This is a genomic window from Leptolyngbya sp. FACHB-8 (assembly GCF_014695575.1).
GTDB lineage: Bacteria > Cyanobacteriota > Cyanobacteriia > Elainellales > Elainellaceae > Vacuolonema.
The window spans coordinates 115343-173013 of sequence record NZ_JACJOO010000095.1; the positions used below are offsets into that span (position 1 = coordinate 115343).

Below are 57671 nucleotides of genomic sequence, written 5' to 3' on the forward strand. Positions count from 1 at the left end.
CTAGTGCCCTGGTATCTCGCCGGTGGGCTTACTCCCGATAACGTGGTGGAGGCGATCGCCGTGGCGCGTCCTGATGGCGTTGATCTCTCCAGTGGTGTCGAATACTCCCCAGGCCAGAAGGATCTCGAAAAAGTGAATCAACTGTTTACCCGCTTGCGGTGTGAGGGGTTGATTTCATAAAAAATGTGCACAGTGCTTTGCACTGTGCACATTTTTTATGAAGATTGAAACAAGCTGTTTAGAAGAAAGCAGGCTGATGGCGGATCAGGCTGAGGAACTCTTCGCGAGTGCGCTGATCTTCCTGGAAGGCTCCGATCATGGCACTGGTAACGGTCCAGGAACCTGGCTTTTGAACTCCACGCATGACCATGCACATGTGAGTAGCTTCTAGCACGACAGCAACACCCTGGGGTTCCAGAATGGTTTGAATGGCTTCCGCAATCTGGCGGGTTAGGCGCTCTTGCACTTGAAGACGACGGGAATACATCTCAACGATGCGAGCAAGCTTGCTCAGACCCACAACCTTCTGATTGGGGATGTAAGCCACGTGGGCACGCCCCATAAACGGCAGCATGTGGTGCTCGCACTGGCTGAAGAAGTTAATATCGCGCACCAACACCATCTCGTTGTGCCCTTCGTCGAAGATGGCACCATTCACCAATTCTTCTAGAGATTGGTTATAGCCACTGGTGAGGAAACGCATTGCTTCCGCGACCCGTTTGGGAGTTTTTAGCAAGCCTTCCCGCTCAGGGTCTTCACCCACAGCCAGCAGCATTGTCCGAACCGCATCCATCATTTCTTCCATACCCACTTCTGGCTTAGGCGCGGTAGTGTCGTGCTCGGTATGCTCCCGGTCAGGACGCACATCTAAGTTAACGGTGGGTGAGGATTTGGTTTTCCCTTCAGCCGATGAGGGGGAGAGTTTGCCATTCGAACCACTAGAAGCAATAGTCATAGTAAGCCTTCGATAAATTGCAAAGGAGATAGACACAACCCCTTAAAGGGCACCCGCGCTGGGCATCACCGTTAACTCTTCAATCACCGCTTGGGGCGGCAGCAGAGCGGTATGCACAATCGAGCTAGCCACAATCTCGGGAGTCAACATTTTCGAGCGGTCAAAATCAGCGTGGACGGTGTCGGTATCCCAGATGGGAGTGTTCACCGCACCGGGGCAAACTGTTACCACACGAATGCCGTTGGAGCGCTCTTCAGCAGCCAGGGTTTTGGAGAGAGAAATTAACCCAGCCTTGCTAACGTTGTACGCTCCCCAACCAGGGAACGCTTGATATCCTGCAACCGAGGACACATTGATGATGGTGCCCCGTTTGCGATCGCGCATCCCAGGCACAATGGCCTGAATGCACTGCAACACACTCGTGACATTCAGGTTCATCACCGCTTGCCAGTCTTCCAGAGGAGTATCTAGCAAATTTCCGGTATAACCGAGCCCTGCGTTGTTGACCAGGATATCGATGGGAAATTGATCGGCGATCGCCGCCATCTGGGGTTTTACTTGCTCCAATTGAGCCAGATCAATGGCTGCAATAGAAGCCTCTACTCCAGTGGCACGAACAGCCCCAGCGGTTTGTTCTAAGCGATCTTTAGAACGACCTACCAGGACTACGGGAACTCCGGCTTGACCAAAGGCGATCGCCGTTGCTTGACCAATGCCGCTACTAGCTCCAGTAATTAAGGCATAACCGTGGGAGAAAGCAGTCATGAATGCTCTTTAAACCTCAGAATGCACACGGACAGCAGACATTACGAACACGGAAGAGATTGTGGATGCAAGTTCCATCACATAGTTCTGGGATAGCTCTACATTGATGAAGAGCTAGAAGAACTATTCAATTCAACAGGTATGAATATTTTGGCGATGTACTTTGTAACATGCCCATATTCAAATCACTATCATCAACAGATATTGCTGCGGATAGTGCCGTCATCATTGAAAAACAATATTCAAGAACGGTGAATCAATCACTTCACGGTCAATGTGGCGGGGAGACGAGGGCAAACAAAACCGTTCTCATGTGACCGAGCTCAATAGACAAACGGAAATACTTAAATCTCGAAAAGATAAACTCCAAAAAAATATCCTGAGAGCTGTTTTAAGAATTGTTAACCAAATTATATCACTATTTGCCAATGCCCCAGCCAGGATAGTTCACTTCGGCACATTTTGATGCCATTCAAATCACACTGTACTTTCCAGGAAGACACCAATCTTACGGAATTTTTGGTAGCGTAGTTCCCGCCGTTCGTTGGGGGTCAAGGCGTCCAGCTCAGCCAGACTGCTTAAGATACTTTGCTTAAGGGTCGCGGTGGCAGCGAGAGGATCAGAATGAGCACCCCCCACGGGTTCAGGCAGGATCTGGTCAATCACTCCTAAGCTTCGTAAATCCGTCGCAGTGATACGCAGTGCTTCAGCCGCTTGAGGTGCCTTGGCTGCATCTCTCCAAAGGATGGCGCTACAAGCTTCGGGGCTGGCCACGTAATAAACTGAGTGCTCGAACATATTCAGGCGATCGCCCACCCCAATGGCCAGTGCTCCGCCAGAACCCCCTTCCCCAATGACCGTGCAGATAATCGGCACCTCCAACCGGAACATTTCTCGCAGGTTGTAGGCGATCGCTTCCCCCTGTCCTAAACGCTCCGCTTCAGCCCCAGGATTGGCCCCTGGTGTGTCAATAAAGGTAATAATTGGCATGTTGAAGCGGTTGGCATGCTCCATCACGCGCATTGCCTTACGGTAGCCCCCGGGAGAAGCCATGCCAAAGTTGCGGGCCACGTTATCCTTCGTGTCCCGGCCTTTCTGGTGACCCAGCATCACCACTGGGCGACCATCCAGGCGGGCAATGCCCCCTACGAGGGCTTTATCATCGGTACCCGTAGAGCGATCGCCGTGCAGCTCAATCCACTCATCCGTCATGGTTTGGATGTAGTCAAGGGTGCTGGGGCGGCGGGGATGACGAGCGACCTGGAGCCGCTGGGCCGGAGTCAAACTATGAAAAATTTCCTGCCGTAGTTGAACGGCGCGGTCTTCAAGCTGCCGAATCTGGTCGGACACATCGACATCGTTATCCTCTGCCAGCTCGCGGATTTGGAAAATGCGAGCCTCCAGTTCAGCGAGGGGCTTCTCAAAATCCAGCAGTAAGGTGCGACGTTCGGCGGTGCTCATAGACCCGGGGGTAGAAACGACATCCTGGCTAGAACCAGGTTTAGAAATCATAAAGTTTCGTAAAAGATTCTAGCAATCGCTGACCCCCTGTAGCGCATTAAAACCTGAGGGATTTCCCCTGAGGAAGGGGCGGATATCCCTAATCTGTTTGATTCGCATCCCAGCGAATGAAGGGAGAGCAAGCGTGAAATTAACTAAAACCTCCCAAACACCATATCACTGGCGCGTCTCCCGCTCATACTTCATCTATCTTTTTTCAGCAATTCTCAGTATGGGCATCAAAGCCAAGAGTTCACGCCCTACGGGCGTGAACTCTTGGCTTTGATCCCGAAAACCGCGCGCCTTTAGCGCGGTTTTCGGGCCTGATTTCAAAATGAGAATTGCTGATCTTTTTTAGGGTGCGGTTGGGGGAGAACGACATTGTAGTTCCCCTTCAACCGGCTCTATGGATTACTTAAAAGTTGTTCTTCGTGCATGAAGTGCACGAAGAACAACTTTTAAGCAGCTTCTAGAAGATGAGGCTCCATGAGGCACATTAGTCTAATGACTGCCCATCACGGCGACCCAACTCGTAAACGCCTGCTCCGATACAGGAGAGAATGCCCATACTCACGGCCCAACTGCGGCCTAAACCCAACTCAACGCCATAATTCACGACCCCGCCCACAATAAGAAAAGGAACAATACTGAAGATAGAGGCGTAGAAGGCATTCTGAGATTCTCGTGCGAGCCGAGTACGCTCGAACTCCTCCTCGGAGGTGTAGAGCGATCGCTCCGCAAAGTTGAACCAGCGCTGCAGCTGTTCCATGACCCAATCACTCACGGGGGAGAACGCCAGGTACAGAGCTAATGACCATAACCCAAGTCCAGCCAGCGTTACCTTGTCAACCGATAGGTCAAAGGGGAGAAACTCGCGGAACATAGGGATGCGATCGCTTGGTAAACAACTTTTATTGATTGTAATAGTTCTTTATGCCACCACTAGAAGTCAACCTCTGTATGGTGATATGGGTACTTCGCACTCCACACCATTAGACAGGGGCAAACTTAAATCCGCCGAGTACTAATAGCCCACCATAAGAATTTTGACGGGTCACCAATTTTGCCAAGGGAAATGTGGCGGGCTTCGTTCGCTACATTTCCCTTGGCAAAATTGGTGTGATGAAGCACGAGCTGCTAAAGGGCATCAGCAATTAGTGATGTTTTTTATGAAAGTCTGTAATCGGGAAGTGCCAAGCGGTAGTGCTTTAGGGGGACCGTAGCTCTATCGGTTGGGCTCGACTGGTTCATCCGTTGGCAGGACGGCGGTCCCCTTGAGGGTGTGCCACATTAATAGTGGAGTTGACACCTCCACCTCCTGCTGAATTCTTCGGAGGTTCCTATGAGAACTCAAATCTTGGCGGTTGCCCTTCTCTCTACAGGGCTGTTAATGACTGCTCAATCTGCTCGCGCCGAAGACCCCGCGGACTTGCAACAGTTATTGGAGACAGGGGCCTGTGCATCTTGCGACCTCAGTGGTGCTAATTTAAGTGGTACTCATTTGATTGGGGCCGATTTGCGGAATGCCAACCTACGGGGTGCAGATCTGTCGGATGCGAATTTAGAAGGAGCCGATCTTACGGGGGCAAACCTGCAAGGGGCTACGATGACAGGGACATTCGCCAGCAATGCGGTCTTCAATCGAGCAAACTTGGCTAATGTCGATATGACCGATGCGGTCGCTTATAACGCTCAGACCGAAGGTACTATCCTGACTAACGTCAATCTGGCCGGAGCCGAGGTTGGTGGTAGTGGTATCAGCATCGGTAGCGACTGATCGGCATTGATTTCATCACTTTAATAAGAGAAAACGCGGTGCAAAGCGCCGCGTTTTCTCTTATTAGGCTGTCTTTTAGAAGTGCCTTTAAGCTCTGCTTGTAGGAGTAGACAGGGCTTCAAGGCACTTTTAAGACAGAACCTAGAGCTGTGCAGGAGCAATGAAGCGATCGCAAAAACAACCCCAAGAAAAACACATTAATATCTATAAGATCTTAATACACTAAAAACCATATATTGGACATCCTTCAGAAGCTCGTCTACTGTGATTAGCATGGGTTATACCCGATCGCACCTATCGATTGGCTGAGACCCCATCCGAATCCTTGAGACACTGGCACCACGGTTATGAGCAAAGGTACATTATTCGATAAAGTTTGGGATTTGCATACCGTTGGCACCCTTTCCTCCGGGCAGACGCAACTCTTCATTGGTCTGCACCTGATCCACGAAGTCACCAGCCCGCAAGCGTTTGCCATGCTGCGGGAGCGGGGGCTGAAGGTGATGTTTCCGGAGCGTACCGTTGCCACCGTTGACCACATTGTTCCAACTGAAAATCAGGCCCGCCCTTTTGTAGACAGTCTGGCAGAAGAAATGATGCTGGAACTGGAGCGTAATGCAAAAGATAATGGCATCCGCTTCTACAACATTGGCTCGGGAAATCAGGGTATTGTTCACGTCATTGCACCGGAGCAGGGGTTGACCCAGCCAGGCATGACCATTGCCTGTGGAGATAGCCATACGTCTACTCATGGCGCGTTTGGGGCGATCGCCTTCGGTATCGGTACCAGTCAGGTCCGCGACGTATTGGCGTCCCAAACTCTAGCTCTGGCGAAGCTGAAAGTTCGTAAGGTAGAAGTGAACGGGACGCTGCGTCCTGGTGTTTATGCGAAGGATGTTGTGCTGCATATCATCCGTACGCTGGGTGTAAAAGGTGGCGTGGGTTATGCCTACGAGTTTGCTGGCACCACCTTTGAGTCGATGACCATGGAAGAGCGGATGACCGTGTGCAACATGGCGATCGAAGGCGGCGCTCGTTGCGGCTACGTCAACCCCGACGACACGACTTTTGAATACCTGAAAGGCCGTGACTTTGCACCTAAGGGCGCTGATTGGGATCAGGCTGTCGAATGGTGGCGCAGTATCGCTAGCGATGCCAATGCTGAATATGACGATGTTGTCGTCTTTGATGCCGCTGAGATTGAACCGACTGTCACCTGGGGCATCACCCCCGGCCAGGGTATTGGCGTGAGCGAAACCATTCCCGCTGCTGCTTCGTTGCCCGAAGAGGATCGGTTTGTTGCCGAGGAAGCCTATCAGTACATGGATCTGGCACCGGGTGTCGCGATTAAAGGTACGAAAGTGGATGTCTGCTTCATTGGCAGTTGCACCAATGGCCGCATCAGCGATCTGAGGGAAGCCGCTAAGGTTGCCAAAGGCCGAACCGTAGCTGAAGGGATCAAAGCCTTTGTCGTACCTGGCTCTGAGCGTGTGAAGAAGGAAGCCGAAGCGGAAGGTTTAGACAAAATTTTTGAAGCGGCCGGTTTTGAATGGCGAGAAGCTGGTTGTTCGATGTGTCTGGCTATGAATCCTGACAAGCTGGTTGGGCGGCAAATCAGTGCGTCGTCCTCAAACCGCAACTTTAAGGGGCGGCAGGGTTCTTCCTCGGGGCGGACATTGTTGATGAGCCCGGCGATGGTGGCAGCAGCGGCGATCGCAGGTCAAGTCACAGATGTCCGTGAACTGCTGTAGCCTGAGCCCGCTCCATGCCTAAAACGGTTCTGATTACAGGAGCTTCCTCGGGAATTGGATTAGCGACAGCTAAGTTGTTTCAGCAAAACGGCTGGAATGTGGCGGCGACCATGCGATCGCCTGACAAAGCCACCAACTTAGCTGTCCTGGAGCGGGTGGTCTGCCTGCCCCTGGACGTCACCCAACCGGAGTCTGTGGAAGGGGCGATCGCCACTGCCCTGGAGAAATTTCAGCACATTGATGTGCTCATCAATAATGCTGGATACGGTCTATTGGGGCCATTTGAGGCCACATCTCCAGAACAAATTCAACGGCAATTCGACACGAATGTATTTGGGTTGATGAATGTGACACGGGCGGTATTACCCCACTGGCGCGATCGCCAGTCAGGTCTACTGATCAATGTCTCGTCTATTGGTGGTCGTCTTGCCTTTCCGCTCTATAGCCTTTACCACGGCACCAAGTGGGCTGTAGAAGGCTTCTCGGAAGCGTTGCAGTACGAGTTGGCACCGTTCAACATACGCGTCAAGCTAATTGAGCCTGGACCAATCAAAACGGATTTTTACGATCGCTCAGCAGACATCGCTCATCAGCCGGGGCTATCCGCCTATGACCAATTTGTCGAACGGGTCATGCCCAACCTGCGTCGTTCAGGGGAGCAGGGATCACTGCCAGAGGTTACGGCTCGGGTAATTTATCGGGCTGCAACGGATGGGAGCGATCGCCTCCGCTATCCTGCTGGGGGTAATGCGGGGGCTCTCCTACTGACACGCTTGTTGCCGGATAGTTTACGTCGGTGGCTTGTGCGTCAAATTATGACGAGGTAGGGGCAGGATTTGATCGGGTGAGGGGCGATCGCGATTGCGCTTCCTGCGCTCTTTATCTGCTGATTCCCCTTCCTGGTCAGCTTGCTGGGTGTATTGCCCTGCTTGCTGCTGTCTCGACTCGACTATCTCAAAGCACTCCGTAAAAATCCCGACTTCATCAAAAAAACTAAACTTTTCCTCCTTACAAGTAAGACCATGAGTGCGTCTAGTGAAGCATCTGTACCGACGGTCAAAGGTAAAGAACCTTGGCTTGCGGTTCTTTTGTCCCATGCTCTACCAGGGATTGGACAGTTCTATGCTGGAGCCAGGGTACGGGGTCTTGTGTTTTTACTGGCCTATATACTTTCGATAGGAATTTTCCTCTGGGCTTTAATCAGTGATGCTGGCAATGGTTTGACGATTTTAGTTGGGATAGGGGCCGCCCTTCTTCTATGGTTCGTTAACCTGTTTGACGCCCACGCCAGCGCAAAACGGGCCAATGCAACTGCATTCGAACAACAACGAAAAGGTGTTAAAGATCCCTGGCTAGGAGTCTTTCTATCGAACCTGATTCCTGGCTTAGGACACCTTTATTTCCGCAAGATTCTAATTGGGTTGGGATTATTTATTCTGTCGATCATCATTATTGCTATCTCTGAATTGGTCAATCCAGTCCTGACTCCTTTATGGTTTGCGGTCATTGCATACATTACTTATACGGCTGCTCCTGCTCGTCGAGAACGTTCTAAAAAAACAATTGCGTTGATTTGTTTGTTTGTAGTTTTGACAGGTCTATTACCTTTTGCCTCGGCCTCTAAACTTCAAAGAAATATTGCAGAAGCACGTTATATCCCATCGGAAGCGATGCTTCCAACGTTGGCTGTTAACGATCGCCTAGTTGTTGAAAAAGTTACCTATCAAACTCAATCTCCACAACGCGGTGATGTTGTCGTTTTCTCACCGCCAGAAGGGCTCAAGCAAGCCAATCCTGCTGTAACGGATGACCTCATTAAACGGATTGTTGGCTTGCCCCGTGAGCAGGTTCAAGTGAAAGACCAAAAAGTCTATATCAATGGCCAGCCCCTTGAAGAGAATTATATTCCTGCTGACTATGCACCAACCTATGAATGGGGGCCAGAAGTTGTTCCAGAAAATTCTTATTTTGTTTTAGGTGACAATCGCAATAACAGCTACGATAGTCACTTTTGGGGATATGTTCCGCGCGAGAACATTATAGGTCGAGCCAGCAAAATTTTCTGGCCTTTACATCGATCACGGAGCCTAAAATCCAGTTTGGAATAATGCCAAATTCGGGCTGGATATTCAGAGATTTCATCTTATTTTGTTGAATTGGAGAATTGAACGATGAGCCAAGTTGTTACCGTATCTGGTCGTGCCATTCCTTTAGTTGGAGACGATATCGACACCGATCGCATCATTCCTGCTCGCTTTCTCAAATGCGTGACGTTTGACGGCCTGGGTGAGCATGCTTTTGAAGACGATCGCGCCCAGCTTCAGGGCGAACACCCCTTCGATCAACCCCAATATCAGGGAGCCGAACTTCTGGTTGTGAATCGTAACTTCGGCTGTGGTTCGTCCCGGGAGCACGCTCCTCAAGCGATCGCCAAATGGGGCATCAAAGCCCTAATCGGCGAAAGTTTCGCTGAAATTTTCTTTGGCAACTGCGTAGCGATGGGAATTCCCTGCGTTACTGCCAATGCTGAAGGGGTGAAAGCATTACAGGGGGCGATCGCTGCCAATCCCCAAGCACCCGTCACTTTAAACCTGGACACTATGCAAGCCACCTGTGGCGACCTCACCGTCGCAGTAGAAATGGGTGCTGGCCCCCGGCAAATGTTCCTATCTGGAAGCTGGGATGCTACCGGCCAACTGATAGCCCAGGGCGAACAAATTAAGGCCACCGCAGCACACCTACCCTACATGACCTGGAAGGCAACTGCCTAATTTCGTTATTTTGTTCCTGTTCAGATAAAGCACCCCTTCCCAAGGGGACACCAAAATACTCCTGTAATCAAAAATAAAGAGAGCGTGCGGTGAAGATACCGCATGCTCTCTTTGTCTAGAAGCTAGATCTAACCGAGTGCAACTACATCACCCAGACCTGATCCAAACCCCACCGATGCGAAGCGGCCTAACACCTCCCCTGCAAAGCCTCCTTGTCTGGGGGGTCTGGGGGAGGGACAACCCGTCCCCCAGTCGGGAGGTTTGGAGGGCGACGCGCCTCCAAGCCACACTCTTGCAACCAAACCACCCTTCCCAAAAAGCGATAGAGACTTCGTAATATTTCCGTAGCGATCGCCCCTAACACCCATTGAACTGAAAAATATCTACAGTCCCATCCCCTTCATTGGCCGTTAACACCAGACCGCGAGACGGAATAAACAGCACCCCCTCTGGCGACTGACCCGTAGGCATAAAACCAATCAGCTGGGGAGTCCGAATATTGCTCAGGTCGTAAGCTACCAAAAAGCTCCCTCGCTCAGCTCCTATAAACGCTACAGGGCAATCGCTGTGGTTACCAACAGCCACACCTTCCATTTCAACCCCCCGGTTTTTAGAACGCTTGTCGGGATAGCGGCCCTTCTGTGCAGCCAGCAGTTCAACATCTTCGCTGTCGTAAATTACATTTCCTTGTAAGTCAAAAATGCTCCATCCCCGCCCTCCAGACCAGAGATCGTCTCCAAACGTGGCGTATTTAGTGTCCCCCTCATTTGCTGTAATTAAATAATTTCCATCGGCAGTGAAAGCGATCGCATCCGGCTCTCGACGACCTGCAAAAGCTTCCGTCAAACGAATCTTCCTATTCTCAGTTAGGTCGGCCAAATGATTGCTGATACCTGCGGAAAAAATGCGCACGACTTGTTCAGTATTAACGTCAATGAGGGCGATCGCATTATTTTCTTGGAGTGTTACCGCCACCATTTCCCCAGTAGGGCTAAATTTCACAAACTCAGGTTGCGGATCCTCCACATAATTTAAACCAGCAACCCCCGCCAGGTTGATCGAAACTGGCGTTACGTGGGAATGAGCCGGGTTGTCGTAGTCAATAGTGACAAAGTTAATGGCGCCAGGACGGTTACCTGGCAGATGATCGACATCTTCTTCATCCTCAATGGCAACCACAAGTTTGTAACCATCCGGTGAAATATCCACACTGTCAGGGCCAATGCCAAGCAGCGGCACTTGGGCTACAAGTTCTTGATTGCTCAAGCGGATAAAAACTAGGGTGCCAGGAGCTTGATCGGCAATTGTTTCTCCAACATTCACGTCAATCTTGTCGAGGACAGCGGCGATCGCATACTGCCCATTCGGTGTAATCGTGACTGAGGTTGGTTCTCCACGTACCTCAATAGTTCTCAAAGGTATTGGACTTTCAGGATTGGAAATATCGATAAAACCAATCTGAGAATCCCCTGCATTGGTAAACACCAGAATATTGCCATCAGGGCTGGCTGCTAGAATTTCCGCGACTGAACCCCTAATGTTGTAGCGAGTGAGTAGCTCAAAGCTGTTACCCAAGGCGGAGGCCGATCGCCCATCTACCAGCAAGAGCATTGAAAGGATTGCAAAGGCAACACAGAGTAGTCTAAGGAGAAAACGTTTCATCATGCCAACAAAGAGGCTAACGAAGCAGAACCATCCCATATTTACCTTGCCGAAGGAAGCACAAGACAATCCCTGACGCTCTTTTGCCATGGTCGAATTCTCCTGGGTGGAGGAAGTTCTCTCAATAGCCAAAAAACGCTCCCACAAAAACCCTGTGAGAGCGTCGAAGGCTTAAGTTTTAGATGGTAATGATGCGTTGTTTACGCTTTCCAGTTCTTGGCAACAACTTCGGCCAAATCCACAACACGCTGGCTATAGCCCCACTCGTTGTCATACCAAGCAACAACCTTCACCATGTCGCCACCCATGACCATGGTCAGGCTAGCATCGATGATGGAGGAAGCGTCGGTTCCACGGTAGTCGCAGGACACCAAAGGCAGCTCGCTGTACTCCAGAATGCCTTTCAGCCCATTCTGGGAAGCGCCCTTCAGAGCCTCGTTAACCTGCTCGGCAATCACAGGCTTTTCAACTTGAGCCACCAGGTCTACAACAGAAACGTTAGGAGTGGGTACCCGCAACGCAATACCGTTCAGCTTTCCAGCCATTTCGGGAATAACCAACGCAACCGCTTTGGCAGCTCCAGTGGTGGTTGGAACAATGTTGAGTGCAGCCGCACGAGCCCGGCGCAGGTCACGGTGGCTGGCATCCAGCAACCGCTGGTCACCGGTGTAGCTGTGGGTGGTGGTCATGGTGCCTTTGACGATGCCAAAGTTTTCGTGCAGCACTTTCACCACAGGAGCCAAGCAGTTGGTGGTACAGCTGGCGTTGCTGATGACGTCGTATTCTTCGTGTTTGTATTGGCCTTCGTTAACACCTACTACAAAGGTGCCAACATCAGCACCCTTACCAGGAGCGGTGATCAGAACCTTCTTAGCCCCAGCCTGGATGTGCTTTGAAGCACCTTCATGGCTGACAAATACCCCAGTTGCTTCGATGATCAGGTCAACGTCCCAAGCAGCCCAGGGCAAGTTGAGGGGGTTGCGGTCAGAGACGCACTTGATCACTTTGCCGTTGACGATCAGGGTGTCATCGGTAGCCTGAACATCTGCATCCAGTTTGCCCAACATGGAGTCATAGGTCAGCAGGTGGGCATTCGTACGAGGATCGGAGGTGTCATTGATCCCCACAAGGTCGATTCCACTGTTTTCCCGGGTCAGCCAGCACCGCAGAAAGTTACGGCCAATGCGCCCAAAACCGTTAATAGCTACTCTAATCACTGCGTCTTGCCCTCAAATCTCTCATGATTCGCCTGTAATGGAACAGATCATACACTCTTAAGGTTTACGCTCTCAAGAGTAATCAAAATAGGTTGAAATCTAGCTTAAAAGCGAGAAAACCGGAGTAAATCGTAGGAAAATGACGAAAAATGGGTATGGTGATCCCCGTAGATAAATGAGTAAATTTACTCAGCAAATTTCTAAAGAGTCTCCGTTTAATTGATAACTTTGTGTTATCAATGCTCCGTAATGCTGGAAAATTCTAGCTTCCATGCCCATCTTCTGTCTTGTTGTAACGGCTTGACTGAGTCCTTGCACTTGTCAACGAAAGCCCAAAACTTGGCAAGCAGTTCAAACTTGGAAATAGGGTATGAAGTAAAGGTCAGTCAAACCCCTTGGGTTCACACGCCATTTCCAGGTTTAGAACCATTACCAAATTTAAATTCGGGTTTAGGGCGTTGTCGAGTGCCGCGTGTTGCACGGCACTCGACAACGCTCATGTTGCATACGCAAAGCGCGTGCAAAAATGGGCATTTCAGAGCATTTCGACCTGAGGATACCAACTCAGTAATAAAACGATTAAGTTGATCTGATTTTTCAGGAATCTGCCCCATAGAGATTGTAGCGATGGATGTAGTCCTCAACGGCTATGGGTACCAACCCAGAAATTGAAAGGCGATCGCCGCAATACCGTCGAATCAGACTGGACGATATTTCGATCGAGGGCATCGATAATAAATGCCAGCGTAGAGAAATTCCTTCTGATTTGAACAGGTGTGCGATCGCCTCAATTTGCTGAAAATCGTCTGGTTTATTCTGCACTGTTGTCGAAGAAGCAGAGCGGGGTGCAATCAGCCAGGTACATTGAGGTACTAACTCTCGATGATGTCGCCATCGGGGTAGGGTGCAGAAGGCGTCCAAGCCTAATATCCAATACCAATGGCTTTTGGAATATTGGTGCTGGAGATGCGTCAGGGTGTGGATAGCGAAGGACGGTCCTCCTGCGGAATACGCCAGCTGCTCTTCGACAGCAGAGGCATGGAAGGGAGCAAAGGGTGCGATCGCCTGTTGAACCATCTCAAGGCGATGTTCAAAAGAAACGAGAGACGTTACCCGACGATGCGGAGGTCGATAGGTGGGTACCCACAAAACTTGAGTTAGGCCGGCCTGAGTCAGGGCAGCCTGAGCGACTTGAAGATGCCCGGCATGGGGTGGATTAAACGTGCCTCCAAAAATGCCTCGGTGTTGCGGTGATACGTTATTCGGCTCTAACGGGTGAGGCAAATGATCAACAGCCATGCTCGAAGAGAGCGTTAACTTAGGTCGCCATCATTATGACAGGCTCTGTAAATCTCAGTATTTTGCCGGAAGCTGATATATTTCACTTAATTTTTTAGAAAAGTAGGTGAAAAATGCCGGATTTCTTATGCGATTAAAGGGTATCTTGATGCATTCCCTTAAAGATAGAGATTTCCTTCTAAAGAAGGATAACTCCATAGGGAAACATTGAGAATTAATAGATTCACGGTATGATTACGCGTGATATTGGTGTGGTGTGTGGTGTGTGATAAGCAAGGAGCACGGATGTTGAATCCTGTTGATCTCAGCGGGAGACCGTTCCACTTTATTGGTATTGGTGGAATTGGGATGTCCGCTCTCGCCCATGTTCTGGCGAAGCGAAATCTGCCGGTCTCTGGCTCAGATATTTGTCTGAATGACATCATGAAGCGGCTTGAAACTCAAGGCGTTCGTATTTTTTCAAGCCAGGATGCAACGAATTTCTCCACAGATGAGATGCTGTCTTCGGGCTCTCTTCCGCAAGTTATTTGTTCAACAGCAATTAATCCGAATAATGCCGAATTTTTAGCGGCTCAACGTCTGGGTTATCCGATCTATCATCGCTCAGATGTATTGGCTGCTCTGGTGCGAGAGGCTGAAGGAATTGCGATCGCAGGTACCCATGGCAAAACCACAACCAGCAGCATGGTTGGATTTTTGCTTTTAAAGGCAGGCCTTGACCCAACCATTATTGTGGGAGGTGAGGTTGCAGCCTGGGAGGGGAATGCCCATGTTGGTCAAGGCTCTCATCTCGTTGCAGAAGCTGATGAATCAGACGGCTCGCTCATCAAGTTGTTCCCCAGCATTGGCGTCATTACCAATATCGAACTTGATCACCCTGACCATTACACCAGTCTTGATCAAGTCATACAAATTTTTGAACAATTCAGCCACCAATGTGATGTAGTCATTGGTAGTTGGGATTGTCAAACCATTCGCGATCGCATTCGTCCCGCCATTACCTATAGTCTCGATCCTGCCTCTGGAGCTGACTACACCGCCGACCAAGTTGACTACCATGCTGATGGTATTACTGCTCGCATTTGGGAGCGGGGTGAAGTTCTGGGCGTATTGAACCTGCGGTTGTTGGGGCGTCACAATTTAAGCAATGCTTTAGCAGCGATCGCGGTAGGCCGAAAAGTAGGCCTTGATTTCGCTACCATCGCTGCTATCTTGCCAGAGTTTGAAGGTGCACGACGGCGATTTGAACGACGGGGAGAATACCACGGCATTCTATTCGTAGATGATTACGCTCATCACCCCAGCGAAATTCAGGTAACTTTGGCGGCAGCACGGTTGCGTGTAGACTCCCCAGATACAACCCATCAACGACTGGTGGCGGTGTTTCAACCCCATCGGTTTAGTCGAACTCAAGTTTTCTTGAATGACTTTGCGCATTCCTTCAAGGATGCTGACCTTGTTATCACCACCGATATTTACAGTGCAGGGGAAGCCAACCCCGGCACTATCAGCGGTCAGCAGTTGTTAGAGGCGATCGCTCAACACCAACCCGATGCCCACTTCTGCCCAACCCTTGAGGATGTTTTTGAGCATCTAAAGCAGGTGTTAAAACCCGGTGATCTGGTTCTATTTCTCGGTGCTGGTAATCTCAATCGCATCATTCCCGACCTGTTGACCTATTACCAAAACCTGGATTCGGGAACTTTAATGATGAGTTTGACTTAAACCGGGGCATTCTCCCCGTAATAGTCCCTTGGGAATGGCATCTCTATCGTAAAAATCAATACTTCGGAACTGAATCGTTTCCGGAGGATGGTATTACACTGAAGCTCAACTTCCTCCCTTAACCGTTGTCATTGACCCCTGAAGCCTCCTCCTACGGTTCTCACCAGACTTCTTGCAGGCGTACCCATGACTCCCCCCAAAACTACCGACCTTGAACTCCCTACCGCTCCTGCTTCCCTTTCGGTTTTGACGGAGCCTGCTCTGCGGCCCCTCTCTCAATCTTCAGCAGGGGTGCTGGGGGCTGAGCGATCGCCCGTTAAAATACCGCATTCTGATTTCACCATTCAGCCGAATGTACCGTTGGCACGCTACACCTCCTACCGCGTGGGTGGCCCTGCTGAGTGGTTCTCGATGCCGCGCAATTTGCAAGAGTTGCAAATGAGTGTGGCCTGGGCAAAAGATCACAGCATTCCTGTAACCCTTTTGGGAGCCGGGTCTAATTTATTGGTGAGCGATCGCGGTTTGCCGGGGCTGGTAATTTGTACCCGCCATCTGCGTCATATTGAGTTTGATGATAAATTGGCTCAGGTCACGGTTGCGGCCGGAGAACCCTTACCTTCCCTGGCCTGGAAAGTGGCAGAACGGGGCTGGAGTGGGATGGAATGGGCCGTTGGAATTCCCGGTAATGTAGGCGGGGCTGTGGTGATGAACGCGGGAGCGCATCGCTCCAGTACAGCCGATGTGCTTTTGCAAACTCACGTTTTGGCGTTGGATGGAGAGCAGAGCATTCTGCGGCCTGAGGAGTTGGGGTATGCCTACCGGACATCGAGTTTGCAAAAGACCCGCGATCGCCTGGTAACGCAAGCGACGTTCCAGCTACAGCCAGGTCATGATCCGGAGACGGTAATGGCGCGCACGCGCACCCACCAGGAGCACCGTCATCGTACTCAACCCTATCACATGCCCAGTTGTGGCAGCGTCTTCCGCAATCCGGGCACTCAGGCGGCGGGCTGGCTTATTGAGCAAACGGGCCTAAAAGGTTACAGCATTGGAGATGCTCAGGTGGCCCATCGCCATGCCAATTTCATCTTGAACTGTGGGCGGGCAACCGCCAGTGATATTTTGCGGCTGATTCGCCACGTTCAGACAGAGGTGGATCACCGTTGGAATTTGTTGCTGGAGCCTGAGGTCAAAGTTATCGGGGAATTTGAATTTATTTAGGAATTAGAGGGCAAGCTAAAAACGCTAAGCGATCGCTCCGATCGCGTCCTCAGCTTTTAACCCAAACCTCCCAATGGGAGTTGACTTTTATGCGTTCAGTGCATGAAAAGGCAACTTTAAATACAGACCCTATCCGGGTAAATGGGAATTACATTGGGAGAAGTGCTAAGGTTTTAGCATTCCAACAAACGCAATCACGAGCGAACAGGACATTATGACGAAAGGACAAGGATTCGGTGGCTTCGGCCTCGGCAAGATGAAGGAACTGACAGAAGCCTTCAAAAAAGCCCAACAGGTTCAAGAGGGCGCGAAGAGGCTGCAAGAAGAGCTGGAAGTCATGGAGATCACCGGCGAAGCAGGTGGTGGCATGGTGAAGGTTATCCTCACTGGAAACCAGGAACCTCGTCGCGTTGAAATTTCTCCAGATGTACTGGGTGAGGGAGCTGAAGTTCTTTCGGATCTGGTGCTGGCAGCTGCTAAAGATGCTTACAACAAGTCCACCACCACGATGCGCGAACGGATGGAAGAATTGACCGGCGGTCTAGGTCTGAACATGCCTGGCATGTAAGGTTTTTTGAGATTGATTACAGAGATTGGGGAGGGTGCGATCGCCCTCCCCAATTTTGCATATTGAATGTTTTGCAACGCTTGTAGGGGCGGGTTTTGCCGATATCTAAACCACGCAACCAGGCGCATCATTCGAACCCGCCCTCTCCATGGACCCAATCGTTGCCAAGGGCGGGTTTTGCTGGCAAGTTAATGCCACAGGCTGAGGTGATTTGCTAAACCCGCTCCTGCGGGTAATGATAGCGATCGCCCTATTAACAAATATTGAAGAAGTTGCGGAATATAGTCATTTCTAGACGTTTTTGGAACTTTTGTTGCTGCTTGTCACCCATTCCCCATGGCCCACAATTCCGAGCGTTACAGTTGAGAAATAGGGACGAACAGCAGAATTAAAGGAGTTTGCGCCGATGGGGATCGCCAGTATTAATCCGGCTACCGGAGAAACCCTGAAGGAATTTGATGCGCTGACCTCCGACGCGATCGCCCTCAAATTAGACCAGGCAGAGCGGGCCTTTCAGCAGTATCGCCACACGCCCATGGCTGATCGCGCTCGCTGGCTGAATGCCGCTGCTCAGGTCTTGAGCGATCGCAAAGAGGAATTTGGAAAACTGATGACCCTGGAGATGGGGAAACCGATTAAAGCGGCGATCGCAGAGGTGGAAAAATCCGCCTGGGTTTGCCGCTTTTATGCGGACAATGCCGCTGAGTTTTTGGCGGACGTTCCCATTGCCACCGATGCCAGCCGTAGCTTTGTGCGGTATCAACCGTTGGGAATTATCCTCGCGGTGATGCCATGGAACTTCCCCTTCTGGCAAGTGTTTCGCTTTGCCGCTCCGGCTTTAATGGCAGGGAACGTCGGGATTTTGAAGCATGCGTCAAACGTGCCGCAGTCGGCTCTGGCGATTGAAGAGGTGATTCGTCAGGCAGGGTTCCCAGACAACGTCTTTCAAACGTTATTGATTAGTGCCAATCAGGTCGAGCAAGTGGTGGCCGATGAGCGGGTGAAAGCGGCCACGCTAACGGGCAGTGAACCGGCCGGGGCCAGTCTTGCCTCCCAATGTGGCCAGCGGATCAAGAAGACCGTACTGGAATTGGGTGGTAGTGACCCCTTTGTGGTGATGGAAAGCGCGGATCTAGAAACCGCTGTAGCAACCGCGGTGACGGCGCGCATGATTAACAGTGGTCAATCTTGCATTGCGGCCAAGCGCTTTATTGTGCAGGATTCTATCTACGATACATTCCTGGAAAAACTGACGGAACGCTATCGGGCGTTAAAGGTGGGCGATCCGTTGCTGCCTGAAGTGGAGATTGGACCGTTGGCGACCCCGGCCATTTTAGAAGATTTGGATCATCAAGTGAAACTTGGGGTGGAACAGGGGGCACAGTTAATAGTAGGGGGCGATCGCTCCCAGCTCCCTACTCAGGCTGATCCCCGCCTCAAGGTTGGCACCTTTTATCCTCCCACCATCCTCAGTGAGGTGCCGATCGATGCTCCCATTGCCCAGGAGGAATTCTTTGGCCCCGTCGCCATGGTATTCCGAGTGGCTGATGTCGATGAGGCGATTCGAGTGGCCAACCATTGCCCCTTCGGGTTGGGTGCGAGTGCCTGGACTCAAGTGCCCGAGGAGGGCGATCGCCTGGTCAACGACATTGAGTCAGGCTGTGTGTTTCTCAACAGTATGGTGAAGTCCGATCCGCGCCTCCCCTTTGGTGGCATCAAGCGCTCGGGCTATGGACGAGAGCTGGGTCGGGAGGGCATCCACGAGTTCGTCAACATCAAAACCGTTTGGATTCAATAAGCCCCATCTGTTAGGAGATGGGCTTAAGGCTGCTATGTGTGCTAAGCGGCCTCAGCCTATCTCCTCGCTTCACTTCACTTTAGGGAATAGCAAGGAATTTCTATGACTGATCAAAATGCCGCCGAGCTGATGATTCGATGTCTGGAGAATGAGCAGGTTGAGTATGTATTTGGTCTCCCCGGCGAAGAAAACCTGCATGTGCTAGAAGCACTGAAAACATCCTCCGTCCAGTTCATCACGACTCGCCATGAGCAGGGGGCTGCATTTATGGCGGATGTATACGGGCGGCTAACGGGTAAAGCTGGGGTTTGTCTTTCTACCCTGGGGCCGGGGGCCACAAATTTAATGACCGGTGTAGCGGATGCCAATTTGGATCGAGCGCCCCTGGTGGCTATTACGGGCCAGGTCGGCACCGATCGTATGCACATTGAGTCACACCAGTACCTCGATCTGGTGTCGATGTTTGCCCCGGTGACGAAGTGGAACAGTCAAATTGTGCGCCCCACGAACACCCCTGAAATTGTTCGTAAGGCATTCAAAATCGCCCAGAGCGAGAAACCGGGAGCCGTCCATATTGATCTGCCCGAAAATATTGCGGCCATGCCGGCTACGGGGCAGCCTTTGCGGAAAGAGGAAATTGAGAAGGTTTACGCCTCTTTCAAGAGCATTGAACGGGCAGCCCACGCTATTTCTAATGCCGAAAATCCCCTCATTCTGGTCGGGAATGGAGCCATTCGGGGCAACGCCAGCGAGGCGCTAACGGCCTTTGCAACTGAGCTCAATATTCCTGTTGCGAATACCTTTATGGGGAAAGGGGTCATTCCTTATACGCATCCGTTGGCATTGTGGACGGTGGGTCTGCAACAGCGAGATTTTATTAATTGCGGCTTTGATCGCACAGATCTAGTCATCTGCGTTGGTTATGACCTGATCGAATATTCTCCAAAACGTTGGAATCCCAATCACGATATTCCTATCGTTCACATCAATATGTGTCCGGCAGAAATTGATAGCAGTTATATTCCGCTAGCAGAAGTGATTGGTGATATTACCGACTCTCTGAATGAAATCCTGAAGCGAGCCGATCGCTCCGGTCGTCCCGAACCTTATGCTATTGGCCTGCGCCCCGAAATTCTGGCAGATTATGAGGAACATGCCCAAGACGCTGGCTTTCCTATAAAACCGCAGAAGCTTCTTTACGATCTGCGTCAGGTAATGGGGCCAGAGGATATTGTGATTTCCGATGTAGGTGCCCACAAAATGTGGATGGCGCGACACTACCATTGCGATCGCCCCAACACTTGCATCATTTCGAATGGCTTTGCTGCCATGGGAATTGCGATACCCGGGGCGATCGCTGCGAAGCTGGTGGCTCCTAATCGCAAGGTTGTTGCGGTGACGGGCGACGGCGGTTTTATGATGAATTCCCAGGAACTTGAAACGGCCTTGCGAGTTGGAACTCCCTTTGTCACCATCATCTTCAATGATGGCGGCTATGGCCTGATTGAATGGAAGCAGCACAACCACTTTGGCTCGTCGTCTTTCATCAAGTTTGGCAATCCCGATTTTGTCAAATATGCGGAAAGTATGGGTGTGAAAGGATACCGGGTGGAATCAGCCACAGACTTTGTGCCCATACTGAAGCAAGCTCTGGCGGATGAGTGCCCTGCTATCATCGACTGCCCCGTTGATTACAGTGAGAACCTTCGTTTTAGCAAGCGTGCTGGAGATCTGAGCTGTATCACTTAATAGCAACTCGGGCTTTGTCTTAGAACAAAAAGTTCAGGACTTACGCGTTTGTGTTGTGGGTGGGGTGCGAAGCACCCCACCCACAACACAAATACACCACGTATAGTTGGCTTGTGTAAGTCCTGTTTTTGTCTGAACAGCTGTGGCGATCGCTGCATGACCTTTTCTCTATCTTCTGACCGAAGTATCTCCATAAGTGGCTTTCTATAGTGATCGCAGAGACGATCGTTGCTGTGTTCGTGAGCAGGGCGATCGCCCGAACATCCACATGGGAGACAACGCGTGGAAGAGACTGTTAAGCAGAATCAGACAACAAACCCGCAGGCGGGTGAGGTAGAACGGTGGGCTTCCCTACTGGGTGGTGGAGCCCTGGTCTTGATGGGATTGCGCGATCGCTCACTGCGCGGCGTGCTGACCGCTGTTGCTGGAGGTGGACTACTCTACCAGGGTGCGAAAGGGGATAGTGCTTTGGGCCAGATTCAAGAAGCCATTGGCTTAGATAAGGCTATTCGTGTCGAGAAGACTGTAACCATCAACCGCCCTGCCAACGAGCTCTATTCCTTCTGGCGGAATTTTGAGAATTTGCCCCACTTTATGCGGCACCTGAAGTCGGTGACCGTAACGGATGAGCACCGTTCTCACTGGGTGGCGAGTGCGCCTCTCAATGCCGAAGTGGAATGGGACGCGGAAATTATTACGGATGAGCCTAATCATCTAATTGCCTGGACATCGTTGCCTGGAGCCGATATCGAGAACTCGGGATTTGTGCGGTTTCAGCCGGCTACCGGGAATCGCGGCACCGAGGTGAAAGTGGTAATGGAATACAGCCCTCCGGGTGGTGCGGTAACCGCAGTGTTGGCCCGCCTTTTTGGGGAAGAACCCGAACTGCAGATTGGCGATGAGTTGGCTCGCTTCAAGATGCTGATGGAAGCGGGCGAAATTGCCACGAATGAAGGTCAGCCCCGAGGTGCATAAGATCCTCACTCCTTACCAAGGGGGAGTCAGATCCGACCCCCCTTAACGAGGGGACTGGGGGGATCAAAACTGATTATTTTCACAAAACACTCCAGGAGTCATTCTATGAAAGCATTGTGCTGGCATGGAGCGGGAGACGTGCGCGTCGATAACGTTCCAGATCCCAAAATTCTCAACCCCCGGGATGCCATCATCAAAATTACTTCGACGGCCATCTGTGGGTCAGATTTGCATATTTATGATGGCTACATTCCCACCATGAAATCTGGTGACATTTTGGGTCACGAGTTTATGGGGGAAGTGGTCGAGTTGGGTTCGGCTGTGAAGAATTTGAAGATTGGCGATCGCGTTGTCGTCCCCTTCACCATTTCCTGCGGCAACTGCTTCTTCTGTCAGAAAGACTTGTGGTCACTCTGCGACAATTCCAACCCGAATGCGTGGATGGCTGAGAAACTTTACGGCCATTCTCCTTCCGGTTTGTTTGGCTACTCCCACTTGCTGGGGGGCTATGCGGGAGGGCAGGCCCAATATGCCCGCGTACCCTATGCTGACATCGGGCCCATGAAAGTTCCCGATGGCATGACCGATGAGCAGGTACTTTTCCTGACGGACGTGTTTCCCACAGGTTATATGGCAGCAGACTATTGCGATATTGAGCCGGGGGATACCGTCGCCGTTTGGGGTTGTGGTCCAGTCGGTCAGTTTGCCATTCGCAGTGCCTTCATGTTTGGAGCTGAGCGGGTCATTGCGATCGATCGCATTCCTGAACGCTTAGAACTGGCAAAAGCCGGTGGTGCCGAAATCCTTAACTACGAAGAGGTGGAAACTGGCGTTGCTCTGAAGGAAATGACTGGAGGCCGTGGCCCCGACTGCTGCATTGACGCGGTAGGGATGGAAGCTCACGGTACCGGATTCATGGCCGCCTATGACGCGGTGAAGCAGACCTTCCGGATGGAAACCGATCGCGCCCTCGTTTTGCGGGAGGTGATCGTAGCCTGTCGGAAGGGGGGTAAGGTGTCCGTTCCCGGCGTGTATGGCGGCTTCATCGACAAGATGCCGATGGGAGCATTTGTGAATAAAGCCCTGACCATGCGATCGGGACAAACTCATATGCAGAAGTACATGGGCCCCTTGCTAGAACGAATTCAGAATGGTGAAATTGATCCGTCATTCATCATTACTCACACGATGCCTCTGGATGAAGCACCCCGAGGGTACAAGATCTTCCGCGACAAGCAGGAGAGCTGCATCAAAGTCGTGCTGAAACCCTGGGAAAACGCCAGCTAAATTCAAACTTTAAGTCTTTATGAAAAAGTGCGGAGCGAAGCTCCGCACTTTTTTTCGTCGCTAGGGGGTATTGGCGATCTCATCTTCAATCAAACATTCATTTTGAGCGGCTTGAAGCCATTGCTTAGAAAGCTAATGAACCGCGTATAGTGCTACGCACTCAGAATCCGTCCATCTAGTTTTTGAAAAAGCATGTGGAGCGTGGTTTTTCAAAAACTAAACCGTCTTAATCAGATGACGTAAGGCTATAAAATTTGAACGTGAAATGCAATGGCTGAGGCGGTAAATTTTTATCCCACGGCCGACAATAGAGCACGCATTGGCTGTGATGGGAGGGCCACACCTTGTATTTTTTAATTCCGGCAGCAGGTTCAGGGAAACGGATGGGCGGAGATCGTAACAAGCTGCTCATGTCTCTGCAAAATAAACCCATCATGGCCTGGACCCTAAAGGCTGCTAAAGCCGCTGAATCCATTCACTGGATTGGTATTGTGGCCCAGCCTGAGGAATGGCCTGAGTTTAAGGAAATTGTCTCAGAACTGTCTTTGAATCGAGTAGTCCGGTTTATTCCGGGTGGAAAGACGCGGCAGGAGTCGGTTTACAACGGCCTGCGCGAGTTGCCAGGAGTTGCCGAGCATGTGCTGATTCATGATGGTGCTCGTTGCCTGGTCACGCCTACTTTAATTAACCGCTGTGCTGAAGCAATTCAGACCTGTCAGGGATTAATTGCGGCTGTTCCCGTCAAGGACACGATCAAAGTCGTGAAAGCGGGTACCCATGTGATTGAAAGTACCCCCGATCGCCAGAACCTTTGGGCCGCTCAAACCCCTCAGGGCTTTGAGGTGGAAAAACTGCTGCAATGCCACGAAGAAGGGATCCGCAAGGGTTGGGAAGTTACCGATGATGCGGCTTTGTTCGAGCAATGCGGTCTGCCTGTAACCATCGTGCCGGGTGAGGAAACAAACTTGAAGGTGACAACTCCAGTGGACTTAGCGATCGCCGACTTCATTCTGCAACAGCGCCTCGATCGCAGCTAACGATGATCAAAAAGACTGAAACGTTTGTGGGAGGGGCATTGTATACAACATCCCTCCCGCAAACGTTTCAGCCTTTCACATCACAGCCTCCAGACGTTTAGCTCACACCCAGCAAGCTGGCCAACAAGGCCTTCTGTGCATGGAGCCGGTTTTCCGCTTCATCCCATACGCGAGATTGTGGCCCTTCCAGTACCGATTCAGTGATTTCCTCTTCACGGTGAGCCGGGAGGCAGTGCAGGACGATCGCTTTTGGATCTGCTACGGCTAGCAACTCATCATTAATTTGATAAGGCTGGAAGAGCGGCACGCGATCCTCGGCTTCCCCTTCCTGGCCCATGCTGGCCCACACATCGGTGTAGAGCACCTGCGCTTCCTTCGCCGCCAGCACTGGGTCTTGCGTCACGATCACCTGAGAGCGATCGCCGGCGATCGCCTGTGCTTGCGCCACAACATCAGGAAGGGGCTGATACTGGGCAGGGGAAGCAATCCGCACATTCATCCCCATCATTGCCCCTCCTAACATGAGAGAGTGGGCCATGTTATTGCCATCGCCTACGTAAGTTAGAGTTAGTCCTTCCAGGGAGGGGCCGAACTCCTCCTGGATGGTCAGCAAATCTGCGAGGACCTGACAGGGGTGCTCTAGATCCGTCAGCGCGTTGATGACTGGAATTTTTGCATAGTGGGCGAACATCTCCACCTCTGCCTGCTCAAACGTACGGATGGCGAGTACATCCACATAGCGATCGAGCACACGGGCAGTGTCTTGAGTCGGTTCGCCTCGGCTGACCTGGGTCAAGCTGGTGTTCAGGTCAATAACCTGACCGCCCATCTGGAACATGGCCACCGAAAAACTAACTCGGGTACGGGTGGATGCTTTTTTAAACAACAGCCCTAAAACTTTTTCACACCGCACAACGGTTCGCCCCGATTTCATGTCTGCGGCCAGGGCCAAAACCCGCCGAATTTCTTCAGCGCTGAAGTCGGTCATTCTCAAAAAATCGCGCCCACGCAGCGTTGCCATGCTCATGCAGGATGCCCCGTCTGAAATGAAGTAAGACTAAAAACTAGCAAGTTTTGGGGCTAGAAACAATCAAATTTGAAGGCAATGTCTATCCAGAAGTTGCATAGGGTCTATTTCAGATTTGTGAGTGTGGCAGATGAAGCCCGTTGCACCTACAAATCTGAGTTTCAGTTACGCATTTGTATTGTGGGTGGGGTGCTTCGCACCCCACCCACAATACAAATACACTATGGATAGCGGGCTTGCGTAAGTCCTGTTTTCAGGCTTCAAAGCCGAGAGTTCGCGTCCGTTGGGCGCGCACTCTCGGCTTTGAGCTCATCATGAGAATTGCTGGATGTGTCTCCCACACCTCACTCAATCTAAATGCACTCGGCATTGCAACTTGTATAGTTCCTCGGCTCAAGAATTTTGCAGGGGATGCATTATTGTTTCGCGTCTACTATGGTTTTAATCTCGCTTGTACGCTGTTGCAACTGAAGAATTAACTTTTTTGGATAGCGGCGCGTTTCTGTAACCATTCCACATTGTTTTGCAGATCTTGGGTAATTGTTCCCATCTCTGCCATGTTGCCTTCCAACTCCTGAATGCGTTTTTTCTGTTGTACTTTGCGTTCCAAAGCAGCGCGGGCAGCATCTTCTTTCCCTTGTTTAAGGGCGAGCATCGCAACACGGTGCCAGGTGTCTGCCTCAGACTCGGCCTGGTGGTGTTGGGCTTCCAGTTGCATTTGAGCGATCGCCGTATTTTGCAGCGCGTTATCGAAGAGATGCAGTGCATGGATTGGATCGGCATCGTGCGCTGCGGCATCCACAGTGCGCCCCGAAATCATGCGCTCCAGGGTTTCGGCTGGGAGGCCAAAATTGCTGATTTGGAAGCTTTCGCTCTTGCCAACCTTGCACCAGGTCGCGAAATGCTCACAGTTATTGGTCAACAGATTGTACTGCTGCTCCCCCAGGCGGCTCTCGGCCCGCTCAATCACGACATCATCAATAAAACTTGCCGCGTACATCTTTACCGATACCGGATTCCCCCAAGAGAAATCTTTCCAGGGGGTTCGGCGGATTGTCGGCTCAGCCTCTGCCTTGCTGTAGTGAATGACGGTACCATCGCCACAGTCAATACCGTGATGCTCATAAACCCCTTCCAGGTTTAGCAGTGGACGCATCACGAAAATTTGGTCACCACGGGCCATAGTTTTTTATGCTCTAATCTCTACTCCATTTTATAAACCCAGACTCAGCTGCCATCGTCTCAAAGTACCAGTATGACCGGGGGCATTGTCGGTAATCTTCAATTGCCAGGTGCCCCGGGGAGATTGGTTAAGGAGCGATCGCAGCAATGGGGTTGTCTGTAAGGAATAGGTATATTGCAACTGTGTGGCCTGGCCTAACGTGCGGCTCTGGAGCAGGATGGCATTACCTTGTGGCGGCTGAAGTTGAATGCTGAGATCGCCCAGATACTCGTGGGTGACTTCGACGGTAATCCGCAGATCGCGAAGTGGTTGGGTTTCACGAGCCTGAATCAGGCTGGTAATGCCCCGCAGATTGAAGTCGGGGATAGCAACAGCCGTGGTATTTTGCAGATTGACCCATTGGTTGGGGATGAGCGGGGTGGGAAGGCGATCGCGTGCCAATTTCACTGCCCGTGCTGCATTCACCTTGCCATAGCCAAACCACTGGGAGTAGCCATTGGCATCGTAGGAGCCGAAGCGGTTTCCCAGTTGCGGATCGGGGTCGGGATCTACCAACTTATCCGCGGTATCCTGCAAAATTTGGCGCACTTCCTGGCTGGTCAGGAAAGGATTGATAGAGAGTACGAGAGCGGCAACACCCGCCACCACCGGGCAAGCGCTGGAGGTGCCGCCAAAGGTGCTGGTCAGGTCGCCGCCTTCGTAGCCACTGGGGCCAAGGCGATCGCTCGTCACTACCCCTAATCCCGGTAAGGCCGTACGAATTTCTGGTCCCGTAAAGACATACCCCGTTTCGGCCAACCAAAGCCCCGGCGGTGCATTATTGCTCGGAGCTGCTACAGAAATCGCATTGCCCCAATTGCTGTAAGCTGCTTTTTTGCCCAGGCTCGTAGTGGCGGATACTGTAATCACGTCAGGATGTACCGCAAACCCATTAAGCCAGTTGGTTTCACCTCGCACCACATTGCCTGCCCAACCGCGCTCGTTGACATTGCCATTTACCGGACGGTTAGCATTACCTGCAGCAAAAACCACGACGCAGCCCCGGCCACCGCGCCCTTGACGGGCTGCTCGTGTAATTGCCGCCCGTTGCCGCAGAGAAAGCGAAAAGTATACAGCACTGGCTCCCCAGCTACAGGAAATGACCCAGGCTCCCTTCTGAACAGCCCAATCAAACAGCTCCTCGATCGCCCGATCATCCAAAAAACCAGTTGTGCGAAGAGGCAGAAGGCTACACCCAGGAGCCACTCCCACAATACCTGTACGGTTTTCCTCCGCCACGGCGACCCCAGCACAGGCGGTGCCATGGTTTTCGCTGCCCTGGGGTAGGGGCAAGTTATCCTTTTCCTTTAAATCTCGGGGGGCGACAATTTTGCCTGACCCCTGAAAATCTGGATGGGCCAGGTCAAACCCATCATCGGTGACGGCGACGACCACCGACCGTTCCCCCCGTGTCATGTCCCAGGCTGCTTCAACGGAAATATCCGCCCCGCGGACCACCTGGTTGCCGGCCTGCGCGCTCAGGTACCACTGGCGTCGATAAGCCTCATCCTGCGGGCGATAGAGCCTTTCACTGTGGAGCACGATGTTGGGCTCTGTCAGCAACACTTCGGAGTAACGCATCAAATGATTGGCAATTTTGATCGGGTTCTCCTGGGCCTGGAGGGTCACTTGAAAGACAAAGGCCTGGGGGATGCCTTCAATCGGTTTAATTCCTTCTAAGCCAACGGCGGCGGCGATCGCCCGAATCTGATCCATCGAGACCTGGGGGGCAAACTGCACCGTTATCTCATCTGTCAGGTAGACCAGGGTTTCAGGGCTGTTTTCAATTTGATAAACGTGGCTGGCAAAGGCCACTGCTTCTGAGCGACGGGCCTGCTCCATAACAGCATCCAGCCGTTCTGGCTCCACCTCTACCTGTAATAAGTCCACTGAAGGGATAGCCATCACTGACTCCGGCATCAGGGTTGGGGTGATGGCCTGGGGGGCGACCCCTTCGCGCATGCTAATGGTGAAGCGATCGTCCACTTTCACCAGTCGCAGTTCTTCGCCCCCCCGCTGTAAAATCAATCCTTCCCGACCGGCACGCACTCCCGGCGAATTAGAGTTTGGTAATGGTGACTCAAATGCCCCAGTCATAAAGCTTCGCTCCTGACAGCCTAGGTCTTCCACGGGTTCCAGTGTACTGGCTCCCAGCCGGATTGAAGCAGATTCCTTTTAACCAAAACTCCATATTGTCCATTGTCCTGGGGCTGTTGCACGGATCAGTCGATCCACAATATTTAGGTTGCCATTGTCAACCGGAAGACCTTCCACAAGGTGCTACTATTGAACCTTGTATCAGCGGGTTCATCTCCAGAATCCTCTCTTTCACGTACCTTCCCATGCTGATTTCTAAAGCATTTCGTCTTCTCGCACTCATTGGTTTGACCACGATTCCGGGGAGCTTTCTGGTTGCCCATGGCGCACTGGCTCAAACCACTGATAACATTGCCCCCGCCGTTCCCGATTCGTCTGCTTTTCCCGAACAAACGGATGATGGCCGTCCATTGATTCAGGATGATCGGATTCTAAGCATTGCCAATGGGCAGCGCCTGATGGAAGAGGCTCAAACCGCTGTGAGTAACGAAAATTATGAAGTAGCGGCCCGCAAGCTTCAGGAAGCCCGTCAGGTCTTCAACCAGTTGTCTAACCTCTATCAAGATTTGCTTGGCAGCTTCACCGGGGTTGATGCTCGCGTTGCCGACACTCTGCGCCGTCAAGCGTATGACACAACCCAACTACGGGATGAGGCGAGCTACCAACTAGCCCTGGTACACCGAGCTCAAAACCAACCGGATTTGTCGGTTCCGCTGTTGATTCAAATTGTGCGTAGCCAGCAGCCCACACGGGATCTGGGGCAGCGGGCCTACCGCCAATTATATGAATTGGGTTTTGTTGATTCTCCCTATCCTCCCACAGGTGGTGCAACCTCAACCCTGCCTGCTAACCCTTAAGGAGATACATCCGGAAGTTGTGAGCGATCGCAAGTCCCTCACAGCTTCTTAAACTTATCAATTGGCTATCCAGGATAAGAGAAGAGAGGGCAGGTACCACGTACTTGCCCTCTCTTCTCTTATCCTGGATAGCTGTCGCTATATATTTAAGAGTGGGGTTATCCCATACTCAGAAATACCCAGGAGATTTATCACAATGATTAGCCCCAGTCAGGTGGAATCCATGATCAAGCTGGCACTTCCCGACGCGGATGTGCAAATTCAAGATTTGACCGGTGGCGGTGACCATTATCAGGCGATCGTGGTTTCCTCGGCTTTTGAAGGCAAGTCGCTGATTAAACAGCATCAGTTGGTCTACAGTGCGTTAAATCAGGCTATGAGTTCTGAAGCAATTCATGCACTTTCGCTTAAAACGTTCACCCCAGAATCTTGGGAACAGTCGAAGCAGAGCGCCTAATGACCCTTCTGTTGTAGAGATTGTGCCTTTTCCACGAAGCCTTTAGATGAGCAACATCAGATGAGCAACAGCTACGGGTAAACGGTGTAAGGGCAGGTTTTGTCGTTATCTCAAACCCAAAACTGAGATTGTTCAAACCCGCCCTTACTGTGAGAGGCAATCAACAGTAAGGGCGAGTTTTGTCAGGGGTTAACAGCACAGGCAAGAAGGGTTTGCTAAACCCACCCCTACAGATCTTTTTCCCCTTGCATTTATACCTTTCCTCCTAACCCATTCCTCTCTTCCCCTCTGCCCTCTGCTTTTCATTCATTTTTTATGGATTCTCAAACCCTTATTACCCTGCAAGTTAACGGCGAAGCGCAGCAATGCATCCCAGGCACTTCGCTGCCCCAGTTGCTAACGCAGTTGGGGCTTAACCCTCGCCTGGTGGCTGTTGAATACAATGGCGAGATTTTGCATCGACAGTTTTGGGATATAACGCAGATGCAGTCGGGCGATCGCCTCGAAGTTGTCACCATTGTGGGTGGTGGCTAGTACGCTGAGGCGGCAATCCATCACCTTATGTTTTGTGTGAGGTTCGGAGCACCCCACACAGAACATAAGGTTGCAAACTTAGGCCGCAGCCTACTAGTCCCTAACAGAGGGGAACTTAAGGTGATGACTTGAGTACGGTCATCACCCCTTTAGAGTGAGGCCGTTGCCGTTCCCGCGATAGTTTGAAAACGGTACATTAAGAGACATAGTGAGATAAAAGCTTGAAAGCGATAAAAGATCAAAGGGAGATGGGCGATTCTATGCCTAAAAACTTGTTAAGTCGGATTCGGCCCCTGCTGAAACCCCTGGTCGTCTTCGCACTGGTCTTTGCTCTGGTGTTTGGGCATGCGAGTGATGCGATGGCGGCTTCCCGCGCAGGCGGTGGGCGTATTGGGGGTGGGAGCTTCCGGGCACCCGCACCGAGTCGCACCTACAGCCAACCCAGCCGTCCTTATGTAGCCCCCGGTGGTGGTGGTTACTATCCGGGTGGCGGTTACTACCCAGGTGGTGGTTTTGGGTTCCCCTTCTTGGTGCCCATTTTCGGGATAGGTGGCTTTGGTAGTCTGTTTACCCTGCTGCTGTTTGTTTCCATTGCTGGGTTCCTGGTTCGTGCCTTCCGGGGGGCCACTCAGAATAATGACGAATTGGGCTATAGCTCACCGTCCGTCTCCATCGCCCGCCTGCAGGTTGGGCTGCTGGCTCAAGGCCGCGAGCTGCAAGCGGATCTAAACCGTCTAGCAGAAACCGCTGATACCGGTTCTTCGGCGGGTCTAGCTCGAGTATTGCAAGAGACCACGCTGTCCCTGTCCCGTCATCCTGAGTATTGGGTCTATGGCGGTACTGACAATGCTCAAACCCGTTTGGAATTGGCAGAAGCTCAGTTCAATCGTCTGGCTCTGAGCGAGCGCGGTAAGTTCTCGGCTGAAACTCTGTCGAACGTGAACAACCAATTGCGTCAGGCTACGATTCCCCAGTCTTTGCCTGCGGGTGACGGTGGGCAGGCTCTTATGGAGGCTCCGGGTGAATACATTGTGGTGACGTTGTTGGTAGCCGCTCAAGGAAACTTGTCCCTGCCTAAGATTCAGAGCAGCCAAGATCTGCGGCAAGCCCTGAGCCAGGTCGGTTCTGTGTCGAGCGATCGCCTCCTGGCCCTGGAAGTTCTCTGGACACCCCAGGTGGAGGGTGAGACCCTCTCGGCAGAGGACGTGGTTGCAGAGTATCCTGACCTCAGACTGGTATAGCCTAGCGTTTGTTGGAGGTTGAGTGTCACGGCAAACTCCTCCCTCTAACAAAAGCTGACTATCGATAGTGGGATATCATCATGGGGGCGAATTGCCCCCTATTTTTTTGGATTCATACTCACAGGACTTACGCAAGTCCACCATGTATAGAGCAGCAATTCTCATTTTGAAATCAGGCCCGAAAACCGCGCGCCTTTGGCGCGCGGTTTTCGGGCATCAAAGCCAAGAGTTCACGCCCGTCGGGCGTGGACTCTTGGCTTTGATGCCCATACTGAGAATTGCTGTTTATAGAGCATTTGTGTTGTGGGTGGTGTGCTTCGCACACCACCCACAACACAAATGCGTAAGTCCTGACTCAATTTTCTGTGGGGTGAGTTTCGCTCACCACACAGAAAATTAAGCTATAGATGGCGATCGCGGTACCAACGCACCAACTGTTGCGGGGAAAGACCCAAATAGTACCCCAAAATAATCAGTTGGTTGATGAGAGTAGTCTTCCAAACTCCCAACTTTTCCCAGCGACGGCCAGAGGTGAGGACAGCTAGAGGGGCGATCGCGACCCGTCCCAACCGCCGGGCTCGCTGCATGAGAATAAACTCCTCCAGGAGTGCGACCTCAGGAAATTGCCCCAGACGTTCAAATGTTTCTCGCCGCATGAAGAGGGCTTGATCGCCGTAAGGACGTTGAAATAGGCGCGATCGCCAGCGCACGCCCCATTCTATCCAGCGCAATCCCCAATGGTTGCCTTGAATGGCTAACTCAAAGGCGCCAACAACGACATTGGGTTGTGTCAGGGTCGTGCGCACGGCATGAACAAAGCCCGTCGGTAAGCGGGTATCGGCGTGCAGAAATAGGAGAATGCCGCCGCTAGCTGCGTTGGCTCCCACGTTCATCTGGTGGGCCCGTCCAGCAGATGCCGAAAGAAGTTGTACATCCAGAGATTGGGCGATCGCCACCGTCCCATCTGTGCTCCCCCCATCTACTAGAATCACTTCAACCTCTGGGGTTTCCTGCAAGTGCTCGATGAGTGGGCGAATGTTCCCAGCTTCATTCAAGACTGGGACAATAACTGAAAGGGTCTGTTGCTGAACCGCTTGCCATACGGGTAAATCTTCCGGGTAATCCACATCCGAAAGCGGAGCCAGGGTATGCACGGAAAGACCAAGATTTTGGGCGATGGTTTGGGTCTGCTGAAAAACCTGGTCAGTGCTCCAGGCAACGCCCTGGAATAATTCGGAGATGGGCGATCGCAACCCAATCAAATAATAGCCACCATCGGTAGCCGGCCCTAACACGACATCGGCCTGCTCAAGTCCGTTCAACGCCTGTTCCAGCACATCGGCGTTGATGTCGGGGCAATCAATGCCGATGATCACCAGCCGGGACGCCCCGGATTGAAAGGCTGATTGCATCGCAGCAATGAGGCGATCGCCCAGATCCCCTTGCTTCTGGGGTTGGTGATTCCATTGCAAGCCGAGCCATGCTGTAATGGCAGCTTCGTCGCCTCCCGCTATATGAAGGGTTACGGTCACGTCGCGGCGCTGCTGTAAGCAACGCACTTGACGCAGCGTATGCTCCGTCATCTGGCGTTGAACTCCAGCGGCTCCCTCTGGCCCTAAAGCTGGAATCAGCCGGGTCTTGGTAGAACCCGGCTGAGGGTAACGCGTGAAAATGGCGAGGTGATTCAAGGAGTCGGGCACGGCTTAGGGAACGACGGTTACGGGCGTCCCCATGCTAACCTGGGCGAACAATGCCTGGATATCGTCGTTATATAGCCGGATGCAGCCGTGGGAGGCGGGAGTGCCCACACTCTCCGGGTTGGGAGTGCCGTGCATGCCTACCCAATTGTTCCCATCCGTCCAGAACCCAATCCAGAAGCGACCCAGAGGGTTACGGGGGTTGCCACCTTCGATCACTTCATGGGTAAAAGGATTCATCCACGACGGGTCGCGAATCATCTGCCGCACTTCAAACTCCCCCGTCGGGGTGGGGAAACTAGAACGACCCACGGCTACAGGAATCGTGCGCAGCACTGTGTCGCCCTGAGACAGGGTCAGGCGGCGATCGCTTAAATCAATCGTGATGTGCAATGCCCTTTCCTCCGGGAGAACCATCTCCGGAGGCACCAAGTCGGGGTAAGACTCATGAAGCAGCGTCGTAAATCTATCCGAGGTAGTAACCTCCTGGGCTTTGGCCGGTAAAACTTCCCCAGCGAACATAACGAGTAGCGCAGCGCCACATAAAAGTGGGCGAGAGAAACGGGATACTGACTCCCCAAAATAGTGAACAACTTTGCTGAATTCGGACATGAATCAAGAACCCCGTAAATATCCTTAAAACCTGCTTAGTTCTAATGCCTAGAATTATGCTCAATTTTTGCAGAGTCTGTCATTCAGCCTTTGGCAGGTCTGTTTTGGGTCGGTGATATGAACCCTTCTAAGGATAGATTCACTTTTCCAAGTACAGCCATGTTCGTGAGAGCGATGCTACGGCCTTAATCAGCATTGTCAGTAAGTATAAAAAACGATCCATTCAGAAAAAGTTGAGTTAGCATGGGTGGCAACCTTACGGGCAACCTGGTGGAGAGAAATTATATGGTGGTGAGGAAGACTCAATGGTTGGGCGCTTCTTTGGCGATCGCCACGTTGTTGGCGGGAGCCCAAGCCGTTCATGCTCAAGAAGTACAAAGTGAACTGCGCTCACAGCGGTATCAGGATGAGTACCCAACGGTCCAGGACGAAATTCTGGATACCTTCTTTACGAATTCGGGTGACTTCTACCGTAACACTGGCTTCTTGGGTACAGTAACAACCTTCCTGGGGCCGTTCCCCGAAAATAATATCGCTCGTGATGCCGACGCGACTATCGAGTTGGTGCAAGAGTTACAGGAGATCCAGTCCACCAGCGATCCGACCATTCGCACAGTAGATCTGGACAACCCCTTCGGGACTTCACTGCTGTTACTACCTCCCTATGAAGCCCCAGTACCTTCCCCTCGTCCGGCTTACATTCCCCCGATTCAGGGTCCAGCCTCATCACCTCCACCTCCGGCTCGTGGTCCTGTGCGAGGCTTGTACTAAAGGTTTGTCAGAAGTTTTGGGTAGAGCTGAAGCTTCTACAAAAAATTCTCAGACTGGAAGAAACGTGTGCTTTAAAAACTCATGTACAGCCTACGTTTCAAAACTACTTGGCTTCACCAGTCTTTGAGAGGTGTCATTGACGCAACAATTAGAAAAGCTTAAGTGACCGAATGAAAACAGCCCTCCGGGGCTGTTTTTTTGTCTAAATTTGGGTGAAAACCAGGTCGTGAGCTTAGATTACAGCAATGTGCGGGTTGATTAAGTACGGTGGTGTGGGGCACGAAGTGCCCCACACCACCGTTGCTGTACTTAACGCACTCGCACGTTGCTATAAAGTGTCGGGTAGTGTTCTAGATCCACGAGTGGGGTGTGGTGAAAGAGGCACTTTGTTCCCCTTTCACCACACCCCATTCACAAGGTTTGAAGCATGATCAGGTGGCGGTTGGAAGACTGGGGCGATCGCGCCAGAAGAGCCAAAGTTTCTTAGATTTGCTGCATCAGGAACTTTGTTATTTTTCTGAAGGTGTTTATAATTAGCACGTCTTTTGGAAATGTTGTTTTTTTGTCAGAGATTGTTACAAGTTAGCTGGATCGTTAATATGCTGCAACGAAAGGGTATTCCGTTCTTTTCTCTGGCTTTATTTGTGGCGATCGCCACTTCTCAGGCTATTGCCCTAGTCTTAACAACGGAGAGCCGATCGGTGCTAGCGCAAACCCCGTCGTCTTCCCCAGTCCCTACCCCATTTTCAGTTCCCAGTGGAGCTCGAGTGTTGGTAGACGGCGATGAGAGTCTGAGCGTTGTAAATAATACCCTGAAGCAGAAGTACGAATCCAGCTTTCCTGGCGCAACGGTTGAATTATCAAGCTCCAGTTCTAACGAAGCCTTGCAAGTTCTCCGGGATGGAAAGCTAGACATTGCATCGCTCGGACGGCTATTGACAGATGCAGAGAAAGCCGAAGGGTTGAAAGAAACACGTCTGGCCCGGGAGAAAATTGCCATCGTGGTCGGCCCCAATAATCCCTTTAAAGGCAGCCTGACCTTTCAGCAGTTTGCGCGGATTTTTCGGGGTGACATCACGAATTGGTCTCAAGTGGGCGGCCCCAATGTACCCATTCGGTTTGTGGATCGCCCAGAGTCCAGCGATACCCGCCTGGCCCTCAGTCAGTACAGTATCTGGAAAGAGCTGGGTGGGTTTACGGCTGGTTCTCCTGTGAAACCTGCCAATGAGGATAGTACCGATACTGTGATTAAGGCTCTTGGAAATGACGGCATTGGTTATGCCGTGTATAGCCAGGTGCGCGATCGCTCCGATGTCACCATCCTACCCATGCATAGGGCTCTTCCGGATAACCCTGCCTATCCCTATTCCCAGCCTCGGGTTCTTGCGCATAAAGGTACTTTAAGCCCTGCTTCTCAAGCCTTTCTGGCTATGGCAACGGGGGCAGCGGTTGTGGCCGCTCCACCCCCGGCTCCTGCTGGCGAGACTGCTACTACGGCCTCCCCTGAGGCCTCTCCCCCCACGGAAGCAGGGGCAGAGGCCCCTCCGGCTAAAGGCGAACCCGAGGGAGATGTCGCTGCGACCTCTAAACGAGACTGGTTACCCTGGCTGGCCTTACTGTTAATAGGTGCTCTGCCCTTTATATTGAAAGCCTTCCGGCGTCCCACCGCTGCCCCACCGCCTGCTGCTCCTCCCAACTGGGCGCAGCGGGCCGCAGGTAGTGGTGCTGGCAGTGGAGCTGCCCCTGTTACTCCTCCGGTTGAACCCGTTGGAGGAGTGGTAACTCCACCCCCACCTCCTCCACCCGCTGCTGCTCCTGTCCCACCCCCCCCGCCTGCCGCTACTCCTGTCCCACCGCCCGCTGCTTCTGCCCCACCCCTACCTCCACCACCCGCTGCTGCTCCTGTCCCACCTCCCGCTGCTTCCGCCCCACCTTCCCCGCCTGCCGCTGTTCCTGTCTCACCCCCTGCTCCTGTAGCAGATGCCGACTTGGTGGCAGCAGCTCCTGCAACGGACGATGAGAAGAATAGTCCGTCGTTGCCTCTAGGGGCGATCGTGGCAGGAGCTGCCGTTTTGGGAGGAATCGCCGCTGTTGCCGGTTTGGCCGGATCTGCTGCTCGCCCCAAGAGCCGCATTATTCTTGTCCCCCGAGACAATGATACGGGCTATGTTTACTGGGAAACGCCTGAGAGCCATCGCCAGGACGTGCGGAAACAGGGTGGCCGAGACCTTAAATTGCGTGTCTATGATGTGACCGGATTGGCGAATCCCGAGGCCAGTGACCTCCATGACCTCGCCGATGGGCAGTTGCAGGAGTACGCCGTTGCAGAAGCAGATCAGGATCGCCATCTACCACTTCAGCGCGATCGCGATTATCTGGCAGAGATTGGTTACACAACGGACGATGGAAGCTGGCTGGCCCTGGCTCGTTCTAACTCCATTCGCTTAAATGGAGCGGCTGGGCTAGCAGGTGAACCCGTTAACATCCCTGTTGATGCCGGAAGTGGCCTGGGAGCCGCTGTCGCTGGCATGGGTGCTGTGGCTGGAACGGCCCTTGTGGGTGGGGCTGTTGCCCGTGCATCCGATCGCGCGTCTGAGGAGCCCGATACTGACCCTCAATCGACTGTAGAAGCCGCTAAATACGATGTCGGCCAGACAGATTTGTCGGCCGAAGCTTTAGCAGATGTAGACGCTGGGTTAGCGGGCTTACCCGATGGTTATGAGGAGAGCCGTATCGTGCTATTACCTCGTGACCCCCAATGGGCCTACGCATACTGGGACACTCCCAATAGCCATAAAGAAGAATTGCGCCGTCAGGGTGGTGAACGCCTAGCCCTGCGTCTTTACGATGTCACAGATATTGGCGACCTGGAGCAAGAGCGTCCTCACAGCTTGCTGGAGTACGACTGCGACGAATTAGCACAGGATTGGTATCTGGGGATTCCGGTGAGCGATCGCGACTATTTAGTCGAAATTGGTTACCTCACTGCAGAAGGCTACTGGCTGATGCTGGCCCGCTCCAACCGAATTCGTGTTGCCCCTATCTACCCCTCCGACTGGTATGAAGAGCACTTTCTCTCAGTCGACTGGGACGAGGAATTATCGGGCAAGACGCTGTATCCCTTGAAGAGTCCGGGACGTACCAGCGAAACTAATCCCCTCTACACTCAGATCTTTGACAAGGCACAATCCGCTGAAGCCGATCGCGTAGCAGGCTCCCTATTTGGCTCCATGCACCAGGTGCCCAGCTCCCTGTACGGCTCGGCCCAAATGGCGTCTGGGCAGGCGATCGAATCCTTCCCTATAAGCTCGTTCGAACTCCAATCCTCTGTTAGCTCCTTCTCTGTTCCGTCGGTGGTCGGCTCCTACATTAGTCAATCCGCGATTAGCTCCTATGCACTTCAAGCTGGCCTCAGCTCCTATGCACTCCAGTCTGGGGTGAGTTCTTACATTACCCAATCGGGTGTTGGCATGGGTATGGGAGCCGTTCCCACCTTCTCAGGTGTTGGCATGGGGTCAGGTGTTGGTTTCTTTGCCTCAATGCCGCCTATCCGGGCTCGCAAATTTTGGCTCATCGCCGATGCTGAACTGATTGTTTACGGTGCAACCGAGCCCGATGCCACGGTCTACATCAACGGCGAACCGATTCAACTTAACCCTGATGGCACCTTCCGCTTCCACATGTCCTTCCAGGACGGTCTCATTGACTTCCCCATCCTGGCGGTTGCGGCTGATGGCGAACAGACCCGCGCTATGCATATGAAATTCAACCGCGAAACTCCCTACCGGTACACCAACACGAGAGACGAAGCGGCCGAAGAACCGTTTTAAGGGGCGATCGCCCACCCACAACAAAAAAGGGTTTGGCAATGCCAAACCCTTTTTCTTGTCGATTTTTCTCGCCCATAGTGCGAGAAAAATCAACGTTAAGATGCAACTTGAGCCGGTTCGAGCGATCGCCGCCCGCCCTTACCGTTTGTCGTCGCTGCAGGCATTTCCGTCGGGGTTTGTAGCAGGAACACCAGCAAAGGATTCCCCTGCAACTCTCGACGCATTAACCGACGCAACTCGGTTTCGAGATGCGCTTGTAATCGAGCCCAATCTATGTCGCTGCTACCGTTGCCAAAGTTGGGAGCAAATTCGGGCCAGCGATCGCGCAACGAAGTCTCCAATGTCCGCTCGACGGACTGTTGCAGGTGTGCCCGATCCAGTGTCGTCACCACACCCCGCAGGTGTAGCTCCGGACGCGCAATCAGCTTGCCTTCAGTCCCAACGGTTGCCGCAATGGTAATCACACCATCACCAGCCAGGTGTTGCCGCTCCTTCAGAATGCGCTCATGCACCACACCAGAACGGGAAGAATCGACTAGCTCAATACCCGAAGGCACCTTACCCGCTTTCTGAAGGCTATCGGGGGTAAGTTCAACCACATCACCGTTGTCGATGATCACCATGTTCTCGGCAGGAACACCCATGCTCTGAGCTGTCTGCGCGTGCTTCACGAGCATCCGGTGCTCCCCGTGGACGGGGAGGAAGAACTTAGGCTTGGTCAGAGCCAGCATTAACTTCTGGTCTTCTTGCGCGCCGTGACCGGAAACGTGAATACCCCGCTCACGACCGTAGATCACCTTAGCGCCCAGCATCATTAGCTTGTCGATGGTATTAACGACTGCGATCGTGTTGCCGGGAATAGGGTTAGCTGAAAAGACAACAGTGTCGCCCTTCTTAATCTGGATCTGCTTGTGAGATTCGTTGGCGATACGAGTCAACGCTGCCATCGGCTCACCTTGCGAACCTGTCGTGAGAATCAGCACCTCCGGGTCAGGGAGGCGATTCACAGCATTCAGTGGCACAAACAGGTCGTCTTCGCACTTGATGTAACCTAAAGTCCGGGCATGGGCAATCACGTTCAGCATGGAACGACCCACCACGGCGACCTTCCGTTTGTGCTTCCTCGCCAACTCCAGAATCATGTTGACGCGATGCACGGAGGACGCAAAGGTCGTCACCAGCAGACGGCCATCTGCCTCTGCAAAGGTGCGATCCAGGTTGGGGAAAACCGAGCGCTCGGAAGGTGTATGCCCTGGAACTTCTGAGTTGGTCGAGTCGCTAATGAGACACAGCACACCCCGTTCGCCGTGGTCGGCCATGCGCTGGATGTCGAAGAACTCGCCATCCACAGGGGTGAAGTCAAACTTAAAGTCTCCGGTGTGAATCACCAGACCCACAGGGGTATGGATCGCTACAGAGAAGCTATCGGCAATCGAGTGGGTGTTGCGGATGTACTCCACCAGGAAGTATTTGCCGATGCGAACAACTTCACGGGGGCGAACGGTACGCAATTCGGTGCGGTCAACAACACCCGCTTCTTCTAGCTTGTCATGTAACAGGGCCATGGCCAACCGGGGGCCATACATCACCGGAATATCAAACTGCCGCAGGTGAAAAGGAATCCCGCCGATATGGTCTTCATGACCGTGGGTGACGATCATGCCTTTGACTTTCTCGCGATTGTCCCGCAGATAGGTCGTGTCAGGCAGCACGATATTGACGCCGTGCATACCATCTGTGGGAAACGCTAAACCTGCATCAAGCAAGATGATCTCGTCATCGTACTCAAACACACAGGTGTTCTTACCAATTTCATGCAGGCCCCCGAGGGGGATGATTTTCAGCGGAGAATTTGATCCGTTTTTTGTAGTCATGTAACTCCTAAACTAAACATTCGGTCAGCAAGGTCAAGATGAAAAGCTTTTAGATGTGAGGCAAGGATGGGTCTGCGAAGCTTCTGAAGCGCAGCAACAGACTCATTCCTCAGCTCGACTAGGAAGGTGCTTGAAAGGTGAATTGTGCGTGTCAAAAGCCAACTCGTTGCGGAGCTTTGCAAACATCCTCTCAGGCATGGAAGGTAATCAAAACGGGCATTGAAATAGGGAGTATGGGATTACGTCATAGCAAAGGATGGTAGACAGATGTTTATGGACGAGGGAGAGTGCGATCGCCAAAGCCAAAAGATCAATATTCAGTTTTCAGAAAACTTGCGGTGTAAATACCGCTTGCTTTACCCTTGCAGGTCAAGGTTAAAGGAGGCCCAACTCTTCCATCACGGGCCGTAAGGTTGCCTCAACAGGGCCAAGGGCATCATACAGGGGCAGGCGCGTTTGCCCAACCTGCCAACCCTGTAGAACAAGAGCCAGTTTCACAGGAATTGGATTTGCCGTAACGAACAAGGCTTTGAACAAAGGTAGAAGCTTCCGATGCGTTTGTTCTGCGGCCTGTACGTCACCTTTTTCGAAACTTTGCACCATCGACTGGATGTCGTTTCCTACCAGGTGGCTGGCTACACTGACCACTCCTGTCGCTCCTACTGCCAACATGGGTAATGTTAAAGAATCATCACCAGAGTAGATTTTGAAGTCGGGAGACGTGGAGTGTCGAATGAACCCTACTTGATCCAGGTTACCACTCGCTTCTTTAATTGCCACTATATTCGGAACTTCGGCTAACCGAACCACTGTATCCGGAGTCATGTTCTGACCCGTACGCCCAGGGATGTTATAGAGCATGATAGGGAAGTCAGGGCTGGCTTCTGCGATCGCCCGGAAATGGCGATACAACCCTTCCTGTGGGGGCTTGTTGTAGTAAGGAACAACCTGTAGCGAACCATCTAACCCTAGTTTAGCGGCTTTTTGGGTCGCATCGATGGCCTCTTCGGTAGAATTTGAGCCCGTTCCGGCAATGACTTTTGCTTTCCCGGCAACAGCCTTCTGAACCACCCCAAATAATTCGTACTCCTCATCCCAACTTAAGGTGGGGGACTCCCCGGTGGTACCACAGACGACTAAGGTATCTGTACCCTGGTCGACCAGATGCGCTGCTAATTTCTCTGCCACAACATAATTCATACTGCCGTCTTCATTAAACGGCGTAATCATGGCAGTCAAGACACGTCCAAAAATACTCACTCGCCTCCTTCGCGCTTTGTATCAGAGAAGGACTAATTTTGCCGTAGGTATCACCGGGTTAAGTCAGGCAGAAGCCTGGCGAATTCTGCTTTAGACGCTGACAGAAGCCGCTGCTGAGGAGGCAGAACCTGCCCCGGTGGGTTTAACCCAATCTCGCTCGACCAGTAATTCCGCAATCTGCACAGCGTTGAGAGCTGCCCCTTTGCGAACCTGATCACCACACAGCCAGAGCTCTAAACCACCAGGATTGGAGAGGTCTTCGCGGATCCGACCGACCAAAACGGGGTCTTTGCCTGTGGCATCAATGGGCATGGGGAAATAGTTGGCTTGCCAGTCCTCGACCAACTGTACCCCTGGAGCAGACTTCAGGATCTCCCGTGCCTGATCCGGACTGAAGGGCTCTACAAATTCAAGATTGATGGCTTCCGAATGTGCCCGTAAGACGGGAACCCGTACGCAGGTGGCTGACACGCGTAGGTCAGGAACCCCGAAAATCTTGCGGGTTTCGTTCACCATTTTCATTTCTTCCTCACAGTAGCCCTGGTTGTTGATGGGCGTATTGTGGGGGAACAGGTTAAACGCCAGAGGATAAGGGAAAGATTCGGTGGGTGGCTCGGTGCCATTGAGAATGGCCTGAGCCTGCACTTTAACCTCCTCCATAGCCCGTGCACCAGCGCCGCTGGCTGATTGGTAGGTGGCAGCGACGATGCGCTTCACGGGCGTTACCTGATGCAATGGGTAAACGGCCACATTCATCAAGATGGTAGTGCAGTTGGGGTTGGCAATGATGCCCTGGTGCTGGGATGCGGCTTGCGGGTTTACTTCCGGCACGACCAGCGGCACGTTCGGGTCCATACGAAAGGCGCTAGAGTTGTCGATCATCACAGCTCCAGCGGCCACGATCTTCGGAGCCCAGGCTTTGGACTGAGAGCCACCTGCTGAGGCCAGCACGATGTCGATATCATCGAAGGAGCGATCGCTCACCGCTTCGATCGTCAGGGTTTCTCCCTGAAACTGAACGGTTTTCCCAGCAGAACGCTCTGAGGCCAATAGCTTCAGTTCAGATAGCGGAAATTGACGCTCGGCCAAAAGTTCCAATAATTCAGTGCCAACGGCACCTGTGGCACCCAAAATAGCAACTCGATACGACTGAGGCAAAGTCTAACGTCCTCCCACGACGGTAATGGTGTTGATGGTGTGTTGGAAAGGTGTTCTGACTGCTGCCAGAACCGAACGGTTAAGAGTGATCTGAAATGCTTCTCGGTGGTTTTCTTTAATTTGTTAAGTTCTTTTAAGCCTTACTGCTTCTGTAAGCCCCACGAGCCGGGGCGAATTCAGGTATATCGCATAAAGATTGACTGATCATAACGGAGTTTTGCGAGATCACAAAGCTTAATTTGATGGGGGCTTTGATAGCGGAAGTGGAAGTGGAGGCCGAAAACGCGTTTGAAACGTTTTTGCACTCCTTAAGAAAATCAACGGTTCAAACGATATTGCGTGATTGGGTGAGAGGCTTGAAAGATCTGTTCCAAGAAGTCTACGAGGAAACGGGCGAGCTAAGCCATACATTTGTGGCCTAAATCAACAATTTTTATTGTGGAACCCAAAATTTAGTTTTTCGCATGGTCGGGTATCCACAACCCAGCGAACCGCAACCTTTAGTCGTAGCTGAAGAACCTGAGTGGTGGATTCACACCTGTTCAGAATCAGTTACTATAGCTAATTGCGGCATTGCACTCCAGGCACAGCCCATTGACGTGACACGAGAAGATTCATGAAAGTTACCCAGGAAAAATTACCGGCCAGTCGGATTGGTTTAGAAATTGAAGTCACGCCTGAGATGTCGAAGCAGGTGTATGACAAGACGCTGCAAAAGTTTGCCCGTAGTGCCAACATTCCTGGGTTCCGCAAAGGGAAGGTGCCTACTAAGATCCTCACCAGCCAGTATGGTCGAAGCCTCAAGGCCGCTGCCCTGGAAGAGTTGATCGACTCCAGCATTAAGCAGGCGATCGAGCAAGAGAAGATTGACGCGCTCGGTAATATTGAGTTGCGATCGCCCTTTGAGCAACTGCTTGAGCAGTTTGAGCCTGGAACGGTTGTCACCATCTCTGCGGCCCTGGATGTTCCTCCTGATGCCAACCTGACCCAATACACTGGGTTATCGGTGCAGGCGGAGGAGATTCCCTACGATGCCAGTCGGGTTGATGAAGTATTGGAGGGCTATCGCGATCGCCTTGCTACCCGCGTGCCTGTCGAAGGCCGTCCCGCTCAGGAGAAAGACCTGGCGGTGGTTGACTTCAACGGCCGTTTGGTCAGTGAAGGCGATGAAGAAGTGGCTGAGATCCCAGGTGGTAGCGCTACTGACTTCGAGTTGGAATTGTCCGAGGGTCGCTTTATCCCCGGCTTTATCGATGGCATCATTGGCATGAACGTTGGGGAAACCAAGGAAGTCAATGCTACCTTCCCCGACCCCTACATGCAAGCGGATCTGGCTGGTAAGCCTGCCGTCTTTACAGTCACCTTGAAGGAAATCAAAGAGAAAGAGCTGCCCGAACTGGATGACGATTTTGCTCAAGAAGTGAGCGAATTTGAAACCCTGGAAGCTCTGCGTGAGTCTCTTGATACCCGCTTTAAGAAAGAAGCGGAAGATAAGACCCGCCAGAACAAGCAGCAGGCCTTCCTGGACGAGCTGGTGAAGCACTTGGAAGTGGATCTGCCCGAGTCTCTGATTCGGCGGGAAGTGGACTACATGATCACCCAGACTGCCATGCAGTTGGAGCAGCAAGGGATGGACATCAAGAAGATGTTCAGCGCTGAGGTGATTAATAGCTTGCGCGATCGCACCCGCCCTGAGGCAATTACCCGCATCCAGCGCACCATGGCTCTGGGCGAAATTGCCAAGAAAGAATCCATTAAGGTCGAGGAATCCGAACTGGAAGCCAAGATTACCGAAGTTTTGGCAGATATTGGTGATGATGCAAACATCGACCGTAAACGTCTGCGGGAAGTTCTCGACGAAGATTTGCTGAAAGAAAAGATCTTTGACTGGTTGGAAGCGAACAATACGCTGGAGCTGGTACCTGAAGGTACGCTGACCAAAGAAACCCCGACTGAAGAAGCGGTCGAGGAGCTCGAACCAGCTAGCAGCCAGACTATTGATGTCGAAGCGGTAGCCACTGTCGAAGCAGAGGATGCTCCCGCAGAAGCGGAAGTCGCTGAAGAGTCGGCTAAAGCAACGAAGGGCAAGTCTTCTCGTTCCAAGAAAGCCAGCAAGACCGATGCCGAGGCGGAGGTAGCTGAGGAAGCAGAGGCTTCTGACGAAGGAGAGGAAGCTAAGAAAAAGGCTACAGCCAAGAAGAAAACCACCCGCAAGGCCAAGGCTGACGATGCTGAGGCAGAGGATGCAGATGCCTAAAAGCTAATTTGTGGTGCATGTAGTACACCACAAATTGCTGCTCTCAGGCCGTTTCGGGCTCGTATTTGGCCCGACGACTATTGAGTAATTCTTGAGGAAGCCACCAGTCTCAAATGAGTTGAGGCATAATGTGCAGTAGGCTCGTTGCTGGTGGTTACTTGCATCTTGGCCGGAGTTATTACGGTTTTGTTGATATGGTTTTCTCCCAATCTCCACAATTTGCTCCCTGGAGCCTAAACGTGTCTGATCTCCAATCCACCGCGAATACGGCTGCTCAGCCTCGCAACATGATTCCCATGGTAATTGAGCAGTCTGGTCGAGGAGAGCGGGCCTTTGACATCTACTCACGGCTACTCCGGGAGCGCATTGTTTTCCTGGGAACCCCTGTGGACGACAATGTGGCCGACTCCATCGTGGCGCAACTGCTCTATCTGGATGCTGAAGATCCTGAGAAGGATATTCAGCTCTACATCAACTCGCCCGGCGGTTCCGTAACTGCGGGTATGGCAATCTACGACACCATGCAGCAGGTTCGCCCTGATGTTGTAACCATTTGTTATGGTTTGGCAGCAAGTATGGGTGCCTTTTTGCTGGCCGGTGGTGCAGCCGGAAAACGGCTCTCTCTGCCGAGTTCACGCATTATGATTCACCAGCCATTGGGTGGTGCTCAAGGGCAAGCGGTAGATATTGAAATTCAAGCCCGAGAAATTCTGTATCATAAGCGGAAGCTCAATGAATTGCTGGCTCACCATACCAGGCAGCCTATGGAGCGAATCGAGACCGATACGGAGCGGGACTTCTTCATGTCTGCTGAAGAGGCTAAAAATTACGGTCTGATTGATCAAGTGATCACCCGGCAGGAACTTTCCGCCGGACGATCTGCCGTCACCACAAGTAACTGAGGGGCGACTGGACATGTCAAAGTATGACTCTCATCTCAAATGTTCCTTTTGTGGTAAATCCCAGGAACAAGTGCGCAAACTGATTGCAGGGCCTGGGGTCTATATTTGTGATGAGTGTGTCGATCTTTGCAATGAAATCCTCGATGAGGAGCTGTTTGACTCTGGGGCTACAGTACCCCAGTCAGCTCCTCGTCGTGAGCCACAGCCAGAGAAGCGCCCATCGCGCTCAACCCGGCTGTCGCTGAATCAAATTCCGAAGCCTCGGGAGATTAAAAAGCACCTGGATGACCATGTGATTGGTCAGGAAGGAGCAAAGAAAATTCTTTCCGTGGCCGTCTACAACCACTACAAGCGGCTGAACTTTGTTCAGAACAAGGCTAACGGCAAGCTTGACGATTCTGTTGAGCTGCAAAAGTCTAACATTCTGCTGATTGGGCCGACGGGTTGTGGTAAGACACTGCTGGCTCAAACCCTAGCGGAAATGCTGGATGTGCCCTTTGCTGTAGCGGATGCGACGACTTTGACGGAAGCAGGCTACGTGGGCGAGGACGTCGAGAACATTCTGCTGCGGCTGTTGCAGGTGGCAGATCTCGATGTGGAAGAGGCTCAGCGCGGCATCATCTACATTGATGAAATCGACAAGATTGCTCGCAAGAGTGAGAACCCCTCGATTACTCGCGATGTTTCAGGTGAAGGCGTTCAGCAAGCGCTGCTGAAGATGCTGGAAGGAACGGTTGCTAACGTGCCGCCCCAGGGAGGCCGGAAGCACCCCTATCAGGACTGCATTCAAATTGACACCAGCAATATTCTGTTTATTTGCGGTGGAGCGTTTGTGGGTCTGGACAAGATCATTGAGCAGCGGATCGGGAAGAAGAGCATGGGCTTTATCCAACCGGGGGATACCTCGAAGGAGAAGCGCACCGCTGATGTGCTGCGGTATATGGAACCCGATGACCTGGTGAAGTTTGGTATGATTCCGGAATTCATCGGTCGGGTACCTGTGATGGCAGGTGTGGATCCGCTGGATGAGGATGCTTTGGCGGCGATTCTGACGGAGCCGCGCAATGCGCTGGTGAAGCAGTATCAGAAGCTCATGAAGATGGACAATGTGAGTCTGGAGTTTCGGCCAGATGCGGTGCGGGCGATCGCTAAAGAAGCCTACCGTCGCAAAACGGGCGCACGGGCACTCCGCAGCATTGTCGAGGAAATGATGCTCGATGTAATGTACGAGTTGCCGTCGCGGAAGGATGTGACGCGCTGTACGATTACGCGAGAGATGGTTGAGAAGCGATCGACAGCAGAACTACTGTTGCATCCATCATCGATTCCGAAACCAGAATCGGCCTGATAAACTTAAAACAAAGAAAGGCGGACATTGTCCGCCTTTCTTTGTTTTGGCAATTGATTTCTCTGTCGAGTTTATTGGAAACGAGTTGTAGAGGCGGGTTTTGGTGCTATCCCTACAACACAGGCGAGAGTATCATTCAAACCTAGTAGGCTACGGCCCAAGTCCGTAACCTATTTTTCTGTGGGGGTGCTTCGCACCCCCACAGAAAAATAGGTTATATATTTATCCTCGGCGTACTAGCCTACGGGATGCGATCGCGAGGGTAAGTTTTGCCAGGTTGACGGCACCAGCAGGGATGGTCTGCTAAACCCACCCCTACTGAAGGTATTCGACTTCCTGCGCCAATTGTTGTGCGGCTTTGCCGTGAACGAGTCGTGCCCTCACCGGCTTATGTAGAAGACCTATCGAATTAACAAAGGGCTTTATCAGAACTCTTAATACTTCATGGAGGGGGACGCAAATTCGGCAGGTCGTTGGTATTTTTAGGGGTATGTCTGAGTCCAGATGGATTTGGCAAGTTTGATGTTTCGTAAAACGAATATTGACAATGCCTTTTATTGATGTTCGTGGGGTATCACATTATTACGAATGGATCAGTGAAACGCCGGTTTCCTATCCGTTTCAGCCCAGTAAGCCAGTGATGGTGTTTGTGCATGGGTGGGGTGGTTCTGATCGCTATTGGGAATCTACAGCGCGGACGATCGCTCCCCAGTTCGACAGTCTCCTCTACGACATGCGGGGATTTGGGCGATCGCCCCTACCCAAACCTGTTCCCGATGCTGTCTCCGCCATTGGCTACGAGTTGGAAACCTATGCCGACGATCTGGTGCTGTTGCTTGATGCGTTAGGTGTACATCAAAAAATTTATTTGAATGCTCACTCTACTGGGGCATCGGTAGGGGTGTTGTTTTTGAATCGGCATGGCGATCGCGTCGAGCGGGGCATTCTTACCTGTAATGGGATTTTTGACTACGACCCGGCAGCGTTTGCAGCGTTTTATAAGTTTGGTGGATACGTGGTGGCGGTTCGGCCCAAGTGGTTGTCGGCTATTCCCCTAGTCGATCGCATCTTTATGGCCCGTTTTCTGAAGCGGCCAATTCCGGCGCACGATCGCAAAGCGTTTTTAGAAGATTTTCTCATGGCGGATTATGAGGCGGCTTTGGGGACTATTTTCACCGCTGTTTCAGAGAGAGCAGTGGAGGAAATGCCTAAGGAATTTGCCAAAATTCCAGTGCCAACGCTACTGGTATCAGGCGAGTATGACCAGATTATTCCGGCGGATATGGGCTCTCGTGCAGCAGCGTTGAACCCTTTAGTGGAACATGTGGTGATTGCTAATACGGCGCATTTTCCTATGCTGGAAGATCCGGAGACCTATTTGCATAGGGTGCAGGACTTTTTGCAAATGACCCCGTCTACGCCTCTCACAGCTTGATATAGAAAAATGTGTGGTTAGGTGGGTATGGAGGAGGCCCTTTGTGCACTTTTCATGCCATCTAACCACCCCAATTTTGACAGTTGGAATGTGAGGGACTTCGCCCGCTGCATTCCAACTGTCAAAATTGGGGTGATGAACTATTCGATCGTGTTTTTGTACGTGAAGCACACGAAAACACGACTTTTAAAACACGGCCTGGTAATAGCTATAGTTTATTGATAGGGAACAGAGGAGGACGCAGACGTGGTAACTGTTATGGATGTTGGCCGTTTATTTAATCGGCGTTTTTTCCGTAATCTGCTTCCATTTCCGGCTAGCAACCATTTTTTCCTGGGAAGTCTTGCACCGCCTTTTGAGTTGCTCGATGCTCAGACAGACCTGAGAATCCGATTGATGGATTGGGTCGGAACACGCCCTACAGATCCCCCTGTCCAGAAGCGGCCCGTGTTGCTCTATTTCACCCGCATTTTTAGTGAGAAGGTATACTGTCCGCTCTGCTATCCCCACATTATGGAACTGAATCAGCGCTATGAAGAATTTGCGCAGCGAGGGGCAGAGGTTTTTCTGATTACGAGTATAGACCTGCCACAAAGCAAAACTGTGGTGCGAGATTTAGGGTTAAAGATGCCGGTTTTAAGCGATCCAAGCTGTCGGATTTTTCGGCTCTATCAGGTTGGGCAGGCGTTAGGAGCTCCCCTACCGGCCCAATTTTGGATTGATGCGAAGGGACGGATTCGATTTCGTCATCTGTTTTCATTTTTGGAACCGAATGCCAGCGTGGATCGGTTGGTAGTGGCGCTTGACCGCATTCGTTCCGGGCGTCAACCGGAGCCTCAGTCTTCTGTTGCCCCTGTAAAATCTGACGTACCCATCAAATCTGATGATATAAAGGTGCCAGGTTCTACTGAAATGGGAGAGTTAGCGGATGTTGGTACGCAAGTTAATGGAGTGTGAGGAGTTTGTCGCAGGCGACCACACGCTGCTGCGAGAGCTGCTGCATCCAGACAAACAACCTCTGGCTTTGCGCTATAGCTTAGCCCATGCTACGGTGCCAGTGGGGCAAACCTCTACCCCTCATTCCCTAACCACTTCAGAAGTGTATTACATTCTCAGTGGTGTGGGGGATATGACGATTGATGGAGAAACGCAACGGGTGGAGCCAGGAGATGCAGTGTATATTCCACCGAATGCGAAACAGTTTATCCACAACTCAGGGTCAGAGCCGCTAGTGTTTATTTGTATGGTAGACCCGGCTTGGCGCAAAGAGGATGAAACTGTTTATGAGATCTAAAAACCTGGCGATCGCGCTACTGCCATAGAGCCTTGTGTTTTGCAATTCTCACAAGCTTTAAGTTATTACTTCAGCATTCAGGAAAAAGAATATTTGCTGCGTGATTGGAGAATTAATCCGACATGTTCTGGAATTTATTCCAGCAATCCATGCTTCTATAGTGCTGTTGTTTCTCAGAGTGTTTTATCTGATGTAGTTATGGATGAAATTTCTTGTAACCATACGCGTGAAGGAAATTGAAAGCTTTCATGATCAAACTCATTCCTACTTATATCCTTAATTATTGAATATTTCTTCTAATATCCCTAATTTTGTGTGTGGAGTGTATACGAAACTAACTAAAAAACTGTTATCCACCAAGGGTGATAATGGTAGGCCACGCCAATGTAAATAACATAATCAGATTGCAGGCCCAAAATGTGATCAAAATCCAGAGTAACCCTTGAAGGAGGCGATCGCCCGAATAACGTGCGGGCATATTGCGAATCTGCTCCCGTGCATGCCAGAGCTGCCACAGACGAAAGCAGGTGTAGAGGGTACCGATCAGGACAACAAGGCTGGAGAACCACGCACCAAATAACTGTTCGGATATTAATTGGGTTGCGATCGCTAAGAGATAAAAACCAAGAATTCTCCGCAGTTCTAAATTGCGAAACCAGAAGATGAAACCCATAGTGGGGAGGATAATGGTCAGGACGAGGGATAACGGAATCCATACGCGGATAAATCTTGTCCCTGCTTCGCTGAAGTTTAACTGTGGCTCAATGGGGAGCGCTTCGGCGGCGATCGCCCAGCCCGTTGCCAGAGTTAGTAAGGCGACAAACGCAGCGAATAGAAGCGTTATCGACCATGTAAAGGGTGTCGAGCGGCTAGCCAGCATAAGTAACTCCTTAGGTCATTTAGAAGTTGAGTGAATGTATATTCACCTCACTCAACTTACTAGGGCAATGTATGGACAAATGTGAGGAAGGCTGAACTCTCATCTGGTTTTACCGTGAAGGCTTCGGTGAAAGAATACCTCGTAGGAGAGATGCGTTTTAGAGTGAGTAAACTGAGCGGGATTCCAGAAAGACGTTTGTAGTACGTAACCTTGCTCTGGAGTATGAATGTCTATGCAATATCGGAATTGACAGTGCGTTTCTATCAGAAATTGGTTATGGGAGTTACAAGAGTAGAAGTGTTATACCCAATCAATGTGCAGCTTCCTATAAAGACGGTATTACATCGATTGCAGATTGAAGTGTGACGAAATCCTGAATGCTGGCAACACCCCGATGATTGCAGCGGTTCTCATTATGAGCTTCAAAGCCAAGATTGCGCGCCCATCGGGCGCGCAATCTTGGCTTTGAAACCCGAAAACCGCTTGCCTTCGGCAAGCGGTTTTCGGGCCTAATTCCATACTGAGAATTGCTGCGATGATTGGGTAGCGTTTGTATTATAGCGCTGTGCGGGTTGATTAAGTACGGTGGTGTAGGGCACGAAGTGCCCTACACCACTGTTGCTGTACTTAACGCACTTGCACATTGCTGATGTGCTTGCCGGAGCACAGGACAAAAAATAAAATTATTTCTAAAACCGAGTTTTTTGCTGTGAGAGTAAATATGCCACAACAAAAAAATCTCGGTTTTAGGACTCAGTCTACGCTGAGGTGTTTTACACAACACCCAATCAAAATATAGAGTCTTTGTGCAAGAAGCCGTAGTTCTAAAAGCGTCAGCTTTTAAGATTGAGTGCTACCGGTTTTCAATGCGGTAATGGTAGTGAATAAACGACCTCTACCATAACAGAATGAAGCTGAGTATAAATTCATGTTCTATGCATAAGGATAGATGATTATATGTAACTTTCGACGGATACGTTTCTGTTAGTATTTCAAGCTAATTAAGGCAGTTCATCGGCTTCATCGGTACTAAGTTTTGATTAGAATTGGAGGCCTAAATTATGAGAGCTGGTTTAACCTATTTTGACAATATAAAGGCTGGATTAATTTGAAGTTAGGGGCTATAAATTTAGATGTATTCACACTATGCCTTCGAAATTTCAGGGCGCATTTACTGTTTAGTCGTTTGTTATCGCGCTCTTTGAGCTGTAACGTCAGTTGATAACGGCTTCGTTGAGACCGTTCTGATGGGGCATCGTTCCATGCATCTATCTGCGCAAAAGCGCCTATGTATGGAGATTCGAAAATACTTTCGTTTGCCTTAACACCGCTTATTGCAAACACACACTCAAACTTTATCGATCCTCAAGTTCGTAGCTTCGCCAGTTCTTTAAGGCATAGATGCAGGCTTCTGCCCTGTGTCGCGATTGGGCATTGTCAAACAATGCTCTCCGTTTTGCACGGTTGCATCTCCCTAGCGATGCTCACGATGTTAATCGCGATCGCCCTTAGCAATGCCAGGGGTATTTACCAGCATCAGTAAGCGTGCAGAACGTTGATTTCAGGAATTTGGTCACGCATTAGGAGCAAATATGCGAGTTGCTTTTCTAGTTCATGACTTTCCCTCCCTGTCGGAAACGTTCATTATTAATCAGGCAACGGGTTTGATTGATCGAGGCCATGAGGTTGATATTTATACCAATCGCGTTCATCACAACGCTAAAATGCATCCGGATGTGATGAAGTATGGGCTGTTGGAGCGAACCCGCACGCTACTCCCGATACCATCCTCTCTCCTGATGCGAGTCCTGATTGGAATCAGCTTGTTTATTACGCACTTCTATCGGAATCCTGCACTGTTTTTGCGATCGCTCAACATTTTTCGCTACGGCCTGGGTGCTCTGGCTCTTCGACGTGTTTATGTAGCGGCTGTGTTGGCTGATAAACCTGCTTATGACATCGTACATTGCCAATTTGGTACGCAATGGTCAAACGGGATGACATTCTGTGAGTTGTTTCGGCCTAAGGCGAAGCTCATCGTAATGTTTCGAGGCTATGACATTAGCAGCTATGTTCAGGAGCGGGGTGAGCACATTTACGATGCCGTATTCCGAAAGGGGGATTTTTTCCTCGCAAACTGTGATTTTTTCCGACAACGGGCTATCAAATTAGGATGTGATTCTAACAAAATCGCGGTGCATCGTTCAGGCTTAGATTGTGGCAAGTTCCCGTATATTGCGCGGCATCCCCGCCCTGAACGTGGTGTTAGCATTGCTACCACTGGACGGTTGGTTGAGAAAAAGGGAATTGAGTACGTGATTCGGGCGATCGCCCAGCTCCTACCCATTTATCCCACGTTGCAATACAACATCATTGGGGATGGGATCTTAAAGCCCAAACTCCAGCAATTGATTGATGAATTGGAAGTGGGTCATGCAGTTCATCTATTGGGATGGAAAAATGAACAGGAAATCACTGAAATTCTCAAAGATACCGATGTGTTTGTGGCGCCCAGTGTCACGGCTGAGGATGGCAATCAAGATGCCCCAACCAATGTGTTGAAAGAAGCCATGGCAATGGGCCTACCCGTTATTGGTACCTGGCATGGGGGTATTCCTGAACTGGTTAAAGACGGGATCAATGGCTTTCTGGTGCCTGAACGAGATGTCGCTGCACTAGCCGATCGCCTGTCCTACCTGATTCAACACCCAGAATCTTGGGAACCTCTGGGCCGTTCCGGACGAGCCACTATCGAAACTCAGTACAACCTGGACACCCTGAATGAGCGATTAGTAGACCTCTATCAGGGCTTGCATTCTGCCACAGATGCGGCCCGAGTAACCCCACCCGTGTTTGCGACGAAACCGACGACTGCTCAAGCTCCGACAACGTGAGGAATTCTTATGACAACGCCATCTCCAATGATGCCATCGACGAATTCATCCACAACCCCAGTCACCATCGTGGTGGTTCCTCGGGAACGCTTCAGCTGTACGCAAGCTTCCCTGGAAAGCATTTTTGAACATACACCGCAGCCTTTTAATCTGGTATATGTAGATGGCAATTCTCCGGGCCATATCAAGCGCTATCTAGAAGAGCAGGCCCAGGCCCACCAATTCAAGCTAATTCGCACCGATCTCTATCTTTACCCCAACCAGGCCAGAAATTTGGGTCTGGAGCAGGTGACCACTCAGTACGTCGTGTTTATTGACAATGATGTCATTGTCTCTCCCGGCTGGTTAGATACCCTGGTGCAATGCGCCGAGGAAACCGGAGCCGCCGTGGTCGGCCCTCTTATGTGCCAGCACGAACCCATTCACGAAGAAATTCACTTTGCAGGGGGTGAGTCCCACGTTTGGGTTGATAAGACTGGGCGGCGGCGATTGCGCGAGAAGATGTACGACCAGGGCCATAAGGTGGTGGAGATGAGCGATCGCCTTCAACGCCAGGAGACAGAACTCGCAGAATTCCACTGCGTGCTGGTGCGGACTGAAATCTTCGATCGCGTCGGCTTCCTGGATGAGAAGATGCTCAACACCAAAGAGCACCTGGATTTCTGCATGACGGTACGGCAAGCCGGAGGCAAAGTGTTCTTTGAACCCGCTTGCATTGTCACCTACGTCCCCGGCCCGCCCCTGGAGAAGAGCGACTTGCATTACTACATGCTGCGCTGGAGCAATGCCTGGACACTGGCTAGCCTTAACCGCCTTCGGGAAAAGTGGGATTTAGCAGAAGACGGCTACTTCCAGAGTAAATACAAGAAATTGGGATGGCGACGCCATATCACCATCACCAAGCCCCTGGTGAACCGTCTAACCCTGGGCAAAGGCAATAATTTCCTCGCCCGTGCTCTGTCAAAGCTGGAACATAACCTCAACACCTATTTGACCGATCGCCACTCACATCTACAGCAGCGTTATGCTAACCTGCGCGCCACTCATTCGAAAGAAGCGGCCCCTGAGGTGCCAGTCTCACCCGCGACCCCTACCTTCAGCAAAACGGCTTGACCTTGTTGAGGTTAAAGAACCTGAGTTAAATAGCCTGTATACCTTGTGGGGTGGGGCTCTTGCCCTCCTGATCCAGTGGGAATATCCCACCCCACAATTACTTCCAAAATTTGAAGAGTTTGGGAAATGAACCTTTCAGGGGGCTGTTAAGAACCCAATCCCTATGCCCCTAATCACGAGTATGTACGGATATGAGCATTAAGCAGAAGGCAATTCAAGGTGTTGTTTGGTCAATTGTGCGGAACTGGGGAAGCCAGGCTGGCACATTAATTATCTTCTTCATCCTGGCCCGTCTGGTGGAGCCCCAAGATTTTGGCTTAATTGCGCTGGCCAATGTTTTCCTGGGCTTCATGCGGCTTTTTCTGGAACAGGGTTTTGGTCAAGCCATCATTCAGCGAGAGGACCTGGAACCGGAACACTTGAACACCGCTTTCTGGATCAATTTAGCTGTAGGCGTGCTGCTAGCCGCCATGGGATTTTCGGGCGCTGGGCTGGCAGCGAATGTCTTTGGTGAACCTGCTTTAACGCCGATTCTCCGATGTTTCTCGGTTCTATTTATTGTGTCTGCCCTGAACAAGGTGCAGCAATCCATTCTGGAGCGCAAGTTTCAGTACAAGACGATCGCCGCTCGCTGGCTTGTGGCTACTTTCGCTGGGGGAGCCATTGGTATTCTAATGGCGTGGCGCGGCTTCGGAGTTTGGAGCCTGGTAGCGCAGCAGATGGTCTATGAAGCCCTCGGTTCAATCACGTTATGGGTCTGTAGCGATTGGCGTCCGGGCTTTAAGGTGTCGGCCCGCCATTTTCACGATCTGTTCGGGATCGGGGTACACATTATGGGGTTCAACTTCCTCACTTTCTTCAACACCCGCATTAATGATTTCCTCGTAGGCTATTTTTTAGGAGCCACAGCACTTGGCTATTACACCGTTGCGTATAAAGTGCTCAACGTGATGACGCAGTTGTTGGTTAACACCACTCGAGACGTGGCACTGCCCACCTTCTCCCGATTGCAGTCTGACCCAGAGCGCTTCCGTCGAGCTTTTTACAAGGCGACGCAACTAACCAGTACGATTGCCTTTCCTACATTTTTGGGGATGGCAGTGCTGGCTCCAGAGCTGAATGTGCTGTTGTTTGGTGAGCAGTGGGCTCCCTCGATTCCATTAATGCGAATTCTGGCGTTTATGGGAGTCCTGCGAGCCATTACCTTCTTTAAGGGGTCTGTATTTGTGGCGATGGGCAAACCTGCCTGGTGGTTCTGGCTCAGTGTGTTGAATGCGACGTTGAATTTGGTTGGATTTGCGATCGCCCTCCCCTTCGGCATTATGGCTGTCACTGCTGCATCTGTTATTCGCGGCTACCTCGTCTTCCCCGTTGGACAATGGGCCGTTAGCAAGCTGATTCAAGAGCGTTTGTCGACATATCTCGGTACGTTTGTTGCTCCCGTGTCGAGTGCTGTGGTGATGGCAGGCGTCATTTTAATCGTAAGGGCTGCGCTCCAGGATGTTTTGAAGCCTCTGGAATTGTTAATTGTAGGGACTGCTATTGGCAGTCTTGTCTATGTCACCATGATTTATTTGATATCTCCCAAGTTGTTTACAGAACTGTTGGGCATTGCGCGGATGGTTGCTTCCCGCTCAAAAACTCAAAGCTAAATAGTTCACATATCAATACTCTGGACAGTTTTTCTGAAACCCTTGATTTTGCGTGCGCGAAGCGCACGCAAAATCAAGGGTTTCAGAAAAACTGTCCGAACTAATGACATATAGCAATGTGCAAGTGTGTTAAGTAGAGCAACGGTGGTGTGATGCACTTTGTCCCCCACGCCACCGTACGCAGTCAACGCGCACAGCGCTTAAAAAGAGAGGGTGAGTGCGCCGCACTCACCCTCTCTTTGATTATTTAGCTGTCACTAGGCATCTGCTTTACCAAAAGTGGTGAAATGCCAGCCCTTGCGCTGCTCGCCTGTAATGTCGAATACCACATGCTTCACAACAGTGAACTCCTCTAGAGCATAGTGGGACATGTCCTTACCCACACCGCTCATTTTGAAACCACCATGGGGCATTTCGCTGGCGATCGGCAGGTGATCATTCACCCACACCGTACCTGCTTGAATTGCCTTGGACATTCGCATCGCCCGTTGTACATTCAGCGTCCACACACTGCCGGCCAAGCCGTAGGGTGTATCGTTCGCCAACTGCATCGCCTCTTCTTCGGTTGAGAAGCGATTGACCGTAACCACGGGACCAAAGATTTCCTCACATACACAGCTAGCGGTGTGAGGCGGGTCTACCAAAATCGTTGGCGGGAAGTAATAACCCTCGCTGGGCACGCCTGAGCAAGTAATCACCTGAATGCCCTGCTGCTTGGCATCCTCCACATAACCCTTCACTTTATTCAGTTGAGCTTGGCTGGAGAGGGGGCCAATATCGGTGTTTTCGTCAAATGGATCACCCACAATTACCTGCTTTGATAACTCTGTGAAGCGGGCGAGGAATTGGTCATACACGGCATCCTGTACATAAATCCGGGTAGCCGCAGTGCAGTCCTGACCTGAGTTGACGTAAGCTCCAACTACGGCACCGTGAGCTGCGGCTTCAATATCCGCATCATCAAACACCACGAAGGGAGCTTTGCCACCCAGTTCCAGGGTGACGCGCTTGATCATGGGGCTGGCGAGTTCAGCAACCCGTTGTCCGGTGCGCGTGCTACCCGTAAAGGTGATCATGCCGATGTCGGGATGGGTGCAGATCGCTTCACCGACTTCAACACCGCCGGTCACGATATTGATCAACCCTTCAGGAAGCCCTGATTCGATAGCAATTTCTGCCAGCCGAATGGTGGTAATGGGGGT

45 protein-coding genes and 2 pseudogenes (2 of these 47 running past the window's edge) are annotated in these 57671 nt (G+C 51.6%); 30 read left to right on the top strand and 17 right to left on the bottom strand.

Annotation, left to right across the window (positions count from 1 at the left end; all coding sequences use genetic code 11):
• A protein-coding gene (locus H6F91_RS27180; protein ID WP_199308075.1) for a phosphoribosylanthranilate isomerase crosses the window boundary here: on the top strand, positions 1 to 180 show its final stretch. The gene continues 465 nt to the left of window position 1, outside the view; only the last 180 of its 645 coding nucleotides appear in the window; its start codon lies off the left edge, out of view; the stop codon is at positions 178 to 180.
• A gap of 58 nt (positions 181 to 238) precedes the next feature.
• Here H6F91_RS27180 and folE read toward each other — a convergent pair whose 3' ends face one another.
• From folE to H6F91_RS27200, 4 genes are all read right to left on the bottom strand, one after another.
• Positions 239 to 955, bottom strand: coding sequence for a GTP cyclohydrolase I FolE (gene folE, locus H6F91_RS27185; protein WP_190774071.1), 717 nt, complete (start codon positions 953 to 955; stop codon positions 239 to 241).
• 42 nt (positions 956 to 997) lie between these two features.
• A complete protein-coding gene (locus H6F91_RS27190) occupies positions 998 to 1720 on the bottom strand; it encodes an SDR family oxidoreductase (protein WP_190774072.1) in 723 nt (240 codons plus the stop codon).
• A gap of 477 nt (positions 1721 to 2197) precedes the next feature.
• The gene (locus tag H6F91_RS27195; RefSeq protein ID WP_190789578.1) at positions 2198 to 3181 is read right to left on the bottom strand and encodes an acetyl-CoA carboxylase carboxyltransferase subunit alpha; all 984 of its coding nucleotides are present in this window, start codon (positions 3179 to 3181) and stop codon (positions 2198 to 2200) included.
• Between the two features lie 535 nt (positions 3182 to 3716).
• A complete protein-coding gene (locus H6F91_RS27200) occupies positions 3717 to 4103 on the bottom strand; it encodes a hypothetical protein (protein WP_190774073.1) in 387 nt (128 codons plus the stop codon).
• Between the two features lie 459 nt (positions 4104 to 4562).
• Here H6F91_RS27200 and H6F91_RS27205 point away from each other — a divergent pair, with 459 nt between their 5' ends.
• The 5 genes from H6F91_RS27205 (at position 4563) to leuD (ending at position 9519) form a co-directional block, all read left to right on the top strand.
• Positions 4563 to 4997 (top strand): pentapeptide repeat-containing protein, encoded by a 435-nt coding sequence (locus H6F91_RS27205; protein WP_190774074.1) that lies wholly within the window; start codon positions 4563 to 4565, stop codon positions 4995 to 4997.
• 347 nt (positions 4998 to 5344) lie between these two features.
• Positions 5345 to 6748: a 3-isopropylmalate dehydratase large subunit gene (gene leuC, locus H6F91_RS27210; protein ID WP_190774075.1), complete on the top strand. Its 1404-nt coding sequence runs from the start codon at positions 5345 to 5347 to the stop codon at positions 6746 to 6748.
• Positions 6749 to 6762: 14 nt separating this feature from the next.
• The gene (locus H6F91_RS27215; RefSeq protein ID WP_190774076.1) at positions 6763 to 7575 is read left to right on the top strand and encodes an SDR family oxidoreductase; all 813 of its coding nucleotides are present in this window, start codon (positions 6763 to 6765) and stop codon (positions 7573 to 7575) included.
• 195 nt (positions 7576 to 7770) lie between these two features.
• Positions 7771 to 8856, top strand: a complete 1086-nt coding sequence (lepB, locus tag H6F91_RS27220) for a signal peptidase I (protein WP_190774077.1) — start codon at positions 7771 to 7773, stop codon at positions 8854 to 8856.
• Between the two features lie 63 nt (positions 8857 to 8919).
• Positions 8920 to 9519 carry a 3-isopropylmalate dehydratase small subunit gene (gene leuD, locus H6F91_RS27225; RefSeq protein WP_190774078.1) on the top strand — a complete coding sequence of 200 codons (600 nt, stop codon included), beginning with the start codon at positions 8920 to 8922 and terminating at the stop codon, positions 9517 to 9519.
• A gap of 357 nt (positions 9520 to 9876) precedes the next feature.
• On the opposite strand, the gene H6F91_RS27230 is transcribed toward leuD, so the two are convergent.
• From H6F91_RS27230 to nadD, 3 genes are all read right to left on the bottom strand, one after another.
• Positions 9877 to 11271, bottom strand: coding sequence for a hypothetical protein (locus H6F91_RS27230; protein WP_190774079.1), 1395 nt, complete (start codon positions 11269 to 11271; stop codon positions 9877 to 9879).
• Positions 11272 to 11381: 110 nt separating this feature from the next.
• Positions 11382 to 12398: a type I glyceraldehyde-3-phosphate dehydrogenase gene (locus H6F91_RS27235; RefSeq protein ID WP_190774080.1), complete on the bottom strand. Its 1017-nt coding sequence runs from the start codon at positions 12396 to 12398 to the stop codon at positions 11382 to 11384.
• Between the two features lie 597 nt (positions 12399 to 12995).
• Complete coding sequence (gene nadD / locus H6F91_RS27240) at positions 12996 to 13697, bottom strand: nicotinate (nicotinamide) nucleotide adenylyltransferase (RefSeq protein ID WP_190774081.1); 702 nt, start codon at positions 13695 to 13697, stop codon at positions 12996 to 12998.
• Between the two features lie 285 nt (positions 13698 to 13982).
• On the opposite strand from nadD, the gene murC reads away from it, so the two are divergent.
• The 8 genes from murC (at position 13983) to ispD (ending at position 24057) form a co-directional block, all read left to right on the top strand.
• The gene (murC, locus tag H6F91_RS27245; RefSeq protein ID WP_190774082.1) at positions 13983 to 15422 is read left to right on the top strand and encodes a UDP-N-acetylmuramate--L-alanine ligase; all 1440 of its coding nucleotides are present in this window, start codon (positions 13983 to 13985) and stop codon (positions 15420 to 15422) included.
• Positions 15423 to 15608: 186 nt separating this feature from the next.
• A complete protein-coding gene (gene murB / locus H6F91_RS27250) occupies positions 15609 to 16643 on the top strand; it encodes a UDP-N-acetylmuramate dehydrogenase (RefSeq protein ID WP_190774083.1) in 1035 nt (344 codons plus the stop codon).
• A gap of 214 nt (positions 16644 to 16857) precedes the next feature.
• Positions 16858 to 17211: a YbaB/EbfC family nucleoid-associated protein gene (locus H6F91_RS27255; protein ID WP_190774084.1), complete on the top strand. Its 354-nt coding sequence runs from the start codon at positions 16858 to 16860 to the stop codon at positions 17209 to 17211.
• Positions 17212 to 17617: 406 nt separating this feature from the next.
• Complete coding sequence (locus tag H6F91_RS27260) at positions 17618 to 19009, top strand: NAD-dependent succinate-semialdehyde dehydrogenase (protein WP_190774085.1); 1392 nt, start codon at positions 17618 to 17620, stop codon at positions 19007 to 19009.
• A gap of 102 nt (positions 19010 to 19111) precedes the next feature.
• On the top strand, positions 19112 to 20758 hold the full coding sequence (locus H6F91_RS27265) for an acetolactate synthase large subunit (protein WP_190774086.1): 1647 nt from the start codon (positions 19112 to 19114) through the stop codon (positions 20756 to 20758).
• Between the two features lie 282 nt (positions 20759 to 21040).
• On the top strand, positions 21041 to 21733 hold the full coding sequence (locus H6F91_RS27270; protein ID WP_347280093.1) for an SRPBCC family protein: 693 nt from the start codon (positions 21041 to 21043) through the stop codon (positions 21731 to 21733).
• Positions 21734 to 21838: 105 nt separating this feature from the next.
• Complete coding sequence (locus H6F91_RS27275) at positions 21839 to 23020, top strand: zinc-dependent alcohol dehydrogenase (protein ID WP_190774087.1); 1182 nt, start codon at positions 21839 to 21841, stop codon at positions 23018 to 23020.
• 344 nt (positions 23021 to 23364) lie between these two features.
• Positions 23365 to 24057 carry a 2-C-methyl-D-erythritol 4-phosphate cytidylyltransferase gene (ispD, locus tag H6F91_RS27280; RefSeq protein WP_190774088.1) on the top strand — a complete coding sequence of 231 codons (693 nt, stop codon included), beginning with the start codon at positions 23365 to 23367 and terminating at the stop codon, positions 24055 to 24057.
• A 97-nt stretch (positions 24058 to 24154) separates the two neighbouring features.
• On the opposite strand, the gene argF is transcribed toward ispD, so the two are convergent.
• The 3 genes from argF to H6F91_RS28445 form a co-directional block, all read right to left on the bottom strand.
• Complete coding sequence (gene argF, locus H6F91_RS27285) at positions 24155 to 25078, bottom strand: ornithine carbamoyltransferase (RefSeq protein ID WP_190774114.1); 924 nt, start codon at positions 25076 to 25078, stop codon at positions 24155 to 24157.
• A gap of 481 nt (positions 25079 to 25559) precedes the next feature.
• Positions 25560 to 26267 (bottom strand): lecithin retinol acyltransferase family protein, encoded by a 708-nt coding sequence (locus H6F91_RS27290; RefSeq protein WP_190774089.1) that lies wholly within the window; start codon positions 26265 to 26267, stop codon positions 25560 to 25562.
• Between the two features lie 30 nt (positions 26268 to 26297).
• A complete protein-coding gene (locus H6F91_RS28445; RefSeq protein ID WP_190774090.1) occupies positions 26298 to 28403 on the bottom strand; it encodes a S8 family serine peptidase in 2106 nt (701 codons plus the stop codon).
• Positions 28404 to 28648: 245 nt separating this feature from the next.
• On the opposite strand from H6F91_RS28445, the gene H6F91_RS27300 reads away from it, so the two are divergent.
• The 4 genes from H6F91_RS27300 to H6F91_RS27315 all read left to right on the top strand — a co-directional run bounded on the left by H6F91_RS27300 (position 28649) and on the right by H6F91_RS27315 (position 31492).
• On the top strand, positions 28649 to 29260 hold the full coding sequence (locus tag H6F91_RS27300) for a hypothetical protein (RefSeq protein ID WP_190774091.1): 612 nt from the start codon (positions 28649 to 28651) through the stop codon (positions 29258 to 29260).
• Between the two features lie 196 nt (positions 29261 to 29456).
• Positions 29457 to 29717 carry a BolA/IbaG family iron-sulfur metabolism protein gene (locus H6F91_RS27305; protein ID WP_190774092.1) on the top strand — a complete coding sequence of 87 codons (261 nt, stop codon included), beginning with the start codon at positions 29457 to 29459 and terminating at the stop codon, positions 29715 to 29717.
• 315 nt (positions 29718 to 30032) lie between these two features.
• The gene (gene thiS, locus H6F91_RS27310; protein WP_190774093.1) at positions 30033 to 30251 is read left to right on the top strand and encodes a sulfur carrier protein ThiS; all 219 of its coding nucleotides are present in this window, start codon (positions 30033 to 30035) and stop codon (positions 30249 to 30251) included.
• A 260-nt stretch (positions 30252 to 30511) separates the two neighbouring features.
• Positions 30512 to 31492, top strand: a complete 981-nt coding sequence (locus H6F91_RS27315) for a DUF1517 domain-containing protein (RefSeq protein WP_190774094.1) — start codon at positions 30512 to 30514, stop codon at positions 31490 to 31492.
• A gap of 401 nt (positions 31493 to 31893) precedes the next feature.
• Here H6F91_RS27315 and H6F91_RS27320 read toward each other — a convergent pair whose 3' ends face one another.
• Positions 31894 to 33192, bottom strand: a complete 1299-nt coding sequence (locus H6F91_RS27320) for a TIGR04283 family arsenosugar biosynthesis glycosyltransferase (RefSeq protein WP_347280094.1) — start codon at positions 33190 to 33192, stop codon at positions 31894 to 31896.
• A 3-nt stretch (positions 33193 to 33195) separates the two neighbouring features.
• Positions 33196 to 33801 carry a L,D-transpeptidase gene (locus H6F91_RS27325; RefSeq protein WP_199308077.1) on the bottom strand — a complete coding sequence of 202 codons (606 nt, stop codon included), beginning with the start codon at positions 33799 to 33801 and terminating at the stop codon, positions 33196 to 33198.
• A gap of 285 nt (positions 33802 to 34086) precedes the next feature.
• Here H6F91_RS27325 and H6F91_RS27330 point away from each other — a divergent pair, with 285 nt between their 5' ends.
• From H6F91_RS27330 to H6F91_RS28170, 3 genes and pseudogenes are all read left to right on the top strand, one after another.
• Positions 34087 to 34572: a hypothetical protein gene (locus H6F91_RS27330; protein ID WP_190789577.1), complete on the top strand. Its 486-nt coding sequence runs from the start codon at positions 34087 to 34089 to the stop codon at positions 34570 to 34572.
• A gap of 599 nt (positions 34573 to 35171) precedes the next feature.
• Positions 35172 to 37007, top strand: a pseudogene (locus tag H6F91_RS28165) (substrate-binding domain-containing protein); the annotation flags it as partial.
• 120 nt (positions 37008 to 37127) lie between these two features.
• Positions 37128 to 38402 carry a DUF4912 domain-containing protein gene (locus tag H6F91_RS28170; protein WP_347280095.1) on the top strand — a complete coding sequence of 425 codons (1275 nt, stop codon included), beginning with the start codon at positions 37128 to 37130 and terminating at the stop codon, positions 38400 to 38402.
• A gap of 95 nt (positions 38403 to 38497) precedes the next feature.
• On the opposite strand, the gene H6F91_RS27340 is transcribed toward H6F91_RS28170, so the two are convergent.
• From H6F91_RS27340 to H6F91_RS27350, 3 genes are all read right to left on the bottom strand, one after another.
• Entirely contained in the window at positions 38498 to 40276 is a 1779-nt protein-coding gene (locus H6F91_RS27340) for a ribonuclease J (RefSeq protein ID WP_190774097.1), read from the bottom strand.
• Between the two features lie 375 nt (positions 40277 to 40651).
• The gene (gene dapA, locus H6F91_RS27345) at positions 40652 to 41536 is read right to left on the bottom strand and encodes a 4-hydroxy-tetrahydrodipicolinate synthase (protein WP_190774098.1); all 885 of its coding nucleotides are present in this window, start codon (positions 41534 to 41536) and stop codon (positions 40652 to 40654) included.
• 90 nt (positions 41537 to 41626) lie between these two features.
• Positions 41627 to 42694: an aspartate-semialdehyde dehydrogenase gene (locus H6F91_RS27350; protein ID WP_190774099.1), complete on the bottom strand. Its 1068-nt coding sequence runs from the start codon at positions 42692 to 42694 to the stop codon at positions 41627 to 41629.
• Positions 42695 to 43310: 616 nt separating this feature from the next.
• Between H6F91_RS27350 and tig the strand changes: the two genes are divergently transcribed.
• The 6 genes and pseudogenes from tig (at position 43311) to H6F91_RS27380 (ending at position 49930) form a co-directional block, all read left to right on the top strand.
• Positions 43311 to 44951, top strand: a complete 1641-nt coding sequence (gene tig, locus H6F91_RS27355) for a trigger factor (RefSeq protein ID WP_190774100.1) — start codon at positions 43311 to 43313, stop codon at positions 44949 to 44951.
• Between the two features lie 194 nt (positions 44952 to 45145).
• Complete coding sequence (gene clpP / locus H6F91_RS27360) at positions 45146 to 45853, top strand: ATP-dependent Clp endopeptidase proteolytic subunit ClpP (protein WP_190774101.1); 708 nt, start codon at positions 45146 to 45148, stop codon at positions 45851 to 45853.
• Between the two features lie 13 nt (positions 45854 to 45866).
• Positions 45867 to 47201, top strand: coding sequence for an ATP-dependent protease ATP-binding subunit ClpX (clpX, locus tag H6F91_RS27365; protein WP_190774102.1), 1335 nt, complete (start codon positions 45867 to 45869; stop codon positions 47199 to 47201).
• Between the two features lie 547 nt (positions 47202 to 47748).
• The gene (locus H6F91_RS27370) at positions 47749 to 48636 is read left to right on the top strand and encodes an alpha/beta hydrolase (protein ID WP_190774103.1); all 888 of its coding nucleotides are present in this window, start codon (positions 47749 to 47751) and stop codon (positions 48634 to 48636) included.
• A gap of 258 nt (positions 48637 to 48894) precedes the next feature.
• A pseudogene (locus H6F91_RS27375) lies at positions 48895 to 49440 on the top strand (peroxiredoxin family protein); the annotation flags it as partial.
• 124 nt (positions 49441 to 49564) lie between these two features.
• Positions 49565 to 49930 carry a cupin domain-containing protein gene (locus tag H6F91_RS27380; protein WP_190774104.1) on the top strand — a complete coding sequence of 122 codons (366 nt, stop codon included), beginning with the start codon at positions 49565 to 49567 and terminating at the stop codon, positions 49928 to 49930.
• 349 nt (positions 49931 to 50279) lie between these two features.
• Here the strand turns inward: H6F91_RS27380 and H6F91_RS27385 are convergent, their stop codons facing one another.
• Positions 50280 to 50810, bottom strand: coding sequence for a hypothetical protein (locus H6F91_RS27385; RefSeq protein ID WP_190774105.1), 531 nt, complete (start codon positions 50808 to 50810; stop codon positions 50280 to 50282).
• 1592 nt (positions 50811 to 52402) lie between these two features.
• Here H6F91_RS27385 and H6F91_RS27390 point away from each other — a divergent pair.
• From H6F91_RS27390 to H6F91_RS27400, 3 genes are all read left to right on the top strand, one after another.
• Positions 52403 to 53704 carry a glycosyltransferase gene (locus H6F91_RS27390; RefSeq protein WP_190774106.1) on the top strand — a complete coding sequence of 434 codons (1302 nt, stop codon included), beginning with the start codon at positions 52403 to 52405 and terminating at the stop codon, positions 53702 to 53704.
• A 9-nt stretch (positions 53705 to 53713) separates the two neighbouring features.
• Entirely contained in the window at positions 53714 to 54817 is a 1104-nt protein-coding gene (locus tag H6F91_RS27395) for a glycosyltransferase (RefSeq protein ID WP_242036030.1), read from the top strand.
• 191 nt (positions 54818 to 55008) lie between these two features.
• Positions 55009 to 56469 carry a lipopolysaccharide biosynthesis protein gene (locus H6F91_RS27400; protein WP_190774107.1) on the top strand — a complete coding sequence of 487 codons (1461 nt, stop codon included), beginning with the start codon at positions 55009 to 55011 and terminating at the stop codon, positions 56467 to 56469.
• Positions 56470 to 56726: 257 nt separating this feature from the next.
• On the opposite strand, the gene H6F91_RS27405 is transcribed toward H6F91_RS27400, so the two are convergent.
• Positions 56727 to 57671: the 3' portion of an aminobutyraldehyde dehydrogenase gene (locus tag H6F91_RS27405; RefSeq protein WP_242036031.1), read on the bottom strand. 546 nt of this gene lie beyond the right edge of the window; only the last 945 of its 1491 coding nucleotides appear in the window; its start codon lies off the right edge, out of view; its stop codon occupies positions 56727 to 56729.

Bases quoted from the DNA above. Each gene is read 5' to 3' on its own strand.
- folE (WP_190774071.1), bottom strand. From the start codon at position 955: ATGACTATTGCTTCTAGTGGTTCGAATGGCAAACTCTCCCCCTCATCG.
- H6F91_RS27190 (WP_190774072.1), bottom strand. From the start codon at position 1,720: ATGACTGCTTTCTCCCACGGTTATGCCTTAATTACTGGAGCTAGTAGC.
- H6F91_RS27195 (WP_190789578.1), bottom strand. From the start codon at position 3,181: ATGAGCACCGCCGAACGTCGCACCTTACTGCTGGATTTTGAGAAGCCC.
- H6F91_RS27200 (WP_190774073.1), bottom strand. From the start codon at position 4,103: ATGTTCCGCGAGTTTCTCCCCTTTGACCTATCGGTTGACAAGGTAACG.
- H6F91_RS27205 (WP_190774074.1), top strand. From the start codon at position 4,563: ATGAGAACTCAAATCTTGGCGGTTGCCCTTCTCTCTACAGGGCTGTTA.
- leuC (WP_190774075.1), top strand. From the start codon at position 5,345: ATGAGCAAAGGTACATTATTCGATAAAGTTTGGGATTTGCATACCGTT.
- H6F91_RS27215 (WP_190774076.1), top strand. From the start codon at position 6,763: ATGCCTAAAACGGTTCTGATTACAGGAGCTTCCTCGGGAATTGGATTA.
- lepB (WP_190774077.1), top strand. From the start codon at position 7,771: ATGAGTGCGTCTAGTGAAGCATCTGTACCGACGGTCAAAGGTAAAGAA.
- leuD (WP_190774078.1), top strand. From the start codon at position 8,920: ATGAGCCAAGTTGTTACCGTATCTGGTCGTGCCATTCCTTTAGTTGGA.
- H6F91_RS27230 (WP_190774079.1), bottom strand. From the start codon at position 11,271: ATGGCAAAAGAGCGTCAGGGATTGTCTTGTGCTTCCTTCGGCAAGGTA.
- nadD (WP_190774081.1), bottom strand. From the start codon at position 13,697: ATGGCTGTTGATCATTTGCCTCACCCGTTAGAGCCGAATAACGTATCA.
- murC (WP_190774082.1), top strand. From the start codon at position 13,983: ATGTTGAATCCTGTTGATCTCAGCGGGAGACCGTTCCACTTTATTGGT.
- murB (WP_190774083.1), top strand. From the start codon at position 15,609: ATGACTCCCCCCAAAACTACCGACCTTGAACTCCCTACCGCTCCTGCT.
- H6F91_RS27255 (WP_190774084.1), top strand. From the start codon at position 16,858: ATGACGAAAGGACAAGGATTCGGTGGCTTCGGCCTCGGCAAGATGAAG.
- H6F91_RS27260 (WP_190774085.1), top strand. From the start codon at position 17,618: ATGGGGATCGCCAGTATTAATCCGGCTACCGGAGAAACCCTGAAGGAA.
- H6F91_RS27265 (WP_190774086.1), top strand. From the start codon at position 19,112: ATGACTGATCAAAATGCCGCCGAGCTGATGATTCGATGTCTGGAGAAT.
- H6F91_RS27275 (WP_190774087.1), top strand. From the start codon at position 21,839: ATGAAAGCATTGTGCTGGCATGGAGCGGGAGACGTGCGCGTCGATAAC.
- argF (WP_190774114.1), bottom strand. From the start codon at position 25,078: ATGGCAACGCTGCGTGGGCGCGATTTTTTGAGAATGACCGACTTCAGC.
- H6F91_RS27290 (WP_190774089.1), bottom strand. From the start codon at position 26,267: ATGGCCCGTGGTGACCAAATTTTCGTGATGCGTCCACTGCTAAACCTG.
- H6F91_RS28445 (WP_190774090.1), bottom strand. From the start codon at position 28,403: ATGACTGGGGCATTTGAGTCACCATTACCAAACTCTAATTCGCCGGGA.
- H6F91_RS27300 (WP_190774091.1), top strand. From the start codon at position 28,649: ATGCTGATTTCTAAAGCATTTCGTCTTCTCGCACTCATTGGTTTGACC.
- H6F91_RS27305 (WP_190774092.1), top strand. From the start codon at position 29,457: ATGATTAGCCCCAGTCAGGTGGAATCCATGATCAAGCTGGCACTTCCC.
- thiS (WP_190774093.1), top strand. From the start codon at position 30,033: ATGGATTCTCAAACCCTTATTACCCTGCAAGTTAACGGCGAAGCGCAG.
- H6F91_RS27315 (WP_190774094.1), top strand. From the start codon at position 30,512: ATGCCTAAAAACTTGTTAAGTCGGATTCGGCCCCTGCTGAAACCCCTG.
- H6F91_RS27325 (WP_199308077.1), bottom strand. From the start codon at position 33,801: ATGTCCGAATTCAGCAAAGTTGTTCACTATTTTGGGGAGTCAGTATCC.
- H6F91_RS27330 (WP_190789577.1), top strand. From the start codon at position 34,087: ATGGTGGTGAGGAAGACTCAATGGTTGGGCGCTTCTTTGGCGATCGCC.
- H6F91_RS27340 (WP_190774097.1), bottom strand. From the start codon at position 40,276: ATGACTACAAAAAACGGATCAAATTCTCCGCTGAAAATCATCCCCCTC.
- tig (WP_190774100.1), top strand. From the start codon at position 43,311: ATGAAAGTTACCCAGGAAAAATTACCGGCCAGTCGGATTGGTTTAGAA.
- clpP (WP_190774101.1), top strand. From the start codon at position 45,146: ATGGTTTTCTCCCAATCTCCACAATTTGCTCCCTGGAGCCTAAACGTG.
- clpX (WP_190774102.1), top strand. From the start codon at position 45,867: ATGTCAAAGTATGACTCTCATCTCAAATGTTCCTTTTGTGGTAAATCC.
- H6F91_RS27370 (WP_190774103.1), top strand. From the start codon at position 47,749: ATGCCTTTTATTGATGTTCGTGGGGTATCACATTATTACGAATGGATC.
- H6F91_RS27380 (WP_190774104.1), top strand. From the start codon at position 49,565: ATGTTGGTACGCAAGTTAATGGAGTGTGAGGAGTTTGTCGCAGGCGAC.
- H6F91_RS27385 (WP_190774105.1), bottom strand. From the start codon at position 50,810: ATGCTGGCTAGCCGCTCGACACCCTTTACATGGTCGATAACGCTTCTA.
- H6F91_RS27390 (WP_190774106.1), top strand. From the start codon at position 52,403: ATGCGAGTTGCTTTTCTAGTTCATGACTTTCCCTCCCTGTCGGAAACG.
- H6F91_RS27395 (WP_242036030.1), top strand. From the start codon at position 53,714: ATGACAACGCCATCTCCAATGATGCCATCGACGAATTCATCCACAACC.
- H6F91_RS27400 (WP_190774107.1), top strand. From the start codon at position 55,009: ATGAGCATTAAGCAGAAGGCAATTCAAGGTGTTGTTTGGTCAATTGTG.